The sequence below is a fragment of the Demequina lignilytica genome (assembly GCF_030418375.1).
Lineage (GTDB): Bacteria > Actinomycetota > Actinomycetes > Actinomycetales > Demequinaceae > Demequina > Demequina lignilytica.
Genome location: NZ_JAUHPZ010000001.1, coordinates 1 through 56,562 on the forward strand (window position 1 = coordinate 1; position 56,562 = coordinate 56,562).

Below are 56,562 nucleotides of genomic sequence, written 5' to 3' on the forward strand. Positions count from 1 at the left end.
CCCCCCCCGCCCGGGGCCCCCCCCCCGGCCCCCCCCGGTCGCGTACACTTGAAGCCGCTCAACATCGTCTGGGAGAACCGTGACCATCCTCACCACCATCCTCTGGGTCCTGCTCGTCGTGACCTCGCTGCTGATCATCACCCTCGTGCTCATCCACCGGGGTCGTGGCGGCGGCATCACCGACATGTTCGGTGGCGGCATCGCCTCGGGCATCCAGTCCTCGGCGGTCGGTGAGAGGAACCTCTCGCGCATCACGTGGGCCACAGGCATCGCCTGGGGCATGATCGTGGTGCTGCTCGGTCTCGTCTCCCGCTTTTCTGTCTAACCAACGGAGGTAGATCCCATGGCAGGGGGCAACGCCATCCGAGGCTCGCGCGTCGGCGCAGGGCCCATGGGCGAGGACGAGCGCGGCGAGTCCGCGCCTCGCCAGGTCGTCTCGTACTACTGCGCGCGGGGTCACGTGACCTCGCCCAGCTTCGCCACCGGCGAGGACCAGGAGATCCCGGTCGAGTGGGACTGCCCGCGCTGCGGGCTCCCCGCCGGCCTGGACCAGGCGAACCCGCCTGAGCCCATCCGGAACGAGCCGTACAAGACGCATCTCGCGTATGTGAAGGAGCGTCGCACGGATGAGGAGGGCGCGGCCCTTCTCGACGAGGCGCTCACCTCGCTCCGCGTCCGTCGCGGCGACACCGTCGCCGCGGACTGACCGCACGCGTGCCAGGGCCGCGGCTCCCGATCGGGAGCCGCGGCCCTGACGCGTGTCCGGGGACGATGCGCGGATCAGGAATGATGGGACGCGTCCCGGGGTTGTCCCGGCGACGGAAGGAGCATCCATGCTGATCGAGATCGAGTACTGCGTGCCCTGCGGCTACCTGCCGCGCGCGACGGAGGCCCAGACGCGCCTGCTGGAGGAGTTCGGCAACGCGATCGACGGCGTCACCCTGAAGACCGGCCGCAAGGGCGTGTTCACGTTCCGCGCGGACGGCGAGGAGATCTACGCGAAGCCCGCAGAGTTCGATATCGACGGGATCGTCGCGACGGTCCGGGGCCTGCTCCCGGAGCAGCCGGGGGTGCAGGCCGAGGGCCGCGACCTGCTGATGGGCAAGCGTCACTGACCTCACCCCCACGGACGCTCCGCACGGATGTCGTGCTGACACGCCGGTGATCGGCGCCGATCGTGGGTCGGCCGTCGGCGTGTCGCGGAGGGTTCCGTGCGTGCTGTCCCGTGGGCGGGCGCCCGGGCCCTCAGACCTTCGCGACGGCCTCGGCGTCCACGAGCCACAGGGTCTCGGCTGAGCCTCGCACCGCCGCCGCGGGCAGCGACAGGTCGCCGTGCAGGGCGCGGGCGACCACGTCGGCCTTCGCGGCGCCCGCGGCCACCACCCACACGCGCTTGGCGCGGCGGATGGACTCCAGGGACAGCGAGACGCGCGTCGGCGGCGGCTTGGGGGAGTCGTGCACCGGCAGCGCCTCGACGCCGCGCACCTCGTAGCCCGGATGGCCCGGGAACAGCGAGGCGACGTGACCGTCGGGTCCCATGCCGAGCATCAGGACGTCCCACGCGGGAACGCCCGCGGACGCGATCTGGTCCGCGTAGGCCGTTGCGGCCTCCTCGACCGAGCCGAACGCGTCCGACGCGCCCATCCGGTGGATGTTCTCCTCGGGCAGCGGCAGGCTCCCCAGCAGCGCCGCCTGGGCCTGCCCCTCGTTGCGGTCGGGGTCGCCGGCGGGCACGAACCTCTCGTCGCCCCACCAGGCGTGGACCGAGGTCCAGTCGATCTGGCGGGCGAGGGGGGACGCGGCGGCGGACTCGAGGGTCGCGATGCCCACCGTGCCGCCCGTGAGCACCACGTCGGCGCGGTCCTGCACGGTGAGCGTGTCGATGATCGCGAGCAGCAGACGGGCGGCCGTGGCCTCGGCGACGGCGACGGCGTCGGTGTGGACCACCACCCGGGTCGGGGCGGTCACAGCGAGACCACCATCTGCCCCGCGAAGGCCTCGAGCACCTCGCCGTAGACGTCGTCGGAGTCCAGCCTGCGGAGCTCCTCCGCCAGCGTGTCCTCGAGCGACCGCGCCGGCAGCGCGATCACGTGGTCGGGCTGACCGGGCTGCGAGATGGTCGCGTTGTGGCCGTCCGGACGCGCGATCGAGACGGGCCCGGACGGGGTCTCGAGGATGATGTGCTGCAGCGCGGAGACGGACGCGTCGTAGGTCGCCTCGATCTCGCAGCCGAGCGTGTGCTTGAGCCAGGCCCCGAGCATGAGGATCGAGGGGCTGTTCATGTCGCCGTGGATCCGCGCGAGCGAGACCTCGGGCACCCGCACCTGGTCGAGGGCGGAGGCCAGCAGCGCGCGCCAGCGGGTGAGGCGGGCCCACGCGAGGTCGGTGTCGCCCGGCTTGTAGCACTTCGCCAGGTGGAGGAGCGTGCCGGCGGGGTCGGTCTCGCCCTTGCTGTCCGTGATGCGGCGCTGCGCCATCCGGCCCAGCTCGAGCCGCGACATGTTCTCGGGCACGCCTGCGGGCCACCACACCACGATGGGGGCGTCCGGCAGCAGCAGCGGGGTCACGAGCGTGTCGTCGTGGCCGATCTGCTCGCCGCTGGGACGCAGCAGGATCACCTCGGAGGCGCCCGCGTCGCCGCCGACGCGAATCTCCGCGTCCAGCCGCGCCTCGGACGCCTCGCCCGGGGCGATCACGATGATCCGGCAGGGGTGCTCGCGCGAGGCCACGTTCGCGGTGGCGATCGCCTGCTCCGCGTCGGCGCCGGAGGCGTCGATCACGAGGGTCATGACGCGGGCGAGCGTGATCACGCCGCCCTCCTTGCGGGACTCCACGAGCGCCTTGTTGATCGCGCCGGTGGTGGTGTCGGGCATCTCGATGATCATGGGCGCCTCCAGGCACGTCCGTCACGGGCCATCATCTGGTCGGAGCCCGCGGGGCCCCACGTGCCGGAGCGGTACTGCTCCGGCTGGCCCTGGGTCTCCCAGAAGTCGGTGATCGGGTCGAGGATCTTCCAGGAGAGAGCGACCTCCTCCTGGCGGGGGAACAGCGGTGGGTCGCCCAGCAGCACGTCGAGGATCAGGCGCTCGTACGCCTCCGGCGAGCTCTCGGTGAAGGCGTTGCCGTACGCGAAGTCCATGGTGACGTCGCGCACCTCCATGGTGGTGCCGGGGACCTTCGAGCCGAAGCGCAGCGTCACGCCCTCGTCGGGCTGCACGCGGATCACGAGCGCGTTCGAGCCGGTGTCGCCGCCGGAGATCTCCTGGAAGTAGGGCGACGGCGCCTTCTTGAAGACCAGCGCGATCTCGGTGACGCGGCGGCCCAGCCGCTTGCCCGCCCGCAGGTAGAAAGGCGTGCCGGCCCATCGGCGGTTCGGCACCTCGAGCTTGATGGCGGCATAGGTCTCGGTGATGGAGTCGGGGGAGATGCCGTCCTCGTCGAGGAAGCCGCCCACCTGCTCGCCGCCGCGCCAGCCGGCCGCGTACTGACCACGCGCGGTGCCCTCGCCGAGGTCCTCGGGGAGCACCGTGGAGCGCAGCACCTTCTCCTTCTCCATGCGCAGGTCGTCGGCCTCGAAGGAGGCGGGCTCCTCCATGGCGGTGAGGGCGAAGAGCTGGAGAAGGTGGTTCTGGATCACGTCGCGGGCGGTGCCGATGCCGTCGAAGTAGCCGGCGCGCGAGCCGATGCCGATGTCCTCGGCCATGGTGATCTGCACGTGGTCGACGTACTGGGCGTTCCAGATGGGCTCGAACAGCTGGTTCGCGAAGCGCAGCGCGAGCAGGTTCTGGACCGTCTCCTTGCCCAGGTAGTGGTCGATGCGGAACACCGAGTCGGGCGGGAACACGTCGGAGACCACGGCGTCGAGCCGCTCCGCCGACACGAGGTCGTGCCCGAAGGGCTTCTCGATCACCACCCGGCGCCAGGTGTCCTCCTTGGGCGCGGACAGACCGGACTCGCGCAGCTGCGTGACCACCTGGGGGAAGGCCGATGGCGGGATCGACAGGTAGAACGCGTGGTTGCCGCCGGTGCCGCGCTCACGGTCGAGGTCCTCGACGGTCTGGCGCAGCCGCTGGAACGCCTCGGGGTCGTCGAAGGTGCCCTGCACGAAGCGGATGCCCTCGGCGAGCTGCTGCCACGTCTCCTCGCGGAAGGGCGTGCGCGCGTGCTTCTTGACGGAGTCGTGCACCACCTGCGCGAAGTCCTGCTCGTCCCAGTCGCGGCGGGCGAAGCCGGTGAGGGCGAACGCGGGCGGCAGGAGGCCGCGGTTGGCGAGGTCGTAGACCGCCGGCATCAGCTTCTTGCGGGCCAGGTCGCCGGTGACGCCGAACATGACGAGGCCGCAGGAGCCCGCGATGCGGGGAAGCCGGCGATCCCGGGGATCGCGCAACGGATTGTTCACAGTGGGACCTTCCCTGGGGGACGAGGAGAGGGGTCGCGACAGCGCTCGGTCCATCCTACGGCGCGGCCGACGGTCGCCGGGACGCAGGAAGGGGGCCCCGCGAGGGACCCCCTTCCTGGAACGATGCGGGGCGGCTCAGCCCGCGGCGGCGATGCTCTCGCGTGCCTGGGCCGCGACGTTCTCCGCGGTGAAGCCGTACTTCTTGAGCAGCAGGCCTCCCGCGGCGGACTCGCCGAAGTGGTCGACGCCGACGACGCGACCGGCATCGCCGACGACCTCGCGCCAGCCCAGCGGGGAGCCCGCCTCGACCGACACGCGGGCCTTGAGCCCGGCGGGGATGACCGACTCGCGGTACTCCGCGGACTGGCGTGCGAAGCGCTCGAGCGACGGCGCGGAGACCACGCGTGCGGTGACGCCGTCGGCCGCGAGCAGGTCGCGCGCGCCGAGCGCCACCGCGACCTCGGAGCCGGTGGCGATGATCACCACGTCGGCGTCCTCGTCCGCGCCCGCGAGGACGTAGGCGCCCTTGTCGACGCCGTCCGCGGAGGTGCCCTCGAGCACCGGGAGGTTCTGGCGCGACAGGATGATCGCCGAGGGGCGGTCGGTCGTCTCGAGGATCGCCTTCCACGCGAAGGCGGTCTCGTTGGCGTCCGCGGGGCGGATCACGTCGAGGCCCGGGATCGCGCGAAGAGTGGCGACGTGCTCGATCGGCTGGTGCGTGGGGCCGTCCTCGCCCAGGCCCACGGAGTCGTGCGTCCACACGAACGTGGTCGGGATCTGCATCAGCGCCGCGAGCCGGACCGCGGGGCGCATGTAGTCGGAGAACACCAGGAACGTGCCGCCGTAGGTGCGGGTGAGACCGTGCAGCGTGATGCCGTTGAGGATGGTGCCCATGCCGAACTCGCGGATGCCGAAGTGCAGCGTGCGGCCGTACCACTGGCCGTCCGGGAACGAGTGCGTGGAGCGGCGGGGCGGGAGGAACGAGGGCTCGCCGTCCATGGTGGTGTTGTTCGAGCCCGCGAGGTCGGCGGAGCCGCCCCAGAGCTCGGGCAGCACGGGCGCGAGGGCGGTCAGCACCTTGCCGGACGCCGAGCGGGTCGCGACGGAGGCGCCCGGCTCGAACGCGGGCAGCGCGGTCTCCCATCCCTCGGGAAGCTCGCGGTTCACGAGGCGGGCGAGGAGGGCGGCGCGCTCGGGGTTCTCGGCCTCCCAGCGCGAGAAGCCGGCGTTCCACTCGGAGTGGGCCGCCTGGCCGCGCTCCTTGACCTGCTGCATGTGGGCGAGGATCTCGGGCTCGACGACGAAGGACTGCTCCGGGTCGAAGCCGAGCACCTCCTTGAGGCCCGCCACCTCGGCGGCGCCCAGCGCGGAGCCGTGGACCCCGCCCGAGTTCTGCTTGGTGGGCGAGGGCCAGCCGATGATGGTCGACAGCCGGATGAACGAGGGCTTGCCGGTCTCGGCCTTGGCGGCCTCGATGGCCGCGTAGAGAGCCTCGGGGTCCTCCAGGTAGCCGTCCTCGGTGATCCAGTTCACGTGCTGGGTGTGCCAGCCGTAGGCCTCGTAGCGTGCGACGACGTCCTCGGTGAAGGAGATGTCGGTCTCGTGCTCGATCGAGATGCGGTTGTCGTCCCAGATCACGACCAGGTTGCCGAGCTCCTGGGTGCCCGCGAGGGCCGATGCCTCGTGCGAGACGCCCTCCTGGAGGTCACCGTCGCCCGCGATCACGTAGACGAAGTGGTCGAACGGCGACTCGCCGGGGGCGGCGTCGGGGTCGAGCAGGCCGCGCTCGCGACGGGCGGCCATGGCCATGCCGACCGAGGATGCGATGCCGGTGCCCAGCGGGCCGGTGGTGATCTCGACGCCGTCGGTGTGGCCGTACTCGGGGTGGCCGGGGGTGAGCGAGTTCTCGGTGCGCAGCGCCTTGAGGTCGTCGAGCGACAGCTGGTAGCCGGACGCGAACAGCTGCAGGTAGAGCGTCAGCGACGAGTGGCCGGCGGACAGGACGAACCGGTCGCGGCCCAGCCAGTGCGAGTCGGACGGGTCGTGCCGCATCACGTTCTGGAACAGCAGGTACGCGGCGGGCGCGAGCGAGATCGCGGTGCCGGGGTGGCCGTTTCCGACCTTCTCCACGGCGTCGGCGGCGAGGACTCGGAGGGTGTCGACCGCGCGGCGGTCGGCATCGGTCCAATTGATGGTCACAGGGGTCTCCCTTGACGTGGCTCGGGGTGGCTGACGGGGCCAGCCTACCCGGGTCGCGCCCGTGAGGCGCGCCGTTTGTCGAGCGTTAACATTCCGACACCCGGATGCAACCGCTTCCGGTCGGCGCGGGCTGCGGGCGAGGCGGGCGGGGAGGACCTAGGTCACGGCTAGACTGTGCTCATGCCGTCCGTCGCCACCGAGGCCCATGCGCCCGTGCCCGCGCTGACCGGACGCGCGACGGCGATGCGCCGGCTGAAGGCGTACGTCGCCCTCACCAAGCCGCGGATCATCGAGCTGCTGCTCGTCACGACGGTGCCCACCATGGTGCTGGCGGCCGACGGGTGGCCGTCGCTCGGGCTGCTGCTCGGCACCCTCGTGGGCGGCGCGCTGTCCGCGGGCGGCGCCAACGCGTTCAACAGCTACCTCGACCGCGACATCGACGCGGTGATGAAGCGCACGAGCCGCCGACCGCTGGTGACGGGGGAGGTGAGCCCGCGCGCCGCGCTCGTCTTCGCGTGGACGCTCTCGGTGGTCTCGACGCTGTGGTTCTGGCTCGTGGTCGGATCCCCGCTCGCCGCGGTGCTCTCGGTGCTCGCGATCGTCGGTTACGTCGTGGTCTACACGATGCTTCTCAAGCGCCGCACCGCGCAGAACATCGTCTGGGGAGGCGCCGCGGGCTGCATGCCGGTGCTGATCGGCTGGGCCGCCGTCACGCAGTCGCTGTCGTGGACGCCGGTGCTGCTGTTCCTCATCATCTTCTTCTGGACGCCGCCGCACTACTGGCCGCTGTCGATGAAGTTCAAGGGCGACTACGAGAACGCCCGCGTGCCGATGCTCCCGGTGATCGCGCCCACCCGCAAGGTCGCGTTCGAGATGATCGCGTACGCGATCGCCATGGTGGCGACCACCGTCGCCCTCGCCTGGGTCGCGGACATGACGTGGATCTACCTGGGCGTCGCCGCCGCGGCGGGCGCCTGGTTCCTCTGGGGGACCGTGTCGCTCTACCGCCGCGCCCGCTCCGGCGCCGACCGGCTCAAGGAGATGCGCCTCTTCCACGCGTCGATCACGTACCTGACGCTCGTCTTCGCCGCCATCCTCGTGGATCCGTTCATCACCGACGTGCTCTCGGTCCGCTGACATGCTCGGGCGGCAGCGCGACGCCTACCTGGCGCACGTCACCGTCGAGCGCGGCCTCAGCACCAACACGGTCGCGGCGTACCGCCGCGACCTGGACCGCTACGCGGCCTTCCTCGACAGCCGCGGGGTCGACGACCTCGCCCGGGCCACCGCCTCCGACGTCGCCGCGTTCGCCGAGGCGATCGGCACCGGCTCCGACGGCCGTCGCGCGCTGGCGCCCGCATCGTCCTCCCGGACGGTGATCGCCGTGCGCGGATGGCACCGCTTCGCGGTGCTCGAGGGGTGGACGCAGCAGGACCCCGCCGCGGGGGTGAAGCCGCGCGCGGTGCCGAAGCGGCTCCCCAAGGCCATCTCGACCGACCAGATCGGGGCGATCCTGGACGCCGCCGGCACCGGCGAGGGCGTGGCGCCGCTGCGTGATCGGGCGCTGCTCGAGCTGGTCTACGCGACGGGCGCGCGCATCTCCGAGGCCGTCGGCCTCGACGTCGACGACGTGGTCCTCGAGCCCGGCGAGGAGAGCGTGCTGCTGCGCGGCAAGGGCCGCAAGGAGCGCATCGTCCCGCTGGGCGGCTACGCCGCACGCGAGATCGGGGCCTACCTGGTGCGCGCGCGGGCGCCGCTCGCGCAGGCCGGGCGAGGGACCCCCGCGCTGTTCCTGAACGCGCGCGGCGGGCGCCTGTCGCGCCAGTCGGCCTGGACCATCCTGCGTGCCGCGGCCGAGCGCGCGGGGGTCGAGGGAGTGTCGCCGCACACGCTCCGCCACTCGTTCGCGACGCACCTGCTGTCCGGCGGTGCCGACGTCAGGGTCGTGCAGGAGCTGCTCGGCCACGCCTCCGTGACCACCACCCAGATCTACACGCTGGTCACCCGCGACAGCCTCCGCGAGGTCTACGCGGCGACCCACCCGCGCGCCCGCTGAGCGGTCGCTACCAGCGGCGGTAAGGTTGGCGCGTGACCGACTTCCCCGCCCCTGCGACCCTGTCCGGCCATGGTCCCGCGCGCGTCGTCGCGCTGTGCAACCAGAAGGGCGGCGTGGGGAAGACCACCACCTCCGTGAACCTCGCCGCGGCGCTCGCCGAGTACGGGCGCCGCGTCCTCATCATCGATTTCGACCCGCAGGGCGCCGCCTCGGCGGCGCTCGGGATCAACGCGGACTCGCTCGAGAGCACCGTCTACAACCTGCTGATGGAGACGGGGGTCGCGACGCGCGACGTGATCCTTCCGACGCAGGTGGAGGGCCTCGACCTGCTCCCGGCCAACATCGACCTGTCGGCGGCGGAGGTGCAGCTCGTGGGCGAGGTGGCGCGCGAGAGCGCGCTGGCCAGGTCGCTCCGGCCCGTGCTCGACGACTACGACGCAGTCCTCATCGACTGCCAGCCGTCGCTCGGGCTCCTCACCGTCAACGCGCTCGTCGCGGCGCACGGCGTGGTGATCCCGCTCGCCGCGGAGTACTTCGCGATGCGCGGCGTCAAGCTGCTCGTAGACACCATCAGCAAGGTGCAGGACCGCCTCAACCCGCGGCTCACCATCGACGCGATCGTGCCGACGCTCTACGACGGCCGCACCCTTCACGCCCAGGAGGTCGTCGAGCGCGTGCGCGACGCCTTCGGGGACCGCGTGACCGACACCATGATCCACCGGACGGTGAAGTTCCCCGACGCGACCGTGGCCGCCGAGCCCATCACCACCTTCGCCCCGTCCCACGCGGGCGCGCAGGCCTACCGGCAGCTCGCTCGCGAGCTCGTGGCGCGCGGGGTCGCCGCCTAGCGTGACGGCCGAGCTCGCGGCGGAGGGCCCGAAGGGCTTCGAGGTCCACCTCGACAACTTCGAGGGACCCTTCGACCTGCTGCTCAGCCTCATCTCCAAGCACCAGCTGGAGATCACGGAGGTCGCGCTGGCCCGCGTCACGGACGAGTTCCTCGCGACCATCGCCGCATGGGAGAGCGACTGGGACCTGTCGCAGGCCTCGGAGTTCCTGGTGGTCGCCGCGACGCTGCTCGATCTCAAGGCCGCGCGGCTGCTGCCGCAGGGCGAGGTCGACGACCTGGAGGATCTCGAGCTGCTCGAGGCCCGCGACCTGCTGTTCGCGCGGCTGCTCCAGTACCGCGCCTTCAAGCAGGCGTCGGGGGAGTTCGCGGCCATGCTCGAGGCGCCCCGTCGAGTGCCGCGCGACGTGCCGCTCGAGCCGCAGTTCGCGATGCTGCTCCCGGAGCTGGTGTGGACGGCGACCCCGGATCTGCTGGCGCAGCTCGCTGCGCATGCGCTGCAGCCCAAGGCGGCGCCGGCGGTGAGCATCGCGCACCTGCACAACCCCGCCGTGAGCGTGCGCGAGCAGGCGGCCGTGATCACGGGCCGGCTGCAGCGTGAGGGCGCGGTCAGCTTCCGCTCGCTGGTGAACGATGCGGGGCACGTCAGCGTGGTGGTCGCGCGGTTCCTCGCGCTGCTCGAGCTGTTCCGTGAGGCCGTGGTGGCCTTCGATCAGGTACGCTCCCTCGGCGAGCTCACGGTCCGCTGGACCGGAGGCGACATCTCCGTGGAGGTGTCCGCGGAGTTCGACGAGGACGATGCGCTGGGGGTCGCGCGCGCGGCGGATCAGGGCGAGGAGGACAGGTGACCGACACGAGGGTGAGGGGAGCGCTCGAGGCGGTGCTGATGGTGGTTGACGAGCCCGTCGCCGCCGCCGATCTCGCGGTGGCGCTCGACGTTCCCGAGCCGGAGGTGCGTTCCGCCCTCGAGGCGATGCGCGACGAGTACGCCGACCCGGACGCGCCGCGCGGCTTCGAGCTCCGGGAGGTCGACGGCGGCTGGCGCATCTACTCGTCCCGGCTGTTCGCGGACGTCGTCGGCAGGTTCGTGGTCGACGGCCAGTCGGCGCGGCTGTCCCAGGCGGCTCTCGAGACCCTCGCCGTGGTGGCGTACCGTCAGCCGGTGACCCGCGGGCAGGTCTCCCAGATCCGTGGCGTCAACGTCGACTCCGTCATGAAGACGCTCGCCGCGCGCGGGCTGGTCACCGAGGTCGGCGAGCTGGGCGGCGCCCTGCTCTACGGCACCAGCACGGAGTTCCTCGAGCGGATGGGCCTGTCCTCGCTCGACGATCTGCCGCCGCTCGCGCCGTACCTGCCCGACCTCGCCGATATCGACGGGGAGGGACGCTGATGGCCGAGCTCGAGATCCACCGCCCGGAGGGCGTGCGGCTCCAGAAGGTGCTCGCGGCGGCGGGCGTGGGCTCCCGTCGCAAGTGCGAGGACCTGATCGAGGCAGGTCGGGTGACGGTCGACGGCCAGATCGTGGACCAGCTCGGAGTGCGCGTAGACCCCGACGAGGTGGTCATCGAGGTCGACGGCGAACGCATCAGCGTCGACGCGAACCACGTGACGGTGGTGCTCAACAAGCCCTTCGGCGTCGTGTCCACCATGAGCGACCCGCAGGGCCGGCCCGCGCTCGACACGTTCGTCGAGAAGTACGACCAGCGTCTGTTCCACGTCGGGCGCCTCGACGCCGAGACCACGGGGCTGCTCCTGCTGACCAACGACGGCGAGCTGGCGAACCGCCTCGCTCACCCGACCCACGGCGTCGAGAAGATCTACGTCGCGAAGGTGCGGGGGCGCATGACCAAGGCGCAGTGCACGCTGCTCAAGTCGGGCGTCGATCTCGACGACGGCCCCGTGCGCGCCACGGACTGCGTCATCCTCGACACGGCGAAGGACTCCACGCTGGTCCAGGTGTCCCTCCACGAGGGTCGCAACCGCATCGTCCGTCGTATGCTCGACAAGGTCGGCCATCCCGTGCTCGAGCTGGTGCGCACCCAGTTCGGACCGATCCGGCTCGGCGTGATGGCGCCCGGCGAGCTGCGCGAGCTGACACCCGCCGAGGTGGGCAAGCTCATGCACATCGCGGGCCTCTGAGGTCGACGCCCCGGACCTCCGGGGGACCACCGCGACCGCCGGAGGGTCGCCCCGGTGCCGATACGATGGTCGCCATGACCACCCGAGCGATCCGTGGCGCCATCACGATTGACCGCGACGAGCGCGAGCACCTCCACGAGCGCACCCGCGAGCTGGTCGCGGCGATCATGCGGGAGAACGACCTCACGACGGACGACGTCATCTCGGTGATCTTCACCTGCACCCCCGACATCGTCAGCGACTTCCCGGCGGCCGCCGCGCGCGAGATGGGCTTCGGAGCGGTCCCGCTGATGTGCGCCCAGGAGATGCCCGTGCCCGGCGCGCTGCCCCTGGTGGTGCGGCTGATGATGCACGCGGAGACCGACCGGGCGCGCGACCGGATCGTCCACGTCTACCTCCGCGGGGCGGTCGCGCTGCGGCGCGACCTCGCGCAGTAGGAGAGACGGCGGCATGAGCGACACGCTGCCCCGCACCCACATCGTCGGTGCGGGACTCATCGGAGCGAGCATCGGCATCGGCCTGTCCGCCGAAGGCTGGCCCGTCACCATCGCGGACGCCGACGCCCAGGCGGAGGCCCTCGCCCGATCGATCGGCGCTGGCGGCACGCTGGGGGAGCAGTCGCCGGACCTGGTGATCGTGGCGACACCGCCCTCGGTCGCCGGTGCGATGGTGGTCCACGCGCTGCGGACCTGGCCCGACGCCGTCGTCACGGACGTCGCGAGCGTGAAGGCGCCCATCGCCGAGGCGGCTGACGCCACGGGCCAGGGCGCACGGTACGTCGGCTCGCACCCGATGGCGGGCCGGGAGCTGTCGGGAGGGCTCGCCGCGCAGGGCGACTTGTTCAAGGCGCGTCCCTGGGTGATCTGCCCGAACGGCGCCGCCGCGGCGGCCGTCGAGCTCGTGCTTCGCGTGCCCGCGGCGCTGCAGTGCGACGTCGTGACCATGGAGGCGGCGGCGCACGATGCGGCGGTCGCCCGCGTGTCGCACGCTCCGCAGGTGGCCGCGTCCGCGGTGGCGGCGGCGCTCGGCGCCCTGCACTCCGACGATGTCGCGCTCGCCGGGCAGGGCCTGCGCGACGTGACCAGGATCGCGGGTTCCGCGCCGGGCATGTGGGCGGACATCGCCCGCCTCAACCGCGGACACCTGGTCGAGACGCTCGACCACATCATCGCCGACCTCGAGGACCTGCGTGAGTCGGACGACATCGGCGAGGCCGTCACCGATCTCATCGAGCGCGGCCGCTTCGAGGTCGCGCGCATCCCGGGCAAGCACGGCGGCGCGACCCGCGACTGGGCGGGCGTCACCGTGATCGTCCCCGACGAGCCGGGCCACCTGCTCAAGCTGCTCGGCGACACGGCGCAGGTCGACGTGAACGTCGAGGACATCACCATCGAGCACTCGCCGCGGCAGCCGGTGGGACTCACGACGCTCTACGTGCTGCCCTCCCGCGCCGCCGAGCTCGTGGCCGCGCTCGAGAGCCAAGGTTGGGAGATCGCCGCATCATGACCGGAGTGTCCGTCGCCATCGATGGTCCCGCGGGGACCGGGAAGTCCACCGTCGCGCGCGAGGTCGCGCGACGCCTCCGCCTCGCCTACTTCGACACCGGCGCCACGTATCGCGTCGGGACGCTCTGGTGCATGCGCGAGGGTGTCGACCTCGCGAACCAGGACGACGTCGCCGCGATGGTCGAGACCATGAACGTCTCGATGGTGCTCGACCCGCGCAACCCCCGCGTGATCCTCGAGGACGACGACGTCACCTCGCTGATCCGCTCCGACACGGTCGCGCTGACGGTCTCGAAGGTGGCGACCAACCTGGAGGCGCGCGCCGCGCTCGGCCAGTGGCAGCGTGACGTCATCGCGGCGGAGGTCGCGGGCGGCTTCTCCGAGGGTCGCGGCGTCGTGACCGAGGGTCGCGACATCACCACGGTGATCGCGCCCGACGCGGACGTCCGCATCCTGATGACGGCGGACGAGGAGGTGCGCGTCGCCCGGCGCGCCGGCGAGGGTGCCGACGCCGCCACCGTGCGGGAGGCCGTGCTCGGACGGGACAAGAAGGACGCCACCGTGGTGAACTTCCACACCGCCGCGGACGGCGTCATCACCGTGGATACCACCGACCTCACCATCGAGGAGGCGGTCCAGGCTGTCATGGACCTCGTGATCGCCGTCCGGCCCGAGCTCGCGCCCACGCCGCCCCGCATCGGCGACGCCGCGGATGCCGACGGCGCCGACGAGGGCACCGCGTGAGCCCTGCCGTCCCGTCCCGGTGGGGGCCGCGCTGGTCCCGCTGGGTGGGCAGGTTCCTCGCGCGCGTCCTCTGGCGCACCGAGGTGCGCGGCCGCGACAACGTGCCGCGCACGGGCGCCGCGATCGTGGTGTGCAACCACCTGGGCCTGATCGATGGGCCCGTGGTCCACGGCGTGATCCCGCGGGGCTCGCACTTCCTCATCCGCATCGAGATGATGACCGGCCCGCTCGGGGGCATCCTGCGTGCCGCGCAGCAGATCACCGTCGAGGGGGCGGGTCGCGAGGCCCTCGCCCAGGGCCTCGCGGTGCTGCGGCGGGGTGACGTCATCGGCGTGTTCCCCGAGGGCACCCGTGGAGCCGGCACCGCGACGGCGGTCCACGGCGGCGCCGCGTGGCTGGCCATCCAGTCGGGAGCGCCGGTGGTGCCGACCACGATCGTGGGCTCCCGTCGCACGGGCGAGTCGGTGAACATCTGGCCGCGGCCGGGACGTCGGCTGCTGGTCGCCTTCGGCGAGCCGGTGGTGCTGACGCCCCCGCCGGAGGTGCGCGGCGGCAGGGCCAAGCAGGAGTGGGCGGCCGAGCGGCTCGCCGAGGCGCTGCGGCAGCAGGTGGCCCGTACCCTTGAGACGACAGACCTCGAGCTTCCGCTCGACGACCCGCGACGCGAGAATCGCGGCGGAGAGGACCAGGCATGAGCGACGAGCTCCCCGCACCCCACGAGTCGGACGCCCCCGAGTCGCTGGACGAGATCCGCGAGGCCGCGCTGCGTGCCGGCCTCGAGGAGTACGACCTCACCCCGGAGGACCTGGCGGAGCTCACCGGTGAGGCTCTTCCGGACACCGAGGAGGCGCTCCCGGTCCTCGCGATCGTGGGACGCCCCAACGTCGGCAAGTCGACCCTGGTGAACCGCATCATCGGCAAGCGGCTCGCGGTGGTCGAGGACAAGCCCGGCGTGACCCGCGACCGGGTCGCGTACCGCGCCGAGTGGGCGGGGCGCGACTTCACGCTGCTCGACACCGGCGGCTGGGAGAAGAACGTCACCGGGATCGACCTCTCGGTCGCCCAGGCCGCGGAGGCTGCGATCGAGATGGCCGACGCCGTCCTGTTCGTGGTGGACGCCATGGTGGGCGCGACCGCGACGGACGAGCAGGTGGTGCGGCTGCTGCGCAAGGCCGAGAAGCCCGTGGTGCTCGCCGCGAACAAGGTCGACGGACCGCAGGGGGAGCTCGAGGCCGCGGCGCTGTGGAACCTCGGGCTCGGCGAGCCGTACCCGATCTCCGCGCTGCACGGTCGCGGCACCGGTGATCTGCTCGATGCGGCCATGGCGGCCCTGCCGACGGAGCTTCCGCAGGTCGAGATCGCGGAGGACGCACCCCGCCGCATCGCGCTGGTGGGCCGGCCCAACGTCGGCAAGTCCTCGCTGCTCAACAAGCTCGCCGGCACCGAGCGCGTGGTCGTGAACGAGCTCGCCGGCACCACCCGCGATCCCGTCGATGAGCTGGTCGAGATCGGCGGCCGCCCGTGGATGCTGGTCGACACCGCCGGCATCCGCCGACGTGTCCACATGACCAAGGGCGCGGACTTCTACGCCTCGTTGCGGACCCAGACCGCCATCGAGCGGGCCGAGGTCGCGCTGGTGCTCCTCGACGGATCCACCCCGCTCACCGACCAGGACCTGCGCGTGGTGCAGCAGGTGGTCGACGCGGGTCGCGCCATGATCTTCGTGTTCAACAAGTGGGACCTGGTTGGCGAGGACGAGCGGTTCCTGCTCGAGCGCTCGATCGAGAAGGACATGGTCCAGCACTCCTGGGTCCCGCGCGTCAACCTCTCGGCGCGCACCGGCTGGCACACCAACCGGTTGCTGCCCGCGATCGATCTGGCGCTGTCGAGCTGGGACCAGCGGATCTCGACCGGGCGTCTCAACTCGTTCCTCGGCGAGCTGGTCGCGGAGCATCCGCACCCGGTGCGCTCCGGCAAGCAGCCGAAGATCCTGTTCGCGACGCAGGCCGCCACGCGTCCGCCGCGCTTCGTGATCTTCGCCTCGGGCTTCCTCGACCCGCAGTATCGGCGGTTCATCGAGCGCCGCCTGCGGGAGAACTTCGGCTTCGAGGGCACGCCCATCCAGATCTCGGTCCGCGTGCGCGAGAAGCGGGGCAAGCCGCGCAAGTAGCGGCCGGCGGGTTCGCGAGCTCACGCCTGCGCGGCTGTCCTGCGGGGCGGCGCGACCGCATCTTCATCCGCATCGGTCGTCGAGCGCCGCATCCCGGCATGCCGCGGTGGCGCTCACCGGGTGGGGTGGCGCCGTCGGGGCGGGGTCATCTGGGTGGCGCGTGCGTCGGATGCGCGCCAGTCGTGGCCGCGGGTGTCGGCGTCCCTCCGGAGGTGGGGGTGGTTCCGGGTGCCGTGGCGAGGTCGAGGTGGAGGGCGGCCCTGCCACCTTGGCGGGGGGTGCGTGCGGGGTCGACCGTGGCGGGCGGGGTGAACCACACGGCGGTATCGGTGGCGTGGACGGTCCAGCCGTCGTCGTGGATGCGGTGGTGGCATCGTGTGCAGAGCAGGACCCCGTTGGCGAGGTCGGAGCGGCCGCCGGCGGACCACGGCCGGATGTGGTGGGCGTCGCACCACGCGACGGGGGCATGACAGAACGCGCAGCCTCCGTCACGTTCGGCCAGCGCGACCCTCTGGGCGGGGGTGAAGAAGCGGCGGGCACGGCCGACGTCCAGGGGCTGGCTCGCTCCGCCCAGGACCACGGGCAGCCATCCGCTGTCGACGGCCATCGCCCGGACCTGGGACACGGTCAGCGGTGTGGAGATCGCATCGCAGGAGCCGATCCCGACTCCGGTGGTGAGGTCCTTGAGTCCGATCCGCACGACCACCGTGGTCGACACCCCTGAGCCGGGTCGGTCGCAGCGCATGCCGTGGCGTGCGAGGTCCACCAGCGCGTCGATGCGCATCCGCCCGGCCTCGCCGGGCTCGGCGCGACCGAGCCCGGCGTCACGGCGGGCGGCGAAGCCTGCCCGGACCTGGGCATCGAGCCACGCCGTTATCGGGGCGGCCGATGCGGGATCGAGTCGTCCCGACAGCGTCACCATCCCGTCGGCCTGCTCGGTCAGCGTCAGGTGCCGCTGGCCCCTCATGGCCTTCTCGCGCTCCTCGTGGCGGCGGTGGTTCCACAACGCGACGACCTGCACGCACACCTTGCGGAGCTCGTCTAGCGTGAGCCGTATCGCCTTGGCGACCAGGCGAGCCTCGATCCCGTCGTCGCCACCATCGATGTCGTCCAGGGTGCGGACCACGAGCGCCGCCTTCGCCGCCGACACCGCGCCCGACGTCACCGCCGCCGCGAGGCGCGGATACCGCGGCGCGCCACCACCCGCGCCATCACCCGGCCCACCAGGGGCATCGTTCCCACCGAAGTCGGCCCCCGCATCGTCCCCTCCGCCGAGGAGCTGGCCGACCGTGATCTGGTCGTGGGCATCCCGGGTCGACCCGCCGGTGTGCTTGGCGACCAGGCGGGCCGCGTTGCGCTCACCACGTCGGCGCGCCATCCCACCCCCGGCACCATCGGAGCGTCGGGCGATCTCGGTGGCGAGGACCGCGGCGGGCACCTGGGCCAGCCGCACCACCCGGGCGGCCGTGGCATGGGCGCGCGCCAGCTCATCCTCGCTGAGATCCGTCACCGGCCCACCGGTGAAGGCGCGCAACGCCTCCACCGCGTCCGTCACCGCTGCCAGCGAGATCTCCATGACCCCATCACACCACCGCCGTCTGACATCGATCTACGATCATCCACCCTGGTAGACATGTGAATGAAGGTGCTAGCGCGAGAGCCTGTGGACATCAGTCGACAGTCGACCCGGATGAACTGTGAGGCGGAAAGGCAGCGCGGCAGAAGAGCAGCGAGGCAGCAAGGCGGCCCAACGGGAACGACGCTCAGCGGGCCGTCGCGTCGTGGTCGCCGCGGTGGAACGTCACCTCGGCGAGGTCGGAGAGCACCTCCCGGTCGAGGTCCTCAAGCCTCTTGACGTACACGCATCCCACCCCGGTGGTGTGCGGTCCCAGGGCGCTCAGCATGGCCTCGCCCTCGGGGGAGTCGCGGAAGCCGTAGAAGGTCAGCTGCGCCTTGCGCGGGGAGAATGCGAGCGGCGGCCAGTCGCCCTGGGTCCCCGCCGCCGTCCGGTAGCGGTAGCTGCCCCAGCCGATGATCGACGGTCCCCACATCACCGGCTCGACCCCGGTCGCCTCCGTGAAGAGGGCGACCACGCGCTCGGCCTCCTCGCGCCGCCAGTCCGGCGTCACTCCGGCGATGAAGGCCTCGACGGGGACATCGGTGGGCTGCGTCTTGTTGGCCATGGCCTCAGCCTCGCACTACTCCCACAGGCCGCGCGAGACCAGCAGCTCCTTGAGCAGGTCGGCACGATCGGACACCAGCCCGTCGACGCCCATGTCGATCAGCTCGGACATCTCGGCCGGGTCGTTGATGGTCCACACGTGCACGAGCGTGTCCGCCGCGTGCGCGGCGCGCACATGGCGCGCGGTCAGCACCGTCGCGCGCCCCGCGCGCCGTGGGACCTGCAGCGCGTCGACGCGCCGCAGCGCGCGCCGCACGGGAAGCCCGACGGCGCCCTGCGAGAAGTAGGCGACCGCCTCCGAGGTGCCGGCGCTGGTCGCGACGGCGCGCGACAGCCGCCGTACCGTCGCCTCCCGTCGCCGCGTCGAGAAGGAGGCGATGCAGACCCGGTCGTGGGAGGCCGTGCGCTCGATCGCGTCGGCGATGGGGACGATGCCGGACACCGCCTTGACGTCGATGTTGACCCGGAGATCGGGCCAGGTGCCCAGCAGGTCCTCGAGCAGGGGCACGGGCTCGATCCCCCCGATCCGCGCGGTGCGCACCTCGCTCCACGGCAGGTCGGCCACGTCTCCGCGGGCATCGGTGGTCCGTTCGAGCGACGCGTCGTGGAGCGCGACGGCGACCCCGTCACGCGTGCCGTGCGCGTCGGTCTCGACGTACCGGTATCCGAGCGCGACGGCGTCCTCGAACGCCCGCATGGAGTTCTCCAGCCCGTCGAGTGAGAAGCCGCGATGGGCCAGCGCCGTGAAGCCCGGCGCGAGGTACGGGTGCGTCGTCATGCGAGCACCTGAGCGAGCCACGCGCGGACGGCGTCGAGGTACGCCGCACGTGGCACGGGGGAGGACAGGGACAGCTCGTGCACCCCGCCCTCGATCACCGCCTCCTGCACGCGGGGTCCCAGCCGGTGCGCGAGCCGGGCGATCTCCCGCACGTCGACCACGGTGTCCTGCACCTGGAGCAGTGGATTGTCCTCCTCGTCCGGCCCAGAGGTGTGGCTTCTCGCGGCGAGCACCGGGACGTCGATGGAGAGGCCGTCGCGCACGCGTGCCTGCCCCCGCTGCACCGCGGCGAGCCAGGCTGCGCGGACCGGCACGCCATCGGGGTTCTTCCATTCCGTGTCGAAGTCCCATCGGCCGCCGTTCGCGACGTGGAGATGACGCGCGTAGATCGAGGGATGGCGTCGGACGACCATGAGGGGCCGGGCGCGGGCGAGCAACGGGACGGCGCCGGTCGCGACGCGCTGGCCCCGCGTGGTCGGAGCCTTGAAGAACGGGCTGTCGAGGATCAGCCCCGCGAGCTCCGGCGCCGGCCGGTCCGCCGCCCACAGGCAGGCGGCGAGCCCTCCTGTCGAGTGCGCGTGCACCACCAAGGGCAGTCCCGGGTGGAGATCGGCCACCGCCGCGGTGGCCGCCGCGAGGTCGTCGCCCAGCTCGTCCAGGTCCCGGACCAGGTGCGGGATGTCGCCGTCGCGAAGCGACCTGCCCGCACGTCGGAGGTCGACGGCGAGGAACGCGAGGCCTGCCTCCACGAAGAAGCGCGCGAGGTGCGTCTGGAAGAAGTAGTCGTTGTAGCCATGCACATGGAGCACCGCCGCCCGCGGCACGGCGGGACTCTCGGTCGAGCGAACCAGCGTGGCGGAGCCCAGGGGAGCGGCCTCGAAGCCCTCGAGGACGTCCGGCGACCACGCGAGCGGGGAGTCCATGGTTCGATCGTGCCAGGTCAGCGGCCGAACCGGCGACAGATCAGCCGCGGCCGCCGATGATCTGCTCCCAGGTCAGCGCCGGCGGCGCCGGCTCCTCCGTGTCGGGCCCCGACCCCGCCTCGGCCGCCTGGACCGGCTCATGGGCCTCCTCAGTCGCGGCAGCGGGCTCCGGCGCGTCCATCGACGGGACGCGAGGCGCGACGTGCAGCGGCGCGGAGGCGGGCGCGGGCTCCTCCGGCGCGGCGGTCGCGGCGGCCGCGGTCGCGCGGTCCGGGAACACCACCTGGGTGAAGCTCGGCGAGTCCTCGGGCTCGAGCGCGGGCACCTCGGCTGCGGGATCCGGCTGGTAGATCGGCTCCGAGATGGGCATGAGGAACGGCTGAGTGGCGACGTCCTCGTCCTCGGGATCGAACGATGCGGGGAGCGCCTGAGTGCTCGGCGCGGGGTCGTCCTCGGGCACGGGCACAGGCACGGGCACAGGCGCGGGCGCCGCCTCCAGGTCGGGTTCCGGTGTCGGCGCGGGCGGCGCCACCGGCGCGGCCGTCTGACCTCCGGGCGCGGAAGCGCCCGCCGTCTCCTGCGCGAGGAGGATATGCGCCGCATCGTCCCCCAGCTCCGCCATCACGGTGAGGACGACGATGCGCAGCGCCGCCGCCATCTCCTCCTCCGAGAAGGCGGGCACCTCCGGGCCGAGCCCGAGCGCCGGCGACGCGGGGAGGCGCAGGAGCCCGCTCGGCACGCCCCAGTTCATGAGCTCGCGCTGCACCTGGTAGAAGGTGTGGTTGCCGATGTAGGTGCCCGCGGAGGTCGACAGCCCGCACGGCACGCCAGCGGCGGACAGCCGCTCGACGATCGCGCGGTCGGGCAGCGTGCTCCACAGGCCCGCGGGGCCGTCCTCGACGATCGGCTGGTCGACGGGCATGCTGCCGGCGTTGTCCGGCAGGGTCGCGTCGTCGAGGTTGATCGCGATGCGCTCGACCGCGACGCCGGGCAGCCCGGGCGCGGTCGCCGTCATCACCACGGCGTCCGGGATGTGCTTCGCGATGGACATCCGCAGCCGGTGCGGCGCCTCGCCGAACACCGCGGGCAGCCGCCGCGCGATCACCTCGCCCGGTCCCTCCCAGGTCCGGGCCAGCAGGTCGACGGCGTCCCAGGCGGGATTCACGGTGGCGGGCGACACGGGCTCGAAACCCGTCAGCAGGACTCGGCGCATACGTCCAGGGTACGGGCAGGCGTTCCGACACGCGGAGCCGGATCGGCTTGACGTGACGATGTCATGTCCCTAACGTGAGCCATAACCTGAATCGGGTTTCAGGTACGCAACTTTCAATGGCGAAAGGCAATCCCCATGCGTAAAGAGAAGTCGGCGCTCATCGGCGCCCTGGCCTCCTTGTCCCTCATCCTGGCGGCATGCGCCCCGACCGACGATGCGGAGCCCGCATCGTCCTCCTCCAGCTCCGCGACCGGGGAGGCTCCCGCCGCCTCGGTCACCGTCGGGCTGGTCACCAGCGAGTCGGGCCCGCTCGCGGGCTACGGCGAGCAGTACCTCGCCGGGTTCGAGGCCGGCATGGACTACGCGACCGACGGCACCGGCATGATCGACGGCACCGAGATCGTGATCGAGCACCGCGATGACGCGGGCGACGCCGACAAGGCCGTCACCGCCGCCAAGGAGCTGATCGGCGCCGGCGTCAACATCCTCGCGGGCACGGTGTCGTCGGGCGTCGCGCTCGCGCTCGCCGAGCAGGCCGCTCAGAACGAGGTGCTGTACATCTCCGGACCGGCGGCCGCGGACGCGATCACCGGGATCAACGAGTACACGTTCCGCTCGGGCCGCCAGAGCTCGCAGGACGTGGCGACGGCCGGAACGTTCCTCGACGACATCTCCGGCAAGTCCGTCCTGGTCTTCGCCCAGGACACCGCCTTCGGTCAGGGCAACTTCGCCGCCGTGGACGCCATCCTCGGCGGACAGGGCGCCGAGGTGTCGTCGCTGCTGGTCGCGGAGGACATCACGGAGTTCACCACCTTCGCCCAGCAGGTCATCGATGCGTCGCCCGACCTCGTGTTCGTCGCCTGGGCGGGTGCGACCTCCGGCTCGATGTGGCAGGCGATGAGCCAGCAGGGCGTGCTCGACGCCGTCCCGGTGGTCACCGGCCTGGGTGACGTCGCGACCTACGGCGCCTACGGCGATGCGTCGGAGTCCATCTCCTTCCTGAACCACTACTTCGCCGGCGCGACCGACAACGCGGTCAACATGGCGATGGTCGAGCACATCGAGGGAGCGGGCGGCACCCCCGACCTGTTCAGCCCGGACGGCTTCAACGCCGCGCTGATGGTGGTGCAGGCCATCAAGGAGGGCGCCGGTGACGTCGACGCGATGATCGCCGCACTCGAGGGGTACGAGTTCGAGGGCCCGAAGGGCACCATGACCGTCCGTGCCTCCGACCACGCGCTGCTCCAGGACATGTACCAGGTGAAGCTGGTCGCCGACGGCGACGCGTACATGCCCGAGCTGATCGGCACCGCGGCCGCCGCGGACGTCGCACCCGCCGAGGCCGCGGAGTAGGCCGCCGATGACCGCTGCAGTCCCGCCCGCGCTCCGTGTCGAGGGCCTCGGCCTTCAGATCGGCGGCGCGACCATCCTCCAGGACGTCGACCTCGACGTGCCCGCCGGATCGCTGGTCGGCGTGATCGGCCCCAACGGGGCCGGCAAGACCACGCTGTTCAACACGATCTCGGGGGTGGTCCGGCCCACGGCCGGCCGCATCCTGATGGACGGCCGCGACATCACGGGGACCTCGATCCCCGCGAGGGCGCGGGCGGGGCTGGGGCGGACGTTCCAGACCTCGAGCAACTTCCCGCGGCTGAGCGTGCTCGAGAACGTCCGCATGGCGGCGCAGGCCACCACCGGTGGCAGCTACTCGCTGCTGAGGTTCCCCGGTCGGGGGGACGATGCGACGCGTGCGGCGATCGAGTCGCTCGAGGCCGTCGGCCTCGCCGACAAGGCCCACCTCGCGGCGGGGGACATCTCCCACGGCGACAAGCGCAAGCTCGAGATCGCCACCCTGCTCGCCACCGACGCGAGCCTGATCCTGCTCGACGAGCCCATGGCGGGCGTGGGCTCCGGCGACGTCGCCGGGCTCGTCGAGCGCATCCGTGACCTGCACCGTACGAAGGGATGCACCGTCCTCATGGTCGAGCATCATCTCGAGGTCCTGATGGGCCTCGTCGACCGCGTCGCGGTCATGGTGTCGGGCAGCATCATCGCCTTCGACACCCCCGAGACGATCATGGCCGACCCGCGGGTCCAGGCCGCGTACCTGGGGAGCGCCGCATGAGCGCGGTGCTCGAGGTCGTGGGCCTGAGCGGCTCGATCGCCGGACAGCAGGTGGTCGAGGACGTCTCCTTCACCGTCCCGGACCGCGGCATCACGGCCGTCCTCGGACGCAACGGCGTCGGCAAGACGTCGACCCTGCGCTCCATCATGGGTCTCATCGATCGCCGCGGCGAGGTGACCCTCGCGGGCGAGCGCATCGACGGCCTCCGCACCCACCGCATCGTCCAGCGCGGCGTCGGCTACGTGCCCGAGGACCGCGAGGTCTTCAGCCGCCTCACCGTCGCCGAGAACCTGCAGCTCGCCGTGCGCCAGAAGAAGCCCAACTGGGAGCTGGTCGACTCGCTGTTCCCCGACCTGGTGGCGCGGCGGTCGCAGATGGCAGGCACCCTGTCCGGCGGGCAGCAGCAGATGGTGTCGCTCGCCCGCGCGCTCGTCAACGACAACCGCATCCTGCTGGTCGACGAGCCGACCAAGGGCCTCGCGCCCCTGATCGTCGAGCAGGTCGCGGCGGCCCTCGCGGAGGCCGCGACCACGGTCCCGATCCTGCTGGTGGAGCAGAACCTCGAGGTGGTGCGTCAGCTCGCCGGCGACGCCGTGGTCCTCAGCGGCGGGCGCGTGGTGCACACCGGCTCCGCCTCCGCCATGCTCGCCGACGACGAGCTCACGCACCGCCTCCTCGGGGTGGGCGTGGCTCCCGCGACGGGAGGCGCCCGATGAGCACGCTGGTCCTGGTCCTCCTCACCGGCATCGGCCTCGGTGCCCTGTACTTCCTGGTCGCGTCGGGGCTCAGCCTCATCTACGGCCTGATGCACGTCCTGAACTTCGCGCACGGCGCCTTCCTCACCTTCGGCGCCTTCATCGGCTGGGAGGTCGCGCGGCGGCTCGACTCGACCTCGTGGTGGGCCTTCGCAGTCTCCATCCTGGTCGGCGGCCTCGTCGGCGCCGGCGTCGCGGCGCTCACCGAGCTCGCGCTCATCCGGCCGCTCTACGAGCGTCACATCGAGCAGGTGCTGGTGACCGTGGGCCTGGCGTTCGCGGCGGTGGCGCTGTACGAGGGGATCTGGGGCTCCGACCCGATCTACATCTCGGCACCGGCATGGATGAAGGAGACCACGAGCGTGCTCGGCGCCTCGGTGCCCAACACGTACTGGGTCCTCATGCTCGCCGCGACCGCGCTGCTCATCTCGCTGGTGGTCTTCCTCCGCTACACGCGGTTCGGCACCATCATCCGCGCGGGCGTCGAGAACCGGGCGATGGTCACGGCCCTGGGCATCGACGTGCGCACGGCGTTCCTGCTGGTGTTCGCCATCGGCGGCTCCGCCGCGGGCGTCGGAGGCGTGCTCGCCGCGCACTACACGGGCTACGTCTCCGCTCACCTGGGATCGACGCTGCTGATCTTCGCGTTCATCGTCACCGTGATCGGCGGGCTCGGCTCGCTGCCGGGCGCCGCGATCGCGTCGGTGCTGGTCGCCGTCCTGCAGCAGTTCGCGAACTACTACATGGGAGGCACCGGCGACATCATCGTCGTGGTCGCGCTGGCCGGCGTGCTGCTGGTGCGACCCTCGGGTCTCCTCGGAAGGAGGTTCGCGTGAACGCCGCCCGCGCCGCCGCGCGCCGCCTGCCGCTCGCCGCGATCGGCGGGGTCGCCCTCGTCGTCCTGATGGCGTGCCTGCCCCTGCTGAACATCTCGATCCCGGGCGTGCTCCCGACGCCGACCTATCAGCCGGGCGCCCTCGCGCTCCTGTCGCTCGCGATGATCTTCGCGGCGCTGGCGCTGACCTACAACATGCTGCTCGGCACCTCGGGCATGCTCTCGTTCGGCCACGCCCTGTACTTCGGCGCGGGAGCGTACGGCCTCGGCATCGCTCTCGAGAACCTCGGGGTCCCGTTGTTCCCGGGCGTGTTCATCGCGCTCGTCGGCGGGCTGATCATCGCCCTGGTGACGGGCGTGGTGGCGATGCGGGTGTCCGGCATCCCGTTCGCCATGGTGACGCTCGCGTTCGCGCAGGCCGGCTCGGTCCTGGTGCGGCGCAACTCCGCCGTGACGGGCGGCGAGGAGGGCCTGTCCCTCAACACCGAGGGCGTGCCGGACTGGCTCGTCGGCGTCGCCGACACCCGGAACCTCTACTGGGCCACGCTCCTGGTGCTCGTGATCGTCTACCTGGTGGCGCTGTGGGTCGACCGCTCCCGCCTGGGCCACCTCGCGCGTGCGACCAGGGAGAACGAGCTGCGCGTGCGCGTGCTGGGGCTCGAGCCCAACCGCGCGCGGCTGATCGTGTTCGTCATCGCCGCCGTGTGCGCGTCGCTCGTCGGCGTCGCCTACATGCTGCTGCAGTCGGGGACCGTGCCGCGCGCCGTGTCCGCCGACCTCACCATCACGGTGCTGGTGATCGTCGTCCTGGGCGGCGTGGGGTTCCGTTGGGGTGCGATCGTGGGAGGCGTGATCTACACCCTGCTCGACCAGCGCCTCACCGTGCTGGCCAACTCCGACGTGATCGAGTCGCTGCCGTCGGTGCTGCGGATCCCGCTGTCGGAGCCGCTGTTCATCCTCGGCACGCTCTTCATCCTGGTCGTGATGTTCCTGCCGGGCGGCATCGCGGGCACCGTCGACAGCCGGCTGCGCCGCTGGCGTGCGGGGCGCGCCGGTGGGGACCAGGTGGACGGCTCCGCCGTCGAGCGCCTCGAGGACGCCGACGCCGAGCCGGCCCGTGAGGAGGCTCGTTCGTGAGCGGCGAGCACACCCTCGGCCGGTGGCTTCTCGATCGGGCCGCCCGGTCGCCCGAGCGCATCGCGATCGACGACCGTGGCCTGCGGCTCGACTACGCGACGCTCGGCGGACGCGCGCAGGCGCTCGGCGACGCCCTCACCGCGGCGGGCTACGGGCCGGGCGACCGGATCGCCACCATCTGCTCGTCGACCGCGGACCACGTGGTCGCGTTCTTCGGGTGTGCGCTCGCCGGCGTCGCGTTCGTCCCGCTGTCGTGGCGGCTGACCGCCGAGGAGCTCGCCGAGCTGGTGGCACGGACCGCCCCGGCGCTCGTGCTGTCGGACGATGCGCGGGACGCCCTGGCGGCCGAGGCGGTGGCGGGTGCGGCCGAGCGGGGATGCGCGGTCCGCCTCCTGCCGGCGGGCAGCGCAGGCATCGAGGCCCACGTGCCCGAGCGACCGGGTGCCGCGGTGCCGCGCGAGGTCAGGGACGAGGACCCGCTGCTGATCGTCTACACCTCGGGCTCGGAGGCGAGCCCGAAGGGGGCGATCCTGTCCCACGAGAGCTGCTTCTGGAACAACCTGGCGCTCGCTCAGGCGCTGCCGCTGCGTCAGGACGACGTGGTGCTGGCGATGCTGCCGCAGTTCCACGTGGCGGCGTGGAACGTGCAGCCGCTGCTCGCCTGGTGGGTCGGCGCGACCGTGGTCCTCGAGAGCTCGTTCCAGCCCTCCCGGATCCTGCGGCTCATCGCCGAGCGCGGCGTGACCTGCACCATGGGGGTGCCGACCCAGTACAGGATGCTCTGCGATGAGCCCGGCTGGGACCAGGCGGATCTCACCTCGCTCCGGCTGTGCCAGGTGGGTGGGGCGACGGCGCCCCTCGACCTCCTCGAGGCTTGGGCGTCGCGCGGCGCGCCGCTGACCGCGGGCTACGGCCTGACGGAGGCGGGACCGAACGTGCTGTGCCTGCCGGCCGGGGAGCAGCCCGAGAGGCTCGGCTGCGTGGGGCGTCCGTACCCGGGCGTCACGGTCCGGATCGTCGACCCTGCGTCGGGCCTTGAGCTCGACGGCCCCGGGGTCGGGGAGCTCCAGGTGCAGGGACCGAGCGTGTTCTCGGGCTACCTGGGAGATCCGCCGGCGAGCGCGGCCGCGCGCGACGGCGGCTGGCTCCGCACCGGCGACCTCGCCGAGCGTGGCGCGGACGGCGCCTTCCGCATCGTCGACCGGCTGAAGGACATCTTCATCTCCGGGGGGGAGAACGTCGCACCCGCCGAGGTGGAGGCCGTGCTCGAGCGCCACCCGCTGGTGGCGGCGGCGGCCGTCGTGGGCGTCCCCGACCCGGTCTGGGGCGAGCGCGGCGTCGCGTACGTCGAGGCCCGAGCCGGAGCGGCGCTCGGTGCGGACGAGCTCGCGGCGCACGCGGCCGCCCACCTGGCTGGCTTCAAGGTCCCGGTGCGGTTCCACCTGGTCCCGGAGCTTCCGCGCACCGGGTCGCACAAGGTCCACCGCGAGGTCCTGCGTGCGCAGGCGCTGCGCGAGAGTGCGGAGGTGCGCGATGAGCGTCGATGAGACGGATGCGGTCGAGCCGCTGTCGGCGGCCGGGAAGCCGCTGACCAAGCGTGGTGAGGCCACGCGGACCCGCCTGCTCGAGTCCGCCGAGCACGTCTTCGCGGAGCTCGGCTACCACGAGGCGTCGATCGTGCGGATCACCGAGCGCGCCGGGATCGGCCTGGGCACGTTCTACCTGTACTTCGACTCGAAGCAGGCGATCTTCGAGGCACTCGCGATCGACCTCAACCGCCGGGTGCGGCACGCCATGTCGGACGAGATGGCGGGGGCGACCACGCGCATCGAGGCGGAGCGGGCGGGCTTCGCCGGCTTCTTCCGATTCACCGCTGAGCACCCGGCGCTGTACCGGGTCGTGCGCGAGTCCGAGTACGTGTCGCCGGGGACGATGCGGCTGCACTACCAGCGGATCGTCGAGGGCTACGAGGAGGGTCTGCGCGCGGCCCAGGCCGAGGGCGACGTCGACCCCGGGCTCGACCCGGAGGTCACCGCGTGGACGCTGATGGGCATCGGCGAGCTGATCGGGATGCGCTACCTCCTGTGGGAGCGGCCCGAGGGGCAGGTGCCGCGCCTGCCCGACGGAGTGTTCGAGTCTGTGATGAGGGTGGTGCGCAACGCGCTCGCACCCGGGGAGGAGCGACGATGACGGGCAGCCAGGAGGTGCGGAACCTCGAAGGCCGCAAGGCGCTGGTGACGGGCGGCGCGAGCGGTATCGGTCGCGCCTGCGCGGTCGAGCTGGCCGCGCGCGGTGCCCACGTTGTCGTGGCGGACATCGACGGTGCCGCGGCCGACGCGGTCGCCGCCGAGGTGGGCGGCTCGGCGTGGCAGGTGGACCTCTCGCGCACGCGTGAGCTCGACGACCTGACGCTCGACGTCGACGTGCTGGTCAACAATGCGGGTCTGCAGCGGGTGTCGCCCATCGAGAAGTTCGAGCCCGACGCGTTCCGGCTGCTCCACGCGATCATGCTCGAGTCGCCCTTCCTGCTCATCCGCGCGGCGCTGCCGCACATGTACGCGAAGGGGTGGGGCCGCATCGTCAACATGTCGAGCGTCCACGGCCTCCGCGCGAGCGCCTTCAAGTCCGCCTACGTGTCCGCCAAGCACGGCCTCGAGGGGCTGTCCAAGGTGACCGCGCTCGAGGGCGGCCCGCACGGCGTCACGAGCGTCTGCATCAACCCGTCCTACGTGCGCACCCCGCTGGTGGAGAAGCAGATCGCCGATCAGGCCAAGGTTCACGGCATCCCCGAGGAGGACGTGGTCGCGAAGGTGATGCTCACCGAGACCGCCGTCCGCCGGCTGGTCGAGCCCGGGGAGGTCGCGTCGCTCGTGGGCTGGCTCTCGACCGACCTCGCGGGGATGGCGACCGGCTCCTCGTACACGATCGACGGCGGCTGGACGGCGAAGTGATGCCTGCCCGCTACCGACGCACGTCGGTCCCCGTCGAGGGCGGCGATCTCGCGGTCGGCGTCTGGGAGCCGGACGGCGATGCCGTCGGCGAGGCGCTCCTGATCCATGGCGTGACCTCGTCGCACCTGGCGTGGGCGCACATCGCGGCGCTGCTGCCGGGCATGCGGCTGGTGGCGCCCGACCTCCGCGGTCGCGGCGGCAGCCGGGAGGTCGCGGGTCCCGCCGGGATGGCAGCGCATGCCGCCGACATGGTCGCGGTGATGGATGCGTTCGGCATGGACGCCCCACTCGTGGTCGGACACTCGATGGGCGGCTTCGTGGCGGTGGTGCTCGCCGACGTGGCGCCGGACCGGGTGGGCCGGCTGCTCCTGCTCGACGGGGGCCTTCCGCTCGGAGTGCCGGCGGGCCTGACGCCGGAGGACCTGGTGAGGACGGTGCTCGGCCCCACGGCCGCCCGGCTGTCCATGACCTTCGCCGACACCGCCGCCTATCTCGAGTTCTGGCGCGCGCATCCCGCCTTCGCACGGGACTGGACCCCCGAGCTCGAGGACTACTTCGCCTACGACCTGGTCGAGTCCGGAAACGGGCTGCGTCCGGCGACCACCTACGAGACCACGGCCGAGGACACCGTCGACCTGCACACGGGCGACGCGCTGCGCGTGGCGCTCGATCATCTGCGGGTGCCGACCACCCTCCTGACCGCTCCGCGGGGGCTTCTCGACGAGGCGCCCGGACTGTACGCGGCCGAAAGGCTCGAGGAGCTGCTCCGGCTGTACCCGAGCGTCGCGCACCGCGAGGTGCCGGACGTGAACCACTACACGCTGGTGATGTCGCCCCGGGGTGCCGAGGAGGTCGCACCCGACCTGCTCGCCGCCGCGGGTGCGAGATCAGAGGAAGGAGCAGGACGATGACCGCTGTGATGGAGGGCCTGGTGGCCCACACCGTGGAGACTCCGCGCCTGGCGGCGCACGTCATCGAGCGCGAGGCCGCCGCCGCCCGCCGCACGCTGGTCCTGGTGCACGGGAACGTCTCCTCGTCGCTGTTCTGGCAGCCGACGATGCTGGCGCTGCCGTCCGACGTGAGGGCGTTGGCGATCGACCTGCGCGGCTTCGGAGGGTCTGCGACGCTGCCCGTCGACGCGACGCGCGGGGTGCGTGACTTCAGCGATGACGTGGTCTCGGTCCTGGAGACGCTCGGCACGGGTCCCGTCGACCTGGTCGGGTGGTCGATGGGCGGGGGCGTGGTCATGCAGCTCCTGATCGACCGACCGGACCTCGTCCGGTCGCTCACGCTCGTCGCGCCCGTGTCGCCGTACGGCTTCGGCGGCACCGCTGCCGGGGGCCGGCTGCTCCGCGACGACTGGGCGGGGACCGGGGCCGGAGGTGCGAACCCCGCGTTCGTCGCCGCGCTCGCCGCGGGAGACACCAGCGCCGACGAGCCCGTGTCTCCCCGGTCGGTGTTCCGCACGGCGTACGTCGCGGCCGGATCCGAGCCCCAGGTGCTCGAGGATCTCTGGGTCGAGTCGATGCTGTCGACCGCGACCGGGGTCGACAACTACCCGGGCGATGCGGTCGAGGCCGAGGGTTGGCCGGGATTCGGGCCGGGGGAGCGGGGCGTGCTCAACTCGATGGCACCCCGGTGGTTCGACACGACCGGCATCGTCGGCGTCGAGCAGAAGGTCCCGGTGCTGTGGATCCGCGGCGACCAGGACGCGATCGTCTCCGACACCTCGTTCTTCGACCTCAACCACCTGGGTGCGATCGGCGCGATCCCCGGATGGCCGGGGGCCGATGAGGCGCCGGCGCAGCCGATGATCGCCCAGACCCGCGCCGTCCTCGACTCGTATGCGGCGGCGGGTGGGGAGTACCGGGAGGTGGTGTTCGAGGGCTGCGGGCACTCGCCGCACCTCGAGCGCCCCGGAGCCTTCCTCGACGCCCTGGTCGAGCACCTCGGGTGACGCCTGCGCCCGCTCGCGCGAGACTCGCGGCTCGAATGGTCGTCCGGTCCCCCGAAAGTCCGGTAATCTAGTCGGGCTGTCACGGGCTGTGGCGCAGCTTGGTAGCGCACTTGACTGGGGGTCAAGGGGTCGCAGGTTCAAATCCTGTCAGCCCGACGGTGTAGGGCCCTGTACCAGGGGAGACTCTGGTGCAGGGCCCTCTTTCATGCCCCCAGACTGCGGACCGGGGACATTCCGGGGACACGATTGAACACCGATCAGCGCGGGTTTCACCATGCCTGCCTGAGGCACGGGGCGTGTGGGAGTATGCACAGGGTCCCGCTTCCACTCGTCGTACCTTCAGGGAGAAACTGTGACCGGCGTACTGGCCGATGTGCTCCGAGTAGTAACGGAATCTTCCGGCTATTCACTCAGCGTGCTCGCGGACGCAGATGCGGCAGAGCACGCCGTTGAACTCGTCGGCGGTGAACGTGTGATCATCGCAGACCGGTCCGACTCGCCGAGCCTCCAGGGCAATCCTGGCGGGCTGGTGGTTGTGCCCACGTGGTTCGGGCGCCATCACGCGCCCGAAGGCTCGCCTCGTGCGCTGTCGGTGGCGATCTCCACGGCTCCCGAGATCCTCTATGTGGTGGTGCCTGAGGGTGCGCTCCGCGACAACCGTAGGGAGCCGATGCTCGGTCCGATCTGGGCCGGATGGAGCCCCGAGCTTGTTGTCTCGGGCGGCGTGTTGCGATCTTCGTCGATGGCAAGCTTGCGAGTGGCGCTGGTCGGTCTCGTCCCCGATGAGAACTTCGGCGGGATAGTCCGGTTCTTTCGGCTTCCCCCACCGGACGGCGGAGCGGAGGCGCACGCGGCTGCTATCGCTGACTTCCGGCGACTCCTGGCTCGAAGGGGCGGTACGACAGAATTCGGGTTCGTACATCGAGGATCGATTCATGGGCTGCCATGGGACCAGGACCGCTATGACCCTGCGCTGGCCGAGCGCCTGTCGGATCTCCAGGCGTTGGGCCAGGTGACAACAGTCGACGCCGTCTTTGTGTCGATCTGGCCCAGTCGCAGGACGATGACTGAAGTGGGTCCCGAGGTTCCCATTCTGAGGGGGTCCGACTTCTCCACGCAGTCCAACACCTTGAGCCCCATCTCCGTCGCGCAACAACGCGCCGCGGACGGCGACGATGAGCATCGGCGGGGCACAGACGACCTACCGCGGGGTCTCCTGCTTGAAGCGGGCGACATTCTGGTGCCGCGGGTCATCGGATCAGCGGGACGCGCAAGGGCTGCCGCTGTGCTTGAGGAGATGCTCCCCTTGGCAGCGTCGAACAGTGTGCTTGTCTTGCGCCCGCGCCGACCCCTCCCGAACGTTCATGTTCGCTACTACGAGGCATACTTCTCCTCGCGTCGGGCGGTTGATCTCGCGGAGAAGTCGGTTCTCGGAGGACGGGTCATGCTGCGGAATCTTCGGGCGGCGCCGCTGCCGATTCCCGACGATGATCTGGTTGACGCCCTTGAGCAAATCGATGCCGCGCGCGCGGCACTGTCCTCTTGGCTCGAGGACGCGAGCGAGGTGGACTCTCAGATCTTCGATACCTCGTCTGCTGCCGAATCGCGCGCATCGCTCCTCGAGCGCGGGCGCTTGCTGCGGCAGCGCATCGAAGCGGGCGGCAGAGTCGAAACATTGGGATACCGGGTATCTCAGTTCTATCCGTTCCCCATTGCGGGCCGTTGGCGCACCGCGGAAGTCGAGTTTGCGGCGGGGCGATGGGCCAAGGCATATCGTGCAGTGCTCGACTGCTTTGAGAGCCTCGTCACCTTCGCGGCTCTCCTCACGCTTGCCATCGTGAGCAGTCGCAATCTTCGCTTGGGGTCGGCGTCGGACCTGGCGAAGAAGCTTGCCGAAAGAGGCCACGGCATAAGTCTGGGCGACTGGGTCCAGCTGCTCACCGAAGTGGCGACAAGTAGGGTCGTGCGCGACTTGCCCGACGACGACGTGCTCGTCATGCTCGGGCGAGGATTCGACGCGAGCGAGGCGACCCGTGACGCAAGAGTTCGTCTCACGGCAAGGCGAAACGATGAGGCGCACGGTCGTGCTGTGGTCGACCATGAGCTCGAAGCTGAGACGCGCGGCGCGCGGCGCGAACTCGAGACCGTCGTTGAGTCGCTGGCGGTTCTTGCAGACTGCAGAGTGGTTCAGGTGGAACGCAATGAATGGGACTCGATTGAGGGGCGCGGGCTTGCGCACGCCGAGGCTCTGGTCGGAGACCATCCGGTGGGCACAACCCTCAGCGCCGCTCACGACCTGGCGGGTCTCGAAGTGGGTTCCTTGTACCTGATCGCCCCGAACGGCGGCTGGCACCTACTGCGGCCCTTTCTTGTTCGAAGGACTTGCCCGGAATGCGGAGTCAAGTCGGTCTACTTCCCTGACCGCGGTACGTTGCAGGGCCTGGAGTTCAAGCCGCTTGAGCACGGCCACAACACTGCGGTGATCATGGACGAGTCGCGGGTGGCTCTGGCTTCCGTGGGGTTCTTCACAGAGGAACAGGCGGGTCGACTTGCACCGGGCCCTGAAGAGGAGCGCTGAAAGTCGTCGGCCCGTGCGTGGCCGTTCTCCGATGCGTGTCTAGCACTGAGGAAAGCGTGTCGATCCGGTCGGGCCACAGGTGCGCATAGGTGTTAAGTGTCTCGGTTGCATGGGCATGTCCGAGCATGTGCTGGATGAGCATCACGTCGGCGCCGGTCGAGATCGCGAGGCTAGCCGCGGTATGGCGTAGTCCATGCGGCGTGAGCCGCTCATCTATGTTGGCGTCGGCCCGGGCGAGGTTGAAGACGCGAGTGCGCCAGTTGTGGGCGTTGAGCGGCCCGCCGCGCGGCCCCTGGAAGACGAACTCGTCGGCGTCCATATGCGCGGTGAGCTCCCGGAGCATGTCGACCACGAAGGCTGGAATGCCGACCTGCCGCTGCTTGTGCGTCTTCGGGGTGCCGAGACGAGGCTTGCCGTCGAGGCCCGCGGACCATGTCTCGCGAACCACCAGGCGGCCCCGGGCGAGGCTGAGGTCTCCGACGCGCAGGGCCAGTGCTTCGTTAATGCGGAGCCCCGTGTACGCCAGGAGGTAGATGAGTATCCGGTCGCATTCTCTGGCGGTGACTCCGTACGCGGAGTCCGCCAGAGTGTCGACATCCGCGTGGTCGAGGTACACATGCCCCATCTTCTGCGGGCGGGGGAGCCGGACTCGGCCTACGGGGCTCACTCCGAGAAGTCCCGTATCCACCGCCCAGGCTAGGACGGCAGAGACGATGTGCACGAGGTGCTTGATGGAGTTCGGGCTCAGGGGTCCCCGCATCGTGGAGTGTTGGTCACCGGGGTTCAGGCCATTGGTGCGAGACGAATACGCGACCGGTGCCGCGCCGCGTGCCAGATCGCGTACCCAGTCCTGAACGGCCCGCGTGTTCATCGCCCGTAGTGGTGAGGTGGACCACCGGGGAAGCACATACGTGGTGAGGTCGCGGGTGTAGCGGTAGCGCGTCGAGTCTTTGAGTTGGAGCTGAGCGTCGAGCCACCCCTGGGCGGCCTCACCGAACGGCGTCTCGGGCTTCTCCGGGGAGACGTAGGTGTGGGTGCGATGGGCGTGCTCGACGGAGGCGAGGAATCGCTCGGCCTCGGACTTGGTTCGGAAGCGTTTGCGCCTGCGAACCGTGAAGCGACCGCTGCCCTCGTCCGGTTCGAGCCAGTAGGCCTGCCACCGTGAGCCCTCGCCGTGGCTGGACGTCGGTCTACCGTTCTTGTCTTTCCAGCGGTCCTCTATCCATGAGCGCTGCACGTTCGCCTCACTTGAAGGACATCCAGTCCGCTACGAACATCGAAGAGCGGCTGGCCGCTGCGGTCGCCTCGTTGGTGGCGTGGAGGCTTTGAACGAAGGCGGCTCTCATGGTGTCGAGCATCGTGGCCGTGGTGGCTGCCGCTTCGGCCATCGGGCCCTCGTCCCGGCCTGAGGCGATCTGCCGCGCTAGCCATGACGACACGACGCTTGCTGCCTCCCGGTCGGCGTCGAGGGACTGGATGCCCCTCTTGAGATCCGTGGCGTACCGTGCGGTGCCGCGCGAGACTCTCTCGAGCGTTCGGACGTAGTCGTCGCGCGAGGACGCTGACTCGTCGGCCATTCCCATGAGCTGGTGAAGGGTTCGATTGAAGAAGCGGGCGACCACCACAGCCTCGTTGAGCCCCACCTTGCGCTCGCCGTTCTCGATGCGGTTGACCTGCTGAGGGTGCCACCCGCGTCCGTCGACCGGCGGGAGGCGGCGGGCCAGTTCGTTGAGCGAGAGTTCCGCCTCCTGGCGCAGTGCACGCAGGGAGCGGGCGAACGAGGCCTCCCAGTCGATGTCGACGGCCTCAGATGGTGATCGGTTGTCCATGCCCCGAGCGTAACACTTGCGGGATGCCATCCCGAAATGTAACAGTGGGCACCGAGTCGGAGAGATCACGCCGCAGAAAGGAAGCCACCCGATGCACGCATTCGCGAGTCACGCTGAGCTGATGTCATCAGCGGCACGCTCGGGCGTGAACCTCCTGCCGCGTGCACAGCAGAGCCAATCCTGCGGGTGCGGCGGGGCCCAGGAGCCAGGCGCGCACATGCCAGAGGCGCCCCAGGAGGCTCCCCTCTCGAGCCGCGCGGGTTCCCGTCGCACTGCGCGCTCCGCGGCATCGCGGAGTAGTGGGGGCCAGGGGACGGGCGCCCACCTGGGGCCCCTCACGCGTCACCTGCACGTCAACGGGGGGAGGTCTGCCACTACCTAGTCTCGCTCGTCCACAATCTTGGGTCGGTTGGTCGCCGCATGAAAGCGACTTCCCGGCCCTTTCTGTTTCCCAAGGAGAACCTGAAGTGAATCAGCACCCCATGAACGGTGTTCGGCGCAGGCTGCTCAAGGCCTGGGCCTCCGTCGCCGCCCACCTCTCCGGCGCGCACACCGAGGCGAAGTCCCCCGACCTCGACGAGAGCCCGTTCGCTCCGCCGTGGGATGACCACGACTGCGCCTTCCCCGACAGCCTTAAGCACGTGTGCGTCCCCCACGGCGGGACCTGTCCTGGCTGCGACCACTACCTCTACGAGTGCCAGGACGTCTCCTCGGTCGACTTCTACGGCCAGCGCTCGGTCGGGTGGCACAGCGACTGCGCTCTTCACGTCACCGTCCTTGCGCCCGGCGATGTCTAGTCACGTCACGAATTCGTGGGACGGGCTTCGCCGCTTCGTGGAGGGTCGGCGTGGGCCCCGGCGAGCATCTGCTCGCCGGGGCCGTGCCCGCCGACGCGTGATTGGGACGAACTTGGCGACCATGGCTGTGCAGAACTCGGTCCGTATACGAGTGGAGTGTCCGCTCGAGTTCGGAGTTCAACTATGTCCAACCACGACCACGAGGTGTTCCTGACGCCGGTGCAGCTCGCCGCGCGCTGGCAGGTCGATGCGACCGTGCTCGCCAACTGGCGCTACCAGCGCCGGGGCCCGGCCTTCGTCAAGATCGGCAGCCTCGTGCGCTACCGCCTCGACGCCATCCAGGCATACGAGGCTGACAGCGAGGTAGCGTGATCAGGGTCCATCTCCGCCAGCGCTCAGCGGGCGGCCCCTGCCACCTGGCACACGACCTGTGCGTCGACGCGGGCGTTCTGGCGCTCCTTCGGCAGGTCGCGTGCTAGCGGCGCGGCAACCCGGGCGGCGGGATCGGCACGGGGGCACGCCCGGCACTCCCACCGCGCTCGACACTACGGTGGCGGCCGGGACTGGTGGGCACGGGGCTGGCAGCACGAGCGCGCGCACGCCACTCGGTGCTCGGCGCAGCCCGGCAGCACCCGCGAGGGCTGTGCGCCTTCGGCTGACCGAGCAGCTCGCGAGGGACGACACGGCCCGGGTGCTCAACGACGCCAACGAGCTTGTCGCTCGGGTGTCGCTCGATGACGCCGTCGAACAAGATCTACCGTTCTTCATCCGCGTCGAACGCGACGTGCTGGCCGCGGACTTCGACAAACCGGGCGCGCTTGCCGACGCGACTGACCTCTACTTCCGTCTTCGCCTCGCCGGGCACCCCGCCGTTCTATGCACTAGCGGGGCGTATGAGAACCGCAGCCCTCGATGCCACGTGTTCGCGGTGATCGACGCAGACGCCGAGCGTAGGCGCTGGTCTGAGGAAGCGAAGAGCCTCCGTGCGGATGTGCGCAACGAGATCCGTCCTCCGTGGGTACTGCACCGCTCGGGCACGGCCAGGTCCACGCCCATGAGGGGAATCGCCGAAGAAGAGGTGCTGCACCGGCTCAGTGGAGAGGAACCAGTCCAGCCGCTGAACGCGGCAAGCCTGGCATTCATCGCCGATGGTGTCGGGGACAGCGGGGACAGGTCAGCTGACATCTTCAGGGCCACGGTCATCCTTATCGAGCACGGATGGCCTCAATGGGAGGTGCTGTTCCTCCTGCAGCACTCTGATACGTGGCTCGCGAGGAGGTACGGCGAGGCGCTTGATAGGCGCAATCACCCGGGCGACACCTGGTTCGCCCGCTACGTATGGCCCGACGCCGTTCAGCGTGCGTCCACGGAGCGCGAGCGGCACCTGTCGCGCGTGAGACGGCTGCGCACGCTGCGTCTGCGACAGCTGCTCGGTGACGCCCAGCATCGCGCCACGCGAGCCACGGACGTCAAGGTCCTCGAGCTGTTCCTGCAACGTGTCGAAGACGTGATGCAGTGGGACATCACGATGGCATCGCGAACCCTGCAGGATGACGCCAACATCGGCTCGCCGACCACTGCGACTGCGGCGCTTCAGCGGCTACGTGACAGGGGGCTGATCCGGCGCAGTCGCCAGAGCCGCGTCGTCGATCCGCGCCTGCGCGCGCGTACCTTCAGAGTTCTCAGCGCCGCCGATGAGGACCTCGACGGTCTACCCGAGACTCCGCGTCTCGAGTTCCTGTTCGATGACGTGTTCCGTCAGGGCAAAGGTGATGGGCCGGGCGCAGGGCTGACGTACTGCCTGCTCCTGGCGAGCGAAGGCGGCTGCACGGTCGAGGAGCTCGCCAGCCGACTCCATGCCGACAGACGGACCATCCACCGTCACATCGACCGTCTGCTCGAGTCGGGTCTCGTGAGGCTCGAAGGGGATCGATACGCGGTGACCGGTCTGACCCCCTATCCGGGGATGTTCGCGGAGGCCACTATCGCGCGCCAGGATGCGCGCCGCCGTCACGAGCATGAACGCGACAGCTGGCGGAGCAGACAGTGAGCGCATCAGGGCACATCGACCGATGGTGTTGCGGTGCGCCAAGACTGAACCACTTCTATGTGGGGGGGTGTCAAAACTGGTTCAGTCTTGGCAGCCCAGTTCACACGGGCCGCGATGCGAGAGCGGATTCGTGTGGTGCATACCCGTACAACTCGTCACACCGCGAGCCAGGTTCACAGTGAGCCTCCGGCCACCCTGCGACCGGCCCCGACCACCCTGCGATAGCCATGCCGGGACACCCAGTGCAGGTCATCGGTCGGGGACATGCGGTTGCGCCGTGGGCGTCCGACGTGCGAGACATTCAATCCCGAGCCGTGGGCGCGGGCTCGAGCTGACGTAGTCGTGTGTACACCTGCGCTAGTGTCGACATGAGGATGGGGGAGGCAGATCTCGCGTCCACTGGGGGCTGTGTGGGGGTGCCGGGTCTTGGTCGATGAGAGCGAGTATTCTCCGCGTCTGAGAAGTTTCGTGGCACGAGTGCTTGACCCTGGAGAAACGGTCGTTGCATCGGCCTCGACGGACCGGCCCGGCCACTACCTGGTGCGCACCGATGCCCGCATCCTGCATTGCGGTCCGAAGAACCCCCGATTGCCACTAGCTCCCGGAGAATCATTGCGGCTCATCGCAGACGAGCACGGCAATGCCCGGGTTCGCGTGCGCCTTGCCGGGTCGTTCAACTCGGCTCGCGCGGACAGCTGTCGGGTATTGCTCACGGTGCCGGGGCAGGCTGGCAACGACTTCATCGACATCGGCACGCTCTACGGCCCGCTGTATCGCGGTGCTGACCTCAAGCGACAGCCGTTCGCCAGAGCGCTTCGCAGGCTACGGTTCGACGACGCAGTCATCAATGCAGTCTGCTCATCCATCGCAAACCAGATCACGTGGACCCGCAATCCATGGCTCGACACAACCGATGAACCGGTGTGGACCAAGGAGTCTGTGGAAGGTAGCGGCAAGGAGCGCTCTGACATCACCCGCGCGATAGCACGGCTCGAACACGGGACAGGCGCGGTAGCCCCTCGCCTGGGGCGCCTCGCCAATCGGTTGGAAGCCGGTGAGTACGTCTACGCACTGTGCGGGGCAACCGTCGTCATGTCGCGATACGAGAAGCAATGGGGACTGGCAGCTGTCACCAACCGTCGCGTGATCGTCATGGGGGTCACGGTCGTCTCCGCTGACGACAATGCCGTTGACCTGCGGGGACTCACCGCTGCGTCGCTGTCACGTGACGGTGACGGGGAAAGGCTCGCGGTCACGGGTCACGCCATCGACCCCGCGAACGGGATGCCCCTGCTGCACCCCAAGACCGGTGAACCGTGGGCATTTGAGCGCCAGTACCTGTGTCACCTCGACCCCCTGGACGCCCCTCAGTTCTTCGTCCGTCTTGAGCGCCTCATCGCCGCTGCGGCACTGCCCGGTGACGAGGAGCCCCTGATGCAGGCCCAGCAGTTCCGCCCTGGCAAGCTTGACGGCCCATCGCTGTTCGCTCGGCTCTATCCAGACCGGCTCGAAGTAGATTCCTTTGAGGTCTCTCCGGGGCGGGCAACGGCGCTAGGCGCAGGCCTGCTGTTAGGGCCAGGCGCTCTGGTACCTGCGGTCATCGGTGGCATTCACAGCCCGCGCCGGACGGCGACGTTGAGGTTGAGCGAGGTCACGGACGTCCGCACGACGCCCCAGAAATCCGGCTTTCGGGTCACTGTTCTCGGCGATGGTCGTCGAATCGCGTTCGACGCGCCACGCGACTTCTCTGACCGGCTCCAAGCCCAAGTCGAACAAGCACGGAGCAACGCAAAGATGCCATCGGCCCAGGTGTTGCCTTCAGCGGGAGGCGGCAACGATCTCGCCGACTCGCTTGCGCGCCTTGCAGCTCTTCATTCCGCTGGCGCCCTCACCTCAGAAGAGTTCGCAGCAGCCAAGGCGCGCGTACTCGGCGATTGAAGCGCCTTCTGTTGCGGTTGGCATGTGAGCGATCCGCAATCCGATAACGCCGTCCCTGTTGGTACCGTGCGCCCATGCTGAGGGGAATCAAGTACGCGCTCGCCGCGATCTTCGCGACCGTCGCCATCGCAAACCTGGTCCATGGCCCCGGATCGCCATCGTTGTTCGGAGCCTGGGGTATCGCGCTCAACATCGCCTGGGTGTTGGACGTGACCCTGCAGTCAGCGGCTGCCGTGGGGTGGTTCCTGTGGGCGCGTCGAGGCCACCTGCGCCCGCGAAGTGACGACGAGCAAGATCCGCGCCCGCGTACTTCTCGCGCGCGCAAGCCCCTGTGGGTTCCCGTAGTCACCACCGCCACCGCCACCGCAGTCATCCTCGGGCTTTCCGGATGGGCGCTCGTCGACACGGGCCTCAATAACGCCTACTCATTTGAGGTGGTCGACCAGCAGGCGCGCTCAGCAACCACTCACACCGCATACGCGGGCAACTATCGCCTCATCGGTACGGGTGACTATCTATGCGGCGATGACGAAGACTTCTACGGATGCCTGTCGCAGCACGTGGCGATGTACAACACCGTGTGTGTGGGCATGGCGCTCGACTCGACGGCACAGGACCGATGCGAACAGCTCAGTGACTTCATCGACGACCTCAACGAAACCTACTCGACCTGCGGCTACGGCTGCAGGACCCGCACCGATGACCAAAGATGGGGCTGGGACCGCCAGAAGCTTGTAGCGAACACTGTCAGCGCCTCGAGTGACAACGCCGTCGCGGAGATCACCCACCTCGAGCACTGCTACTTCGAACTGGGCTCACTGACCATCGGGAACTGCCCGGCGGGGGCACGCACGCGTTGACGTTGCCACGTGCAACACCGCGAAACCATACGATCCGCAGTTACTGTCGAACCATGGGCGCGTCGAGAGTCGGTGACGGAGAGCGCGAGTACTTCGCTTCCCTCGACAGGGCTCTCGAGGCTCAACAGCTTCCTCTAGAGAACAGGCCGCTGGTCCGCGAGATCGCAAGCAAGATCCCGTACGACCGGATATACGTGCCGCGCCAGTCTCGCGCCTACATCGCTCTCGTCGAACCGGACTCGGGCAAGATCGTTGCCGCGATCCATTCCGGCTACGTCTCGATCCACACATCCGTCGCGGGTGCGCTCGAGGACTACACGCTGTACGCCGACACCGAGGCCAGTGCGTGGTGGTGGATCGAACTCCCGGTGAACAGCATCCGCGACGGCGGACAGACGATGACCGCGCGGGAGCCCAGAGACCACGGCACCTGTCCGACCTGCTTCGTGGCTTTGCCTGCGACGGGTCGATGCGACACCTGCGACTGAGGCGAAGCGCGGTCGAGACCCCGAGGGCAAGAACAATGTCCCGGAACGCAAGAATGGCCCTGACCCCCGGTCTCGCCCATGGCGAGACCGGGGGGTCAAGTGTCAGTTCGCCCAATCCAAGGCGTGGCCGTAGACATCCAGCGTCGTCGATGCGCGGGCGTGGCCAAGCCTGCGCTGGATGGTGAGCACGTTCTCGCCGGAAGCGATGAGGGACGAGGCGTAGAAGTGTCGGAGGTCGTGCAGACGCAACGCGTGTGGCAGCCCGCACGACGTCTTCTGGTGCTTCCACACCCGGGCGACGCTTCCGGGGTGGACAGGTTCACCCCCAGCGCCGGGCACGACGAGCTCATTTTTGGGCGTCGGGCGCCGTGAAAGCGCGTCGAACAGCGGCGCGCTCATAGGAACAACCCTGTACGACCCATACTTCGGTGGAGTGGTTTCGAATCCGCCCCCTGGGACAAGGCGACTTTGTCGTTGGACGCGGATGGTGCCCGCTTCTTGGTCGATATCGCTCCAGGTGAGGGCGCGTGCCTCTCCGAGTCGCAGACCGGCGTACGCGCAGATTGCGAACAGCCGGTCGTACGGTGCGGGCGACGTTCTGACGAGCTGGTCGACCTGCGCAGGGGTAGGCATGCTTGCGGTGGTCGCCCGGCCCTTGGCGCGAGGAAGTCTCACACCGGTGCACGGGTTGTGTGTGATCGCTCCGTCCCTCTGGGCGGCGTAGAGGATTGCTCGGATGTTGGCGAAGCGCGTGCGGATGGTGGCAGCCGCCAACCCTTTGTCGTGCATCTTCTTGACCCATGTCTCGATGTGCACGGGTGTCAGGCGACGCATCGGTACCTCTGCGAAGGGGAAGGCGCGTGCGGCGAGGTCGACGGCGCGAGCGGTTTGTGGCGACCAGATCTGTCGCGTCGTGTAGTCCGCGTAGTACTGCCGAAACGTGATGGTTCGGCGGCGCGCCCCTCGCAAGGAACGGTTGTCGCGGCGGTGTGGCGTGGGGTGCATGGTGGTGCCTTCCTGGGGTGTCGCCGCGCTGCGGCACGGCGACACCCCGTCGTGGAGTCAGCTGCGGAGGGAGTCCTGCATGGGTGTGGTGGGGGTGAGGCTCATGGCAATGAGCTCGGCGAGCCGGTACTCGTGGTCGGCGATGAGGGCCTCTTCGAGGTGCCGGTTCGCTGTGGCACCGTCGCCGCGCCACCACGCGATCAGCGCGAGCAGACATCGCGCTGGTGCCTGATCGGTGGGGTCGAGGTGGGCGACGATCTGGGTGAGGAGGGCTTCGTGCTGGTGGGCCTCCGCTGTCGGAGGCGCCGATCTGCGCAACAGGACGCTCAGTGCCTGCGTCGCGAGGTCTTCACTGAGGCCGTCGTGCTCGAGGATCTGCATGTCGGGTAGGGAGACGCCAGCCATGAGGATGACAACGACGTCGCGCCACAGCGGCGACCTGAGGCAGGCCCCGGCTGCGCCCACCATGGCGGCGGGGATGTACCTGGCATGGCGGACTCGCTCGAGGGCCGCCAGATAGTCCGAGAGGGAGGGAGTCGTCTCGCTGAATGCCCGCGCGGCCCGCTTGACTGCTGCGGGGTGTGCGGGAGCGATGGCTGCCAGGTCTCGACGAAGGACGCCGGTCGCCGGTGCGTCGACGAGCACGGTGCGGGCGCGCGTCGTGCCCGCAGCCTCGAGTGCGTGTGTGAGTTCCTCGTCGAGCATGCGAAGCGTGGCCGCGTCACGCTCGGTGAAGTAGGCGACGACAAGGTCGGTCACTCCAGCTGCGCTGAGTTGTTGCACGACCCGGGTCGCCACTTCTGTTGCTCCACCAGCGAGCAACGGTGCAAGATCGATCCGCGCTACGCAGCGGGTAGGTGCTGTGGGCAGAAGTACGAGTGAGTCGTCAGGGGTGAACCCGCACGCGGCGACAGCGATGGCGGGCCAGTCAGTGAGTGTTTTGGGCGACATGGACATGAAGAATCCTTTCGGTTGGCATGGCAAAGGCCTCGTCGCGCCTCTGGAGGGAGGCGCGACGAGGCCGGGCTGAGGAGATCTACCTCGCTGCGATGACTTGCGTGAGGGTGGTGTGAGCCGCGCTGTCGAACTTGTCGAAGTCTCCGGTGACGCTTCGAAGCATGTTGCGCTCCGCGCGGGAGGCTCCACGCACCGCACGCGAGTGGTGTTCGTAGGTGTTGACCGCCTGGATGACGCCGTGGGCGGTGCCATGCCAGGGCGCCACGCGCGGATCTGAGTTCCACAGGGTGTGGAGGACGTCGCGCTTGGAGTTCGCAGCGGTGAGTGAGCGTCCCGCGAGCGGGTCGCCGCGGGAGTCAGTACGAGGCACCCAAGCGTCGACGAAGGCGCCGAAGGTGCTCTCCGACACCGGCACCTGGCACAAGGAGTGCACCTGCGCGGAGAACGCGTCGGCGGTGTCGTACACCATGGCCAGGGCCGTCCTGGCGTCCGCCAGGCGAATCGTGGAGTTGCGGGAGTGCTTCACCCGCACGGTGGCGCCGGACTCGGCGAGCGCGACCGCACGGGTGTTGTCGCACACGACATCGGTCACAGTTCGCTTGTAGGTGGTCGCGAGCGACCCGTCGAAGGCGGTCGTGGCGAGCAGGTTGGGGCGGAACTCGACTCCTTCTGGGGTTGTAATCGCCTCGGGGATCGAGACCTCCACCCATGCGACGGCACCGTCACGGAGGAGACCGGCGGAGCTGATCGCGAGGTCATCGTCGAGGAGGTTGGCGACGGTCTCGAGCAGCCATGTCCTGTAGGGGTGCGGCTGGTAGGCGTCAGTGAAGATGCCCATCACATGGCCGTCTGAACGGTCCGAGCGGACGATTGCCTGACGGCCTTCGACTGTGACCCATCGGACGGGCGAGCCGTTCGCATCAAGGTGGGTCATGGTCGTGACTTCTGCAGGCCTCTCGACCGCGATGGGGCGCGACAATGCCTCCCAGTCGAACAGTCGGCGAGCGACATCGGCGACGGGGACTTCGCCTCGATAGTGGTTGGACTCAGCGCCCTGGAGTTCGGCTCGGTAGTGCCAAGCGGTGCCCCGCGAGGCTGTGTGGCCGATCAGGGTCTGGGTGTTGAGGTGCGTGAGAGTTTCTTTGCTCATGGTGTCCTCCTTGGACATGACAAAGCCCCGGTCTCCTCAAGGGAGCCGGGGCTGGTGTGGTGGGGCGGTTCTTAGAAGCTCGACTCGAACGCCGAGGGATGCTCGAGCATGTTCGCGACGCTGATGATCAGGTTCCCGAGGGCAGCCGCGAGCATGAGGACGGCTGCGCGGGGTCCCTGCATGATTGCTGCAGCGAGGCCGCGCAGGAGCTCGCGGAAGACTGATGCGCGGAACCGCGGGCTGTCGTGCCATTGCGCGCGTGCCTCGCCTGCGAGTCTGTACGCGTCAAGTCCGAGCACGCGGATCTCGTCGCGGGCCACGGCTAGCCAGGCCGCGGCGGCAGTCCAGGCATCGGTATGGGGGCTTGTCATTGGTCCTCCAGACATGAAGAAAGCCCGGTCGCGGATGCGCCGGGCAGTGGGTCCACACCGACCACATGCATGGTGACGGCCCGCTTCGGGCAGACCTTCGGTGCTTTCCTCTATTCTACCATTCGACTGTCAAATAGCGTGCCTCTTCTTGTGAGGCTCGAGATACGTAAGCGGCTCATTACCTGGGAATAGGCAATCCATCGATAGTGTCATTGCGCCAAGGCCTGTCAGGGTGTCGCGATATCGCGAAGGCTTCAATCGCCCAATTTTCGTGCTCGGCTGGCATCGTCGATTCCGGTCCATAATGAGCACGTGGGCATCTTCCTTCTCGCTGAGGGGCGTGGTTTCGATGGGGTTCCTTTCTGATCTGGTCAATGGCGCCGTCAAGAGCCTGGGATACGAAGGTTCGGCAGGCGAATACCTGGGGTCCCACGCAACACCTTTTGCCACCCAATGGTTGTCGGGATTTGCTGACGGCTGGGTCGGAATCACCGGTGAAGCTTCGGAAGAACAGAAAGCCCGGTTCGAAGCGGTGCGCGTTGTCGGGGATGTCGGAAGCGAGAGCGTGCTCGAGTTTGAGGCTCCCTTCACTATCTCGGGAGCCTTGTGGCGTGTGATCGACTCTGGGACAGGCGACACCCTGAAGCGGGGAGACTCGATTCTCGTGAGGCACATTCAGTACTCCGGCGAGGGCGACGTCGTCGACTCAACTTGGGGAGAGCCTGAGGCGGAACTGGTCACCATCGGAGACGACGGTCTGGACATTCTGGAGACAGTCGAAGGCGAGCAGGTGGGTGTCAGGATGCTCGTCACCTGGCCCATTCGTCACGGCACGAAGGTTCTGACGCTCATCGACCTCTTTGACGTGGTTGCGCTCGCCCCGCAAGAACCGACAGGACCGGATCCTTCACCCGCGGTTCCAGGTGACCTGGTGCAACCCGCCGCGCCCCAACCCCACAGCGCGCTGGTCTCGGAGCTTCGGGAGCTCGCGGCGCTGCGTGACGAAGGGATTCTTACCGACGAGGAGTTCGCGGAAGCAAAGGCGCAGCTTCTGCGGCGTAGCTAGTGCGGCGTCCGGCTCGCATGACTAATGTTCGCTGAAACTCCGCGGGGCTACCCACGCGCGCGAACTGGGGCGGCGCCGGTGTGCTCTATCCGATGCCAGGTGAAGTGCCGCCTCGTCGGGACAACCACTGACCGCCCGCAAGAAAACGTGTGTTGGTCGGTCTCGCGCACAGGTTGCTCAGAGCGTGACGCGTCCGTAGGAGACACGTGACGGAGGCGCGCTTGTTCACGTCGGCTCACGGTAGGAGCGAATGAACATCCTCGCGACGACGTGTCGGTGGTCGGTGCCAATATTCTTGCGGGCGGGGGACGCCCTGACTGAGGGGAGTGATGTGGTGGTGTCTGAGATTGATGGCAGTAGGGTCGCACGAGTTCTGGGGACTGGAGACGAAGCCCGAGGCAGGGCTGTCGGGCATCTTCGGGAGTACTTCGGCAACGAGGGCGAGTTCTTCACCGGATCACTGTTCGAGACGTTCGCCCAGGCTGAGTCAGACCCGTACAAGATCGGCACAGGCGACCTGCTGGCGCTGTCGATGCTTTCCGTCGCCGTCACTGGAGAGGGTGCGGCGTATATCATGAGCGACGCGTTTCAGGCCGAGGCGACCGCGCTACTGAAGAAGATCCCGGTCGACGTCTCGTTCGAGGATGAGGCCGCTGCCGTCCATCTGCGTGAAGAGGGGGAGTCGGCAGGGTCGCAACTGTGGACGCTCGTTGGCAAGGCTCCCGGGATGGGGCTTACGAAGACCAGCAAGTTGCTCGCCCGCAAGCGCCCCACCCTGTTCCCGGTGTACGACAAGGTCATTGACCAGGTGCTCGAGCTGGGCGGTACGCACATGATGTGGGCGAAGTACCGCAGCTGGCTGCTCAAGGATGATCCAGCGCACGGCAAGACACTCATCGCTCACGCCGGAGACCTTGCCGCCGCGGCTGGGATCCCGAGCCATATCTCTCCGCTGCGCGTGGTCGACGTGGTGATCTGGATGGAGTTCCGCTCTGAGGTGCTGCGCGCGTGAGTCAGTCCCCTGAAGTGCATCGCGGCGGTGAAGACCGCGCGCACGGGATGGTCGAAGCCGCATGGGCGCTCTCAAGTCGTGCGCATCTGCACAGCGTCCACGGCAACGCGGCGGGCCGGGCAGCGGCTCTCGAGGCGGCGGTCGCGCTCGCCCGGGATTCGGTAGGCGCAGTCGATCCTGACCCTCAGGCGCTCAGAGACTTGCCTCTCCATCTGGCCAACCTCGCAGCCTGCTACCTCGACCTCGGGCGAGCCGTCGAGGCCCTGGCTGCCATCGATGAGGCCATCGCGGCTGAGGAAGCGGCGGTTCGCGAGGGAGCAGAGAACGCGCGGGACCTTGCCATCGTCATGCGTACGCTCCGCGAGGATCGCGACACGGTCGCTACCCTTCTGCGCGATCACGAGCCCCAGTCGAACCCTGGCAGGTCGAACCCCTGCTAGCGGTCCGGTCAAGTCATGCGCCGGAACTTCAGGAGCATCCTGGGCAGGGGGCCGCCATCTTGTCGGACGGAACTCAGCGCGGATAGATCGGCACAGGCTTGGTGCCCCAAGTCGACCTCACCAGAAGGCTCAAGCCTGTACCCCTAGATCTCAGGGCGGTGTCGACCCCGATTGTCAAGGCCACCTCCGGCATCGCGAAGAGGGTCTGCATTGAACGCACCGGAGTCCTACGACAGGGCCATGAAGCCCGTCCAGTGACTAGATTCCGTACCTGCTGGGGCGACGCCGAGGGCGAGCTCACCGCCAGGGAGTCTTCGACCGCAAGAACCGAGTTCTGCACGATCCGCGTGACTGCGCTCTAGAAGGCCATCACAGGGATGTTTGCAATAGACGCGACGATGAAGCTGACAACCATTGGTCCCACTCTGAGCTCGGGGCCGAACAGGCCCCCCGACCACGATCCCCGTTGCGATGAACCATGCAGCGAACCAGACGACGATCCAGCCATGCGAGCCGTAGTTGGTCCGCTCGATTCGCGCGTCATGTTGTCCGCCATTGTTGCCGCCTCACGTGTGCGCTTGGCAGTCCGAGACAAACTGGATGAGAAAGATCTGGAGCGAGCAGACGCGCCTCCGACGCCTACCGGTCGGGCTGGCCGATGCACCCAGGGCCGCTGTCGGCGCGTGGGCGAGTCCGGTATCGCGGAGTCAAGGGGTATGCGTCAAGCGGGCGTGTCCGCCGACGCCCGCTCGCAGCGGTGCACCGTGACCTGATCGCCACGGACGTGAACGAAGGCGCGGCTCGCCAGCCGCGAGACCGCTGTGAGGGTCTCACTGGAGAACTTGTCGGACTCATCGACCATGAGGGTCACGATCTCGAACTGGCGGGGCGTGAACAGCCGCTCCGTCAGGGCGTGCTCGATGGTCGTCGGGTAGAGGCGAGCCACCTTGGGGTGCTTGCGCACTAGCTGGTTGAGCATCGGTGTGCTCGGGTCCACGCCCGCATAACGGTCTGACAGCGCCAGCCCGAGATCGAGCGCCCGACCCGTTCCGCAGGCCACGTCGAGAACGGAGGGCGGGTAGCGCCCGGCGGCCCCGCGGACGGCTTCGTGAAGCATCTCGACGACCTCCTCGGCCATGGGCCGGTCGATGTCGTAAGTCGTCGCGATCGAGTCGTACTGTGACTCGATGCCAGAGTACGTCGCGGGCGCGTTCTGCACACCATAGAGGCGATCCGTGGTCGTTCGGTTGATGAGATTCGTGTCGGTGACGTTGGCGTCCATCGTCCACCACTTCAGGCGCGCCTCGGGGTTCTCGAGGTAGATGTTCGTTGTGCCGTAGTACTTCCCCGGCTGGCCGAAGGTGTGGATGACACGTGCAGCGCGGACAAAGTCGTCGTGGTGGATCCCAGTTGTCCGGCCCTCGACTACGTAGTGGTGGGGTGCGGTGTCGGCGTAGGTCTTCGCCCACGTCCAGTCCACCTGGGATGCGGTTGCGAGCCACCAGTCGTAGTCATCTCTCGTAATCATCGCTGGCTCCTTGTTGGACACGGCCCACGAAGTCCGTGCCGCACCAGTATCACGGTCACCTCTGACACCGGTGGGGCATAGGCGGCACGACTGTCTGACGTCGCGCCCCCGCGGGTCCACGGCGTCGCCGCAGGTCACTACGGCAGCGTGCGAGCTAGCAGACTTCATTGCGCTGTGAAGTTGGCGGCTAGCCTAGGTAGGGTCAAGAGCGCGGAAACTGAGGACTTGGAGTGTGGCGATGCGGCCTGATCTCGTGTCTTACCTGCTTCCCGTGCTGGGTCGCTCGACGGACGTCGGCTTCAACGTGTTCGATGTCATGCACCACGGACAGCACGAGAAGCAGATCTCGAACGTCTTCCGATGGCTCCTCGATGCCGACGGCACCCATAGTCTCGGAGGCTCGGTCGTGCGGATCTTCGTCGACGCGGTCAACAACAGCCGCCACGACGAGGATCCGCTTCCGACAGGTGGCTACTGGGTGCGCCAGGAAGTGAACATGTCACTGCCCGGTGAGGGTGCAGACGTCGCCGACCTTGTGCTCGAGAGCGACGACGCGGTGATCGTGATCGAGAACTACGCCACGTCCGACGGACACGGCCATGGCTACCACAACTACCGTGCGTACAGCACTCGTGACGGCAAGACGGGCGCTGTGGTGTTGCTGTGTCACGACGAAGACCGCGCCCTGCAAACCCGCGGCTGGGAGAACGCTGCGGTAGTCACCTATGCGGCAGTGCTGGGGCCGCTGAAGCTCGGACTCGACGCTGACCGCCAGTATCAGCGCAAGAATCCCGAGGCGTACTGGTTCGTTCAGCAGATGCACCGCAAGTTCGCGAAGGGCAAGGGTGTCATGGAAGAGGGCGGGACGTTGGACTTCGTGGTCGCCATGTGCGAGACCGGCGAGGCTGGTCGATACCAGGGCCGAGCACAGGTCGCCGCCGAGCAGTTCGCTAACGACCTTGCCGAGCAGGCGGTCGAACGCTTCGGTGAAGGGCGGGAACTGCTGCAGCGGGTCAAGGACAGGCTCAAGGCATATGCCGCCGGTCCGCTTGCGATGCAGTTGAAGGAAACGTTCGGGGAAGAATCGGTCAAGCCGCCGAAGGCCAACCTCCAAGGGATCTTCCAGTGGACGATTCGCATAAGGGTCGGTGAGGACGTATCTGCGGAGGGCGCGAGCGTCGTACTGAAGTTCGGCCCGTCCGCGTGGTTCGCGGTCGAACGCGATGACTACTGGAGCGTCGCTAGTTCAGCTGACATCGACTACTCGCGGGTGTTCGTAGGCGGTGGCCTGCCCTTGGAGATCGGGCCTTCATCGGTGGCTTTGAGCGAGGTCCTCGACGGTCTGGAACCAGACGACACGCGACTGCACGACGCGATCCTCGCCCGGCTTGGACCACCCACCGCTTCGACACGCGCATAGCAGAAGGCCTTCGTGTGACGAGTTCATAGGGAACTCGTCACAACTCGTTCACTATCCAATCCCGCCGTGCCACGACGATGGAGTCCGCGTCGAGCACAAGTTCGAGACGGTTGCCCGCGAGCGCGAAGGCCGACGCAGCCTCCACGCAACATCTGTTCGTGACGTCAAGGACCATGTTCACGCCGTCGGGGACCTCGGCTGATGGATAGAGGATGCCGTCGATGCGCTGCGGGGGCTCGGCCATCTGGCCCATGGCGTGCAAGACAAACTCGGTAAAGACCTGGGTGGGCACGTAGTCGATACCACGACGTCCCGGATCCTCGGACGCGGGCTTCCTGACCGTCGAGACGAAGTCGTCGAGAAAGCTTGCGTCGTAGTACGCCTGTGCTGACGGGTCGGAGGTGTCCATGAAGACCGATGGCTCCGCGGGGACTACGACATTGGTCAGGTCCAGCACGACGAGCTCACGTGTGGCCTGGAAGCTCGCCACCGTCGCGTGATCGTGGTGTGGATCGCCGTGGCGGGTTGCCTCCGCGATCGCAGTGTCTCGCTCGAGAGACCCGTAGAACATCGGGACTCCGGGAGCGCTCATTCGATTCGGCGAGAAGGCCTTGTCCTTGGGCACGGTGCCCAGCCTCGTGCTCGTGGCACCGCCCTCGATGTCAGGTCCCCGGTGCCCCTGAGCGCGCCAGACATTGACTTCGGGCGCGATGGACCGGACCAGTCCGTGTGCATGGAGACGTCGTGCGAGGTCATCGAGGGCGGTGACCGGGCTCCCCCCGTACCAGCGCTCCTCGCTGTTGTTCAGCGACTCAGAGTCCGCCCAGAACATGTAGCGCGTGCGGTGCATGACGAAGTTGGAGAACCGCTCCCACGGATCACCGAGAATCTCGTCGTCGTCACCCCAAGATTCGGCGACCAGCTGCGGGGAGAACGCTTCCAGAACGTCGCTCATGAGGTCGCCGTCGTCGACATAGTCGCCCAGAAGGTCCTGCTGGACATCCCATAGATCACGGGTAGGAAACTGATAACCGCCATCTGCCGTGGAATACACGCCGGGTATTGAGGCAGCGTCCTCCCAACGACTCGCCACCGCGATCTCGACGAGCTCAAGCAAGGTGTCGAGGGGTGCAGCCCCGGTGCGCCCGCAGTACGAGCATTCCTCGCTGTCGATACCGGCGCTGCGTAGCTTGTCGATGAGGTAGTCGTCGTTGTGTACGCAGCGCCAACACACGTTCTTGTCGGAGGAACTCCACGATCCAGGGCTGTCGTCCACGGTCAACTCCCTTTCAGAAGGCTTCTATCGATAAGTGGTTCAGGACCCGCCGGGCGGAACGTCATCGGAGCAGTCGCAGCTACGTGCTTCACCCCGACACCGCGCTCGCAAGAGTGCTTGGACCAGCCCCGGTTGGGATGTGCGTTACACAGGCGGCCCCACCTCGCGGTGATCACAGCAACGTCCTACTCGAAGAAGTCGTCGTCGACCTCGACAACAGTGAAGGTCTGTCGCTCCTGCACGCCAACACCATGCTCGACTAGGAGTTCGCCGAGTTCCTTCCCGTTGATCAGAACTACTCGCGGCTTGGCGGAAGCAGCGAATTCCCGTGCACCGGACGAGAAGTCGCTGGTGGTGACGAAGATCCCGCCAGATGCACCGGCGTGGTGGAGGGCGCCGAGGAAGCCCTGGACATCGGGCCTGCCGATGGTGTTGCCGTCGGCGTACCGCTTCGCCTGGATGTAGATGCGGTCGATCCCGAGGCGGTCTTGGTTGATGACGCCATCGAAGCCACCGTCGTGGACTCCGCCTGTGTGCTCCAGCGCGCCCGCGGTGCCTCCGTAGCCCATGCGGCTGAATAGCGTCAGGAGGGTGCGCTCGAGAAAATCTGGGGCGGCTTCGCGGATGCGCTGCACGAGGTCCGCAGCAACCTCCCGGTTGAGCTGTTCCGTCGCGTCCGCCGCGAGTTCAAGGGGCGAGGACTCTGCGTCGGTCGACAATGAGCTGGCGGGGGAGTCCGTTGCGCGGGAGTTGGCCTTCGCCTTGAACTCTCGGAACTCCTCGTACGTCTCGAGGGCGGATAGGCCGAATCCGTCGGGATACCGCGCGAGGAGATCGCGTCCTCGTTCCGCGATGGAGAAGACGCCTCTCTGGGGCTTCGACACAGCCCTCGCGTGGTAGAGGTAGCTCAGTGCCCAGTTCACTCTATTGTCGAGGCGGTTCTGGCCACTGGGGATGCGTCCCGCGCGCTGCTCGTCGGTTAGCTCGAGCAGGTCCGCGACTGCGGTTGTGATGTCGCGTGACCGCATCGGGCTTGTCGAGCTCAAGACTCGAAGCGCGGGGGCGAAGTACTCATGGAACTTCGGGATGTCGGTCATGACTCCTCCTCGGTGGAGTGGGCGGTGAGGCCGAGGTATCGCTCCAGGAACGACTCGAGGCGGGTGAGCACGCGCTGCTTCTTCTCGCCGTGGTCGCCCGTCGGGGAGAACCGGGATGCGGGCGGCAGGATGGTGGTGATGGCCGTGCCGGTCCGGCGGATCGCGCCGTCGCTGAAGGCCGACCGGATGAAGTCGTGGGTCTCCGCGGTGCGGAGGTTCTCCTCGTTGATGATGGCGTCGAGCTCGGCCTGACGACGCGCGGAGATGTACGCCTGCCAGTCGGCGTCGATGGTGGAGTCGGTGTTGATGGTGTCGACGAAGTCCTCGATGAGGTCCTTCTTGTTGCGCAGGCTGGGGGAGGAGTCGATGGCGCGGCTGATCTCGGCGCGGATCTCCTTGTCCTCTCCGTCGCCGTGAGCGTCGCGGTAGCGCTGGACGAGCATGAGGATGTAGTCGACGTTGATCTCGACCTGCTTGATGAGCTCGATCTCGAAGACGATGTCGTCGTTGATGGACTCCTTGTCCGCCTCCTTGTTTTTCCGGAACTCGGCGTACAGGTCGAGGTAGATGCTCTTGTAGTCCTGGCTCTGGCGGGGGGTGAGGATCTCGTTGCCGGTGAAGTCGTCGAAGGAGCTGAGGATGTTGGTCAGGCGCAGGATCGCGCCGTAGAGCTCGATGAACGCCTTCTGGGCGCTCTCGCCGACGATGGTCGGGCCGAGGGGGAAGCGGGTGAGCAGGTCGCTGACCTCCTCGGCGTAGTCGTCGTAGTAGTCCCGGTACGGCTTGAGGAGGACGATGCCTTGGGCGTCCTTGTTGCCGAACAGAGAGATGGCATCGTTGGTGGCGTCCTCAAGGTCACGGAACGAGACGATGTTGCCGTAGGTCTTGACGGAGTTGAGGATGCGGTTGGTGCGCGAGTAGGCCTGGATCAGACCGTGGGCCCGCAGGTTCTTGTCCACGAACAACGTGTTGAGCGTGGTGGCGTCGAAGCCGGTGAGGAACATGTTCACCACGATCACAAGGTCGATCTCGCGGTTCTTGAGCCGCAGCGACAGGTCCTTGTAGTAGTTCTGGAACCGGTCGGCGCTGGTGTCGAAGGACGTCCCGTAGATGTCGTTGTAATCCTGGATGGCGTCCTCGAGGAACGAACGGGAGTCCATGTCGAGGGCTCCCGTGTCGAAGCCCTCCTCCTCGAGCGCACCGTCCTCAACAGGCTCGTTAGCCCCATACGAATAGATGAGCCCGACCTTCAGCTTCTTGTCCGACGGCAGTCCCTCTTGGGCGAGTTGGAACTGGTTGTAGTACATCCTCGCTGCCGGGATGGAGGCGGTGGCGAAGAGGGCGTTGAAGCCCCGGACGCGGCGCTCACCCAGTGTGTAGGAGGAGTTGCGGCGGGTCTTCTGGTCGAAGCGCTCGAGCGTGTAGTCCACCACCTGGGAGACGCGCTCGGGTGAGAGGAGCGCCTTCTCGGTGTCGATGGCGGAGACCTGCTTGTCGGCGACGTGGCCGATCTTGATGGTGTTGACGTAGTCGATGCGGAACGGCAGCACGTTCTTGTCGGTGATGGCATCCACGATCGTGTACGTGTGGAGCTTGTCCCCGAAGGCCTGCTCGGTGGTCTTGAGCTGGACGTTCCCGCCTGAGGAGGCGTTGGCGGCGAAGATCGGGGTGCCGGTGAAGCCGAAGAGGTTGTACCGCTTGAAGGCCTTGGTGATAGCGGTGTGCATGTCGCCGAACTGCGAGCGATGACATTCGTCGAAGATCAGGACGACGTGGCCGCTGTAGATGGCGTGGCCCTTGTTGGCGGCGATGAACGTGGACAGCTTCTGGATGGTGGTGATGATGATGCGTGCGCCGGGGTCCTCGAGCTGCTTCTTCAGCACCGCTGTCGAGGTGTTGGAGTTGGCCGCGCCCTTCTCGAAGCGGTCGTACTCGCGCATGGTCTGGTAGTCGAGGTCCTTGCGGTCCACGACGAAGAGCACCTTGTGCACTGAGGGCATCTTGGAGGCGAGCTGCGCGGCTTTGAATGAGGTGAGGGTCTTGCCTGACCCGGTGGTGTGCCAGACGTACCCTCCGGCGTCGGTGGTGCCGAGGGTCTTGTAGTTGGTGGAGATCTCGACCTTGCTGAGGATCCGCTCGGTCGCGACGATCTGATAGGGCCGCATTACCAGCAGGAGCCTGTCAGCGGTGAGCACGCAGTACTTGGTGAGGATGTTCATCAGCGTGTGCTTGGCAAAGAAGGTCCTAGCGAACGCGGTCAGGTCCTGGATGGGCTTGTTCTGGGCGTCGGCCCACCAGGAGGTGAACTCGAAGGAGTTCGACGTCTCGCGCACACGCTTCGACCCTGACGCTTCAGACAGGTGCTGGCGGCGGGTGGTGTTGGAGTAGTACTTGGTGAGGGTCCCGTTGGAGATCACGAAGAGCTGGACGTATTCGAACAGGCCCGACCCGGCCCAGAAGCTGTCGCGCTGGTAGCGGTCGATCTGGTTGAACGCCTCACGGATGTCCACGCCCCGGCGCTTGAGCTCGACGTGCACCATGGGCAGGCCGTTGACAAGGATTGTCACGTCATATCTGTTGGAGTACCGGGCTCCCTCGGCCTGGTCGACCTCGTACTGGTTGATCACCTGAAGTCGGTTGTTGTGGATGCGCGCCTTATCAATGAGCAGGATGTTCTTGGTAGACCCGTCATCACGTTTGAGCAGCTGGACGTGGTCCTCCTGGATTCGGATGGTCTTCTCGACGATGCCGTCATTCGCGCCCGAGATGCGCTCCGTGAAGAACCGCTCCCACTCGGAGTCCGTGAAGAAGATCCCATTGAGAGCCTCGAGCTGAGCACGGAGGTTCGTGACCAGGGCGGACTCGGTCGTCAAGGGAAGAAACTCATAGGCCTGCGACTGCAGCAGACGGATCAGCTGCCGCTCGAGCTCAGACTCCGACTGGTAGGCAGACCCGGACGATGCGTCGGGCTCATACTCCGCCACAACGGTCGACTCCGATGAGATCGCGATCGGGTCGTACCTGCGCACGGGTGACTCGCTCACGACTCCAACTCCTTGAAGGTCAAGAGCCGGTCGCGGTAATACTCGTACTGCTTCCGACGTGCTGCGAGCTCGGCCGGAAGGCCGACGGAGATGTCGTTCACTAGCGCCTCAAATTCATCCAGGACCCTCGCGACGCGCGCTTGCTCGAGTCGGCTGGGTACCGGTATGGACACCTTCGCCAGGCGTACTTTGGAGACGTTGAATCGCGTCACCCCGCTCGCGGTCTTCGTCAGTTGCTCGCGCAGCGGAGTGGATCGGAACAGGTGCTTGGTAAACCCTGGATCGAACATCTCCGGGTCGTGGAAGCGGTACCCGATGCAGAAACTGTTCAGATGTAGCGGCTCTCGTGGATCCTGTGTGAGGACGGAAGACATCGCGACTTCCGCAGCCGACTCGGATGACCCGGTGAACAGCACGTCGCCCTGCTGCAGTTCACGTTGCCGCTCGCCGGAAGCGACCTTGACGAAGTCGTCGCGCGTGAGGTCCACGGCGATGTTGTTGAACACGTTTACGTAGGAAACGAACCGGTGATTGCCGTCCGAGAAGTCAGCCTTTGACTTGCCGGTCAAGCCGCCGAAGACGACCCCGGCGTCGCCCAAAGAAACCCAGCGAGCGCCGTCCGTAGTCTTGAGAGTCTCATCGCGGTAGTGGACGTACTGGGTGCGCCGCGCCTCCAGCTCAGCCTCCAGCTCAGCCTCCAGCTCAGCCTCCAGCTCCGTGAAGGTGTCCAGGATGCGCACA

The 56,562-nt window shown here is 68.7% G+C and carries 55 protein-coding genes and 1 tRNA gene (1 of these 56 only partly in view); 35 read left to right on the forward strand and 21 right to left on the reverse strand.

The window, feature by feature from the left end; genetic code table 11:
* Positions 1-79 precede the first annotated feature (79 nt).
* From secG to QQX13_RS00015, 3 genes are all read left to right on the forward strand, one after another.
* The gene (secG, locus tag QQX13_RS00005) at positions 80-325 is read left to right on the forward strand and encodes a preprotein translocase subunit SecG (protein ID WP_301144130.1); all 246 of its coding nucleotides are present in this window, start codon (positions 80-82) and stop codon (positions 323-325) included.
* Positions 326-343: 18 nt separating this feature from the next.
* Positions 344-706 (forward strand): RNA polymerase-binding protein RbpA, encoded by a 363-nt coding sequence (locus QQX13_RS00010; RefSeq protein WP_301144131.1) that lies wholly within the window; start codon positions 344-346, stop codon positions 704-706.
* A gap of 127 nt (positions 707-833) precedes the next feature.
* The gene (locus QQX13_RS00015; RefSeq protein ID WP_301144132.1) at positions 834-1,115 is read left to right on the forward strand and encodes an Rdx family protein; all 282 of its coding nucleotides are present in this window, start codon (positions 834-836) and stop codon (positions 1,113-1,115) included.
* Between the two features lie 130 nt (positions 1,116-1,245).
* On the opposite strand, the gene pgl is transcribed toward QQX13_RS00015, so the two are convergent.
* From pgl to tkt, 4 genes are all read right to left on the reverse strand, one after another.
* Positions 1,246-1,968, reverse strand: a complete 723-nt coding sequence (gene pgl / locus QQX13_RS00020) for a 6-phosphogluconolactonase (RefSeq protein WP_301152009.1) — start codon at positions 1,966-1,968, stop codon at positions 1,246-1,248.
* Complete coding sequence (locus tag QQX13_RS00025) at positions 1,965-2,885, reverse strand: glucose-6-phosphate dehydrogenase assembly protein OpcA (RefSeq protein ID WP_301144134.1); 921 nt, start codon at positions 2,883-2,885, stop codon at positions 1,965-1,967. Before QQX13_RS00025 ends, pgl begins: the two co-directional genes overlap by 4 nt.
* Positions 2,882-4,399: a glucose-6-phosphate dehydrogenase gene (gene zwf, locus QQX13_RS00030; protein ID WP_301152011.1), complete on the reverse strand. Its 1,518-nt coding sequence runs from the start codon at positions 4,397-4,399 to the stop codon at positions 2,882-2,884. Before zwf ends, QQX13_RS00025 begins: the two co-directional genes overlap by 4 nt.
* A 135-nt stretch (positions 4,400-4,534) precedes the next feature.
* Positions 4,535-6,598: a transketolase gene (tkt, locus tag QQX13_RS00035; RefSeq protein ID WP_301152012.1), complete on the reverse strand. Its 2,064-nt coding sequence runs from the start codon at positions 6,596-6,598 to the stop codon at positions 4,535-4,537.
* A gap of 180 nt (positions 6,599-6,778) precedes the next feature.
* On the opposite strand from tkt, the gene QQX13_RS00040 reads away from it, so the two are divergent.
* From QQX13_RS00040 to der, 11 genes are all read left to right on the forward strand, one after another.
* Positions 6,779-7,735 (forward strand): heme o synthase, encoded by a 957-nt coding sequence (locus QQX13_RS00040; protein ID WP_436968536.1) that lies wholly within the window; start codon positions 6,779-6,781, stop codon positions 7,733-7,735.
* Between the two features lies 1 nt (position 7,736).
* Positions 7,737-8,654: a site-specific tyrosine recombinase XerD gene (locus QQX13_RS00045; protein ID WP_301144137.1), complete on the forward strand. Its 918-nt coding sequence runs from the start codon at positions 7,737-7,739 to the stop codon at positions 8,652-8,654.
* Between the two features lie 32 nt (positions 8,655-8,686).
* Entirely contained in the window at positions 8,687-9,502 is an 816-nt protein-coding gene (locus QQX13_RS00050) for a ParA family protein (protein ID WP_301144138.1), read from the forward strand.
* A gap of 1 nt (position 9,503) precedes the next feature.
* Complete coding sequence (locus tag QQX13_RS00055) at positions 9,504-10,349, forward strand: segregation and condensation protein A (protein ID WP_301144139.1); 846 nt, start codon at positions 9,504-9,506, stop codon at positions 10,347-10,349.
* Positions 10,346-10,891: an SMC-Scp complex subunit ScpB gene (scpB, locus tag QQX13_RS00060; protein ID WP_301152013.1), complete on the forward strand. Its 546-nt coding sequence runs from the start codon at positions 10,346-10,348 to the stop codon at positions 10,889-10,891. The genes QQX13_RS00055 and scpB overlap by 4 nt, the downstream gene beginning before the upstream one ends.
* The gene (locus tag QQX13_RS00065) at positions 10,891-11,640 is read left to right on the forward strand and encodes a pseudouridine synthase (RefSeq protein ID WP_301144140.1); all 750 of its coding nucleotides are present in this window, start codon (positions 10,891-10,893) and stop codon (positions 11,638-11,640) included. The genes scpB and QQX13_RS00065 overlap by 1 nt, the downstream gene beginning before the upstream one ends.
* 74 nt (positions 11,641-11,714) lie before the next feature.
* A complete protein-coding gene (aroH, locus tag QQX13_RS00070) occupies positions 11,715-12,077 on the forward strand; it encodes a chorismate mutase (protein ID WP_301144141.1) in 363 nt (120 codons plus the stop codon).
* Positions 12,078-12,090: 13 nt separating this feature from the next.
* A complete protein-coding gene (locus QQX13_RS00075; RefSeq protein ID WP_301152015.1) occupies positions 12,091-13,146 on the forward strand; it encodes a prephenate dehydrogenase in 1,056 nt (351 codons plus the stop codon).
* Entirely contained in the window at positions 13,143-13,889 is a 747-nt protein-coding gene (cmk, locus tag QQX13_RS00080) for a (d)CMP kinase (protein WP_301144143.1), read from the forward strand. Before QQX13_RS00075 ends, cmk begins: the two co-directional genes overlap by 4 nt.
* On the forward strand, positions 13,886-14,584 hold the full coding sequence (locus tag QQX13_RS00085; protein WP_301152016.1) for a lysophospholipid acyltransferase family protein: 699 nt from the start codon (positions 13,886-13,888) through the stop codon (positions 14,582-14,584). The genes cmk and QQX13_RS00085 overlap by 4 nt, the downstream gene beginning before the upstream one ends.
* Positions 14,581-16,059 (forward strand): ribosome biogenesis GTPase Der, encoded by a 1,479-nt coding sequence (gene der, locus QQX13_RS00090; RefSeq protein ID WP_301144145.1) that lies wholly within the window; start codon positions 14,581-14,583, stop codon positions 16,057-16,059. The genes QQX13_RS00085 and der overlap by 4 nt, the downstream gene beginning before the upstream one ends.
* A 145-nt stretch (positions 16,060-16,204) precedes the next feature.
* On the opposite strand, the gene QQX13_RS00095 is transcribed toward der, so the two are convergent.
* The 5 genes from QQX13_RS00095 to QQX13_RS00115 form a co-directional block, all read right to left on the reverse strand.
* Positions 16,205-17,635, reverse strand: a complete 1,431-nt coding sequence (locus QQX13_RS00095; RefSeq protein WP_301152017.1) for an HNH endonuclease — start codon at positions 17,633-17,635, stop codon at positions 16,205-16,207.
* Between the two features lie 187 nt (positions 17,636-17,822).
* On the reverse strand, positions 17,823-18,242 hold the full coding sequence (locus tag QQX13_RS00100) for a DUF1801 domain-containing protein (protein WP_301152018.1): 420 nt from the start codon (positions 18,240-18,242) through the stop codon (positions 17,823-17,825).
* 15 nt (positions 18,243-18,257) lie between these two features.
* Complete coding sequence (locus QQX13_RS00105) at positions 18,258-19,019, reverse strand: glycerophosphodiester phosphodiesterase family protein (RefSeq protein ID WP_301152019.1); 762 nt, start codon at positions 19,017-19,019, stop codon at positions 18,258-18,260.
* A complete protein-coding gene (locus QQX13_RS00110; RefSeq protein WP_301152021.1) occupies positions 19,016-19,942 on the reverse strand; it encodes an alpha/beta hydrolase in 927 nt (308 codons plus the stop codon). The genes QQX13_RS00105 and QQX13_RS00110 overlap by 4 nt, the downstream gene beginning before the upstream one ends.
* A gap of 40 nt (positions 19,943-19,982) precedes the next feature.
* On the reverse strand, positions 19,983-21,155 hold the full coding sequence (locus QQX13_RS00115) for a pyroglutamyl-peptidase I (protein ID WP_301152022.1): 1,173 nt from the start codon (positions 21,153-21,155) through the stop codon (positions 19,983-19,985).
* Positions 21,156-21,290: 135 nt separating this feature from the next.
* On the opposite strand from QQX13_RS00115, the gene QQX13_RS00120 reads away from it, so the two are divergent.
* The 12 genes from QQX13_RS00120 (at position 21,291) to QQX13_RS00175 (ending at position 33,493) form a co-directional block, all read left to right on the forward strand.
* Positions 21,291-22,508 (forward strand): substrate-binding domain-containing protein, encoded by a 1,218-nt coding sequence (locus QQX13_RS00120; RefSeq protein WP_301152023.1) that lies wholly within the window; start codon positions 21,291-21,293, stop codon positions 22,506-22,508.
* 7 nt (positions 22,509-22,515) lie between these two features.
* Complete coding sequence (locus tag QQX13_RS00125; protein WP_301144152.1) at positions 22,516-23,280, forward strand: ABC transporter ATP-binding protein; 765 nt, start codon at positions 22,516-22,518, stop codon at positions 23,278-23,280.
* On the forward strand, positions 23,277-23,996 hold the full coding sequence (locus tag QQX13_RS00130; RefSeq protein ID WP_301144153.1) for an ABC transporter ATP-binding protein: 720 nt from the start codon (positions 23,277-23,279) through the stop codon (positions 23,994-23,996). Before QQX13_RS00125 ends, QQX13_RS00130 begins: the two co-directional genes overlap by 4 nt.
* Complete coding sequence (locus QQX13_RS00135) at positions 23,993-24,871, forward strand: branched-chain amino acid ABC transporter permease (RefSeq protein WP_301144154.1); 879 nt, start codon at positions 23,993-23,995, stop codon at positions 24,869-24,871. Before QQX13_RS00130 ends, QQX13_RS00135 begins: the two co-directional genes overlap by 4 nt.
* A 68-nt stretch (positions 24,872-24,939) precedes the next feature.
* Entirely contained in the window at positions 24,940-26,007 is a 1,068-nt protein-coding gene (locus tag QQX13_RS00140) for a branched-chain amino acid ABC transporter permease (protein ID WP_301152525.1), read from the forward strand.
* Positions 26,004-27,554 carry a class I adenylate-forming enzyme family protein gene (locus QQX13_RS00145; RefSeq protein WP_301152024.1) on the forward strand — a complete coding sequence of 517 codons (1,551 nt, stop codon included), beginning with the start codon at positions 26,004-26,006 and terminating at the stop codon, positions 27,552-27,554. Before QQX13_RS00140 ends, QQX13_RS00145 begins: the two co-directional genes overlap by 4 nt.
* Entirely contained in the window at positions 27,541-28,197 is a 657-nt protein-coding gene (locus tag QQX13_RS00150; RefSeq protein WP_301152025.1) for a TetR/AcrR family transcriptional regulator, read from the forward strand. Before QQX13_RS00145 ends, QQX13_RS00150 begins: the two co-directional genes overlap by 14 nt.
* Positions 28,194-28,958: a 3-hydroxybutyrate dehydrogenase gene (locus tag QQX13_RS00155; RefSeq protein ID WP_301152026.1), complete on the forward strand. Its 765-nt coding sequence runs from the start codon at positions 28,194-28,196 to the stop codon at positions 28,956-28,958. Before QQX13_RS00150 ends, QQX13_RS00155 begins: the two co-directional genes overlap by 4 nt.
* Positions 28,958-29,869 carry an alpha/beta hydrolase gene (locus QQX13_RS00160; RefSeq protein ID WP_301152027.1) on the forward strand — a complete coding sequence of 304 codons (912 nt, stop codon included), beginning with the start codon at positions 28,958-28,960 and terminating at the stop codon, positions 29,867-29,869. Before QQX13_RS00155 ends, QQX13_RS00160 begins: the two co-directional genes overlap by 1 nt.
* Positions 29,866-30,915 carry an alpha/beta fold hydrolase gene (locus QQX13_RS00165; RefSeq protein WP_301152028.1) on the forward strand — a complete coding sequence of 350 codons (1,050 nt, stop codon included), beginning with the start codon at positions 29,866-29,868 and terminating at the stop codon, positions 30,913-30,915. Before QQX13_RS00160 ends, QQX13_RS00165 begins: the two co-directional genes overlap by 4 nt.
* A gap of 82 nt (positions 30,916-30,997) precedes the next feature.
* Positions 30,998-31,071, forward strand: a tRNA-Pro gene (locus tag QQX13_RS00170).
* A 196-nt stretch (positions 31,072-31,267) separates the two neighbouring features.
* On the forward strand, positions 31,268-33,493 hold the full coding sequence (locus tag QQX13_RS00175) for a hypothetical protein (RefSeq protein WP_301152030.1): 2,226 nt from the start codon (positions 31,268-31,270) through the stop codon (positions 33,491-33,493).
* Here the strand turns inward: QQX13_RS00175 and QQX13_RS00180 are convergent.
* Both QQX13_RS00180 and QQX13_RS00185 read right to left on the reverse strand, forming a co-directional pair.
* The gene (locus QQX13_RS00180; protein ID WP_301152032.1) at positions 33,441-34,730 is read right to left on the reverse strand and encodes a tyrosine-type recombinase/integrase; all 1,290 of its coding nucleotides are present in this window, start codon (positions 34,728-34,730) and stop codon (positions 33,441-33,443) included. The genes QQX13_RS00175 and QQX13_RS00180 overlap by 53 nt on opposite strands.
* 7 nt (positions 34,731-34,737) lie before the next feature.
* Entirely contained in the window at positions 34,738-35,322 is a 585-nt protein-coding gene (locus QQX13_RS00185) for a helix-turn-helix domain-containing protein (protein WP_301152033.1), read from the reverse strand.
* 467 nt (positions 35,323-35,789) lie between these two features.
* Here QQX13_RS00185 and QQX13_RS00190 point away from each other — a divergent pair, with 467 nt between their 5' ends.
* The 6 genes from QQX13_RS00190 to QQX13_RS00215 all read left to right on the forward strand — a co-directional run bounded on the left by QQX13_RS00190 (position 35,790) and on the right by QQX13_RS00215 (position 41,455).
* Positions 35,790-36,119 (forward strand): hypothetical protein, encoded by a 330-nt coding sequence (locus tag QQX13_RS00190; protein ID WP_301152034.1) that lies wholly within the window; start codon positions 35,790-35,792, stop codon positions 36,117-36,119.
* Between the two features lie 183 nt (positions 36,120-36,302).
* Complete coding sequence (locus tag QQX13_RS00195; RefSeq protein WP_301152035.1) at positions 36,303-36,491, forward strand: MerR family transcriptional regulator; 189 nt, start codon at positions 36,303-36,305, stop codon at positions 36,489-36,491.
* 319 nt (positions 36,492-36,810) lie between these two features.
* Complete coding sequence (locus QQX13_RS00200; protein WP_301152036.1) at positions 36,811-38,169, forward strand: MarR family transcriptional regulator; 1,359 nt, start codon at positions 36,811-36,813, stop codon at positions 38,167-38,169.
* Positions 38,170-38,637: 468 nt separating this feature from the next.
* Positions 38,638-40,107 (forward strand): hypothetical protein, encoded by a 1,470-nt coding sequence (locus QQX13_RS00205; RefSeq protein WP_301152038.1) that lies wholly within the window; start codon positions 38,638-38,640, stop codon positions 40,105-40,107.
* Positions 40,108-40,181: 74 nt separating this feature from the next.
* Entirely contained in the window at positions 40,182-40,967 is a 786-nt protein-coding gene (locus QQX13_RS00210; protein WP_301152039.1) for a hypothetical protein, read from the forward strand.
* A gap of 53 nt (positions 40,968-41,020) precedes the next feature.
* On the forward strand, positions 41,021-41,455 hold the full coding sequence (locus tag QQX13_RS00215; protein WP_301152040.1) for a hypothetical protein: 435 nt from the start codon (positions 41,021-41,023) through the stop codon (positions 41,453-41,455).
* A gap of 102 nt (positions 41,456-41,557) precedes the next feature.
* Here QQX13_RS00215 and QQX13_RS00220 read toward each other — a convergent pair whose 3' ends face one another.
* The 4 genes from QQX13_RS00220 to QQX13_RS00235 form a co-directional block, all read right to left on the reverse strand.
* Positions 41,558-42,460 carry a tyrosine-type recombinase/integrase gene (locus tag QQX13_RS00220; RefSeq protein WP_301152041.1) on the reverse strand — a complete coding sequence of 301 codons (903 nt, stop codon included), beginning with the start codon at positions 42,458-42,460 and terminating at the stop codon, positions 41,558-41,560.
* A gap of 57 nt (positions 42,461-42,517) precedes the next feature.
* Entirely contained in the window at positions 42,518-43,417 is a 900-nt protein-coding gene (locus QQX13_RS00225; RefSeq protein ID WP_496111607.1) for a DUF4192 family protein, read from the reverse strand.
* 79 nt (positions 43,418-43,496) lie between these two features.
* The gene (locus tag QQX13_RS00230) at positions 43,497-44,585 is read right to left on the reverse strand and encodes a DUF932 domain-containing protein (RefSeq protein ID WP_301152044.1); all 1,089 of its coding nucleotides are present in this window, start codon (positions 44,583-44,585) and stop codon (positions 43,497-43,499) included.
* 53 nt (positions 44,586-44,638) lie between these two features.
* Positions 44,639-44,938, reverse strand: a complete 300-nt coding sequence (locus QQX13_RS00235; protein ID WP_301152046.1) for a hypothetical protein — start codon at positions 44,936-44,938, stop codon at positions 44,639-44,641.
* Between the two features lie 304 nt (positions 44,939-45,242).
* On the opposite strand from QQX13_RS00235, the gene QQX13_RS00240 reads away from it, so the two are divergent.
* Complete coding sequence (locus tag QQX13_RS00240; protein WP_301152048.1) at positions 45,243-46,004, forward strand: SHOCT domain-containing protein; 762 nt, start codon at positions 45,243-45,245, stop codon at positions 46,002-46,004.
* Between the two features lie 250 nt (positions 46,005-46,254).
* Positions 46,255-47,016, forward strand: a complete 762-nt coding sequence (locus QQX13_RS00245) for a DUF6308 family protein (protein WP_301152049.1) — start codon at positions 46,255-46,257, stop codon at positions 47,014-47,016.
* A 71-nt stretch (positions 47,017-47,087) separates the two neighbouring features.
* On the opposite strand, the gene QQX13_RS00250 is transcribed toward QQX13_RS00245, so the two are convergent.
* Positions 47,088-47,417 carry a hypothetical protein gene (locus QQX13_RS00250; protein WP_301152050.1) on the reverse strand — a complete coding sequence of 110 codons (330 nt, stop codon included), beginning with the start codon at positions 47,415-47,417 and terminating at the stop codon, positions 47,088-47,090.
* 760 nt (positions 47,418-48,177) lie between these two features.
* Positions 48,178-48,984 (reverse strand): methyltransferase domain-containing protein, encoded by an 807-nt coding sequence (locus QQX13_RS00255; RefSeq protein WP_301152052.1) that lies wholly within the window; start codon positions 48,982-48,984, stop codon positions 48,178-48,180.
* Between the two features lie 238 nt (positions 48,985-49,222).
* On the opposite strand from QQX13_RS00255, the gene QQX13_RS00260 reads away from it, so the two are divergent.
* Complete coding sequence (locus tag QQX13_RS00260; protein ID WP_301152527.1) at positions 49,223-50,404, forward strand: PD-(D/E)XK nuclease family protein; 1,182 nt, start codon at positions 49,223-49,225, stop codon at positions 50,402-50,404.
* A 37-nt stretch (positions 50,405-50,441) separates the two neighbouring features.
* Here the strand turns inward: QQX13_RS00260 and QQX13_RS00265 are convergent, their stop codons facing one another.
* The 4 genes from QQX13_RS00265 to QQX13_RS00280 form a co-directional block, all read right to left on the reverse strand.
* Positions 50,442-51,680: a HEPN-associated N-terminal domain-containing protein gene (locus QQX13_RS00265; protein WP_301152053.1), complete on the reverse strand. Its 1,239-nt coding sequence runs from the start codon at positions 51,678-51,680 to the stop codon at positions 50,442-50,444.
* A gap of 185 nt (positions 51,681-51,865) precedes the next feature.
* Positions 51,866-52,777 (reverse strand): restriction endonuclease, encoded by a 912-nt coding sequence (locus tag QQX13_RS00270; protein ID WP_301152055.1) that lies wholly within the window; start codon positions 52,775-52,777, stop codon positions 51,866-51,868.
* Positions 52,774-55,821, reverse strand: coding sequence for a type I restriction endonuclease subunit R (locus QQX13_RS00275; RefSeq protein ID WP_301152057.1), 3,048 nt, complete (start codon positions 55,819-55,821; stop codon positions 52,774-52,776). The genes QQX13_RS00270 and QQX13_RS00275 overlap by 4 nt, the downstream gene beginning before the upstream one ends.
* On the reverse strand, positions 55,818-56,562 hold the 3' portion of the coding sequence (locus tag QQX13_RS00280; protein ID WP_301152058.1) for a restriction endonuclease subunit S. It continues 509 nt past the right edge of the window; the window shows 745 of its 1,254 coding nt (coding positions 510-1,254); its start codon lies beyond the right edge, outside the window; the stop codon is at positions 55,818-55,820. Before QQX13_RS00280 ends, QQX13_RS00275 begins: the two co-directional genes overlap by 4 nt.

Excerpts from the sequence above, each read along its gene's own strand:
- QQX13_RS00010 (WP_301144131.1), top strand. The coding sequence starts at position 344 with ATGGCAGGGGGCAACGCCATCCGAGGCTCGCGCGTCGGCGCAGGGCCC.
- QQX13_RS00015 (WP_301144132.1), top strand. The coding sequence starts at position 834 with ATGCTGATCGAGATCGAGTACTGCGTGCCCTGCGGCTACCTGCCGCGC.
- QQX13_RS00025 (WP_301144134.1), bottom strand. The coding sequence starts at position 2,885 with ATGATCATCGAGATGCCCGACACCACCACCGGCGCGATCAACAAGGCG.
- QQX13_RS00040 (WP_436968536.1), top strand. The coding sequence starts at position 6,779 with ATGCCGTCCGTCGCCACCGAGGCCCATGCGCCCGTGCCCGCGCTGACC.
- QQX13_RS00045 (WP_301144137.1), top strand. The coding sequence starts at position 7,737 with ATGCTCGGGCGGCAGCGCGACGCCTACCTGGCGCACGTCACCGTCGAG.
- QQX13_RS00065 (WP_301144140.1), top strand. The coding sequence starts at position 10,891 with ATGGCCGAGCTCGAGATCCACCGCCCGGAGGGCGTGCGGCTCCAGAAG.
- aroH (WP_301144141.1), top strand. The coding sequence starts at position 11,715 with ATGACCACCCGAGCGATCCGTGGCGCCATCACGATTGACCGCGACGAG.
- QQX13_RS00075 (WP_301152015.1), top strand. The coding sequence starts at position 12,091 with ATGAGCGACACGCTGCCCCGCACCCACATCGTCGGTGCGGGACTCATC.
- cmk (WP_301144143.1), top strand. The coding sequence starts at position 13,143 with ATGACCGGAGTGTCCGTCGCCATCGATGGTCCCGCGGGGACCGGGAAG.
- der (WP_301144145.1), top strand. The coding sequence starts at position 14,581 with ATGAGCGACGAGCTCCCCGCACCCCACGAGTCGGACGCCCCCGAGTCG.
- QQX13_RS00095 (WP_301152017.1), bottom strand. The coding sequence starts at position 17,635 with ATGGAGATCTCGCTGGCAGCGGTGACGGACGCGGTGGAGGCGTTGCGC.
- QQX13_RS00100 (WP_301152018.1), bottom strand. The coding sequence starts at position 18,242 with ATGGCCAACAAGACGCAGCCCACCGATGTCCCCGTCGAGGCCTTCATC.
- QQX13_RS00105 (WP_301152019.1), bottom strand. The coding sequence starts at position 19,019 with ATGACGACGCACCCGTACCTCGCGCCGGGCTTCACGGCGCTGGCCCAT.
- QQX13_RS00110 (WP_301152021.1), bottom strand. The coding sequence starts at position 19,942 with ATGGACTCCCCGCTCGCGTGGTCGCCGGACGTCCTCGAGGGCTTCGAG.
- QQX13_RS00115 (WP_301152022.1), bottom strand. The coding sequence starts at position 21,155 with ATGCGCCGAGTCCTGCTGACGGGTTTCGAGCCCGTGTCGCCCGCCACC.
- QQX13_RS00120 (WP_301152023.1), top strand. The coding sequence starts at position 21,291 with ATGCGTAAAGAGAAGTCGGCGCTCATCGGCGCCCTGGCCTCCTTGTCC.
- QQX13_RS00125 (WP_301144152.1), top strand. The coding sequence starts at position 22,516 with ATGACCGCTGCAGTCCCGCCCGCGCTCCGTGTCGAGGGCCTCGGCCTT.
- QQX13_RS00130 (WP_301144153.1), top strand. The coding sequence starts at position 23,277 with ATGAGCGCGGTGCTCGAGGTCGTGGGCCTGAGCGGCTCGATCGCCGGA.
- QQX13_RS00135 (WP_301144154.1), top strand. The coding sequence starts at position 23,993 with ATGAGCACGCTGGTCCTGGTCCTCCTCACCGGCATCGGCCTCGGTGCC.
- QQX13_RS00140 (WP_301152525.1), top strand. The coding sequence starts at position 24,940 with ATGGCGTGCCTGCCCCTGCTGAACATCTCGATCCCGGGCGTGCTCCCG.
- QQX13_RS00150 (WP_301152025.1), top strand. The coding sequence starts at position 27,541 with ATGAGCGTCGATGAGACGGATGCGGTCGAGCCGCTGTCGGCGGCCGGG.
- QQX13_RS00155 (WP_301152026.1), top strand. The coding sequence starts at position 28,194 with ATGACGGGCAGCCAGGAGGTGCGGAACCTCGAAGGCCGCAAGGCGCTG.
- QQX13_RS00160 (WP_301152027.1), top strand. The coding sequence starts at position 28,958 with ATGCCTGCCCGCTACCGACGCACGTCGGTCCCCGTCGAGGGCGGCGAT.
- QQX13_RS00165 (WP_301152028.1), top strand. The coding sequence starts at position 29,866 with ATGACCGCTGTGATGGAGGGCCTGGTGGCCCACACCGTGGAGACTCCG.
- QQX13_RS00185 (WP_301152033.1), bottom strand. The coding sequence starts at position 35,322 with ATGGACAACCGATCACCATCTGAGGCCGTCGACATCGACTGGGAGGCC.
- QQX13_RS00195 (WP_301152035.1), top strand. The coding sequence starts at position 36,303 with ATGTCCAACCACGACCACGAGGTGTTCCTGACGCCGGTGCAGCTCGCC.
- QQX13_RS00210 (WP_301152039.1), top strand. The coding sequence starts at position 40,182 with ATGCTGAGGGGAATCAAGTACGCGCTCGCCGCGATCTTCGCGACCGTC.
- QQX13_RS00215 (WP_301152040.1), top strand. The coding sequence starts at position 41,021 with ATGGGCGCGTCGAGAGTCGGTGACGGAGAGCGCGAGTACTTCGCTTCC.
- QQX13_RS00220 (WP_301152041.1), bottom strand. The coding sequence starts at position 42,460 with ATGCACCCCACGCCACACCGCCGCGACAACCGTTCCTTGCGAGGGGCG.
- QQX13_RS00225 (WP_496111607.1), bottom strand. The coding sequence starts at position 43,417 with ATGTCCATGTCGCCCAAAACACTCACTGACTGGCCCGCCATCGCTGTC.
- QQX13_RS00230 (WP_301152044.1), bottom strand. The coding sequence starts at position 44,585 with ATGTCCAAGGAGGACACCATGAGCAAAGAAACTCTCACGCACCTCAAC.
- QQX13_RS00235 (WP_301152046.1), bottom strand. The coding sequence starts at position 44,938 with ATGACAAGCCCCCATACCGATGCCTGGACTGCCGCCGCGGCCTGGCTA.
- QQX13_RS00240 (WP_301152048.1), top strand. The coding sequence starts at position 45,243 with ATGAGCACGTGGGCATCTTCCTTCTCGCTGAGGGGCGTGGTTTCGATG.
- QQX13_RS00245 (WP_301152049.1), top strand. The coding sequence starts at position 46,255 with ATGAACATCCTCGCGACGACGTGTCGGTGGTCGGTGCCAATATTCTTG.
- QQX13_RS00255 (WP_301152052.1), bottom strand. The coding sequence starts at position 48,984 with ATGATTACGAGAGATGACTACGACTGGTGGCTCGCAACCGCATCCCAG.
- QQX13_RS00260 (WP_301152527.1), top strand. The coding sequence starts at position 49,223 with ATGCGGCCTGATCTCGTGTCTTACCTGCTTCCCGTGCTGGGTCGCTCG.
- QQX13_RS00270 (WP_301152055.1), bottom strand. The coding sequence starts at position 52,777 with ATGACCGACATCCCGAAGTTCCATGAGTACTTCGCCCCCGCGCTTCGA.